The organism is Sphingomonas swuensis (assembly GCF_039538045.1).
Taxonomy (GTDB): domain Bacteria; phylum Pseudomonadota; class Alphaproteobacteria; order Sphingomonadales; family Sphingomonadaceae; genus Sphingomicrobium; species Sphingomicrobium swuense.
Genome location: NZ_BAABBQ010000001.1, coordinates 270,001 through 324,932, shown reverse-complemented (window position 1 = coordinate 324,932; position 54,932 = coordinate 270,001). Strand labels below are relative to the sequence as shown.

At 69.4% G+C, this 54,932-nt stretch carries 56 protein-coding genes, 2 tRNA genes and 2 rRNA genes (2 of these 60 only partly in view); 26 read left to right on the top strand and 34 right to left on the bottom strand.

The annotated features are described in order from the left end of the window. The 3 genes in view from ABD727_RS01705 to ABD727_RS01695 are tightly spaced (at most 18 nt apart) and all read right to left on the bottom strand, a layout consistent with a single transcriptional unit that may run on beyond the window. Positions 1-324, bottom strand: partial view of a heparinase II/III family protein gene (locus ABD727_RS01705; protein ID WP_344705660.1) — the start only. 1,314 nt of this gene lie to the left of the window's left edge; only the first 324 of its 1,638 coding nucleotides appear in the window; the start codon lies at positions 322-324; its stop codon lies beyond the left edge, outside the window. Next, positions 321-983: a ribulose-phosphate 3-epimerase gene (rpe, locus tag ABD727_RS01700; RefSeq protein ID WP_344705659.1), complete on the bottom strand. Its 663-nt coding sequence runs from the start codon at positions 981-983 to the stop codon at positions 321-323. The genes ABD727_RS01705 and rpe overlap by 4 nt, the downstream gene beginning before the upstream one ends. An 18-nt stretch (positions 984-1,001) precedes the next feature. Next, positions 1,002-2,231 (bottom strand): RsmB/NOP family class I SAM-dependent RNA methyltransferase, encoded by a 1,230-nt coding sequence (locus ABD727_RS01695; RefSeq protein WP_344705658.1) that lies wholly within the window; start codon positions 2,229-2,231, stop codon positions 1,002-1,004. 17 nt (positions 2,232-2,248) lie between these two features. Between ABD727_RS01695 and ABD727_RS01690 the strand changes: the two genes are divergently transcribed. Beyond that, positions 2,249-2,416, top strand: coding sequence for a DUF1674 domain-containing protein (locus ABD727_RS01690; RefSeq protein ID WP_344705657.1), 168 nt, complete (start codon positions 2,249-2,251; stop codon positions 2,414-2,416). 8 nt (positions 2,417-2,424) lie between these two features. On the opposite strand, the gene ABD727_RS01685 is transcribed toward ABD727_RS01690, so the two are convergent. Then, positions 2,425-3,402, bottom strand: a complete 978-nt coding sequence (locus ABD727_RS01685) for an NAD(P)H-dependent glycerol-3-phosphate dehydrogenase (RefSeq protein WP_344705656.1) — start codon at positions 3,400-3,402, stop codon at positions 2,425-2,427. Then, positions 3,399-4,430, bottom strand: a complete 1,032-nt coding sequence (gene tsaD / locus ABD727_RS01680; RefSeq protein ID WP_344705655.1) for a tRNA (adenosine(37)-N6)-threonylcarbamoyltransferase complex transferase subunit TsaD — start codon at positions 4,428-4,430, stop codon at positions 3,399-3,401. Before tsaD ends, ABD727_RS01685 begins: the two co-directional genes overlap by 4 nt. A 49-nt stretch (positions 4,431-4,479) precedes the next feature. Between tsaD and hemC the strand changes: the two genes are divergently transcribed. From hemC to bla, 4 genes are all read left to right on the top strand, one after another. Then, on the top strand, positions 4,480-5,403 hold the full coding sequence (gene hemC / locus ABD727_RS01675) for a hydroxymethylbilane synthase (protein WP_344705654.1): 924 nt from the start codon (positions 4,480-4,482) through the stop codon (positions 5,401-5,403). Next, on the top strand, positions 5,400-6,041 hold the full coding sequence (locus tag ABD727_RS01670; RefSeq protein WP_344705653.1) for a uroporphyrinogen-III synthase: 642 nt from the start codon (positions 5,400-5,402) through the stop codon (positions 6,039-6,041). The genes hemC and ABD727_RS01670 overlap by 4 nt, the downstream gene beginning before the upstream one ends. Positions 6,042-6,045: 4 nt before the next feature. Beyond that, on the top strand, positions 6,046-6,834 hold the full coding sequence (locus ABD727_RS01665; RefSeq protein ID WP_344705652.1) for a hypothetical protein: 789 nt from the start codon (positions 6,046-6,048) through the stop codon (positions 6,832-6,834). A gap of 66 nt (positions 6,835-6,900) precedes the next feature. Beyond that, the gene (gene bla / locus ABD727_RS01660; protein ID WP_344705651.1) at positions 6,901-7,947 is read left to right on the top strand and encodes a class A beta-lactamase; all 1,047 of its coding nucleotides are present in this window, start codon (positions 6,901-6,903) and stop codon (positions 7,945-7,947) included. A 4-nt stretch (positions 7,948-7,951) separates the two neighbouring features. On the opposite strand, the gene ABD727_RS01655 is transcribed toward bla, so the two are convergent. Both ABD727_RS01655 and ABD727_RS01650 read right to left on the bottom strand, forming a co-directional pair. Then, on the bottom strand, positions 7,952-9,583 hold the full coding sequence (locus tag ABD727_RS01655; protein WP_344705650.1) for an FAD-dependent oxidoreductase: 1,632 nt from the start codon (positions 9,581-9,583) through the stop codon (positions 7,952-7,954). Positions 9,584-9,650: 67 nt separating this feature from the next. Beyond that, a tRNA-Gly gene (locus tag ABD727_RS01650) sits at positions 9,651-9,725 on the bottom strand. Between the two features lie 161 nt (positions 9,726-9,886). Between ABD727_RS01650 and ABD727_RS01645 the strand changes: the two genes are divergently transcribed. Together ABD727_RS01645 and ABD727_RS01640 are read left to right on the top strand one after the other, a co-directional pair. Further along, positions 9,887-10,798, top strand: a complete 912-nt coding sequence (locus tag ABD727_RS01645; protein ID WP_344705648.1) for a tetratricopeptide repeat protein — start codon at positions 9,887-9,889, stop codon at positions 10,796-10,798. After that, positions 10,795-11,436 carry an LON peptidase substrate-binding domain-containing protein gene (locus ABD727_RS01640; protein WP_344705647.1) on the top strand — a complete coding sequence of 214 codons (642 nt, stop codon included), beginning with the start codon at positions 10,795-10,797 and terminating at the stop codon, positions 11,434-11,436. Before ABD727_RS01645 ends, ABD727_RS01640 begins: the two co-directional genes overlap by 4 nt. Here the strand turns inward: ABD727_RS01640 and ABD727_RS01635 are convergent, their stop codons facing one another. After that, the gene (locus ABD727_RS01635; protein ID WP_344705646.1) at positions 11,437-12,660 is read right to left on the bottom strand and encodes an FAD-dependent monooxygenase; all 1,224 of its coding nucleotides are present in this window, start codon (positions 12,658-12,660) and stop codon (positions 11,437-11,439) included. A gap of 102 nt (positions 12,661-12,762) precedes the next feature. Between ABD727_RS01635 and ABD727_RS01630 the strand changes: the two genes are divergently transcribed. Further along, positions 12,763-15,099, top strand: a complete 2,337-nt coding sequence (locus ABD727_RS01630; RefSeq protein WP_425566742.1) for an FtsK/SpoIIIE family DNA translocase — start codon at positions 12,763-12,765, stop codon at positions 15,097-15,099. Positions 15,100-15,144: 45 nt separating this feature from the next. On the opposite strand, the gene ABD727_RS01625 is transcribed toward ABD727_RS01630, so the two are convergent. Next, positions 15,145-15,768: an SOUL family heme-binding protein gene (locus tag ABD727_RS01625; RefSeq protein WP_344705645.1), complete on the bottom strand. Its 624-nt coding sequence runs from the start codon at positions 15,766-15,768 to the stop codon at positions 15,145-15,147. A 29-nt stretch (positions 15,769-15,797) separates the two neighbouring features. Then, positions 15,798-16,886, bottom strand: coding sequence for an alkene reductase (locus tag ABD727_RS01620; RefSeq protein ID WP_344705644.1), 1,089 nt, complete (start codon positions 16,884-16,886; stop codon positions 15,798-15,800). Positions 16,887-17,006: 120 nt separating this feature from the next. Here ABD727_RS01620 and ABD727_RS01615 point away from each other — a divergent pair, with 120 nt between their 5' ends. Genes ABD727_RS01615 through ABD727_RS01605 form a run of 3 tightly spaced genes read left to right on the top strand, consistent with a single transcriptional unit; the run spans position 17,007 to position 19,425 of the window. Continuing rightward, positions 17,007-17,891, top strand: coding sequence for a DMT family transporter (locus tag ABD727_RS01615; RefSeq protein ID WP_344705643.1), 885 nt, complete (start codon positions 17,007-17,009; stop codon positions 17,889-17,891). Continuing rightward, on the top strand, positions 17,888-18,541 hold the full coding sequence (locus tag ABD727_RS01610; RefSeq protein ID WP_344705642.1) for a COQ9 family protein: 654 nt from the start codon (positions 17,888-17,890) through the stop codon (positions 18,539-18,541). The genes ABD727_RS01615 and ABD727_RS01610 overlap by 4 nt, the downstream gene beginning before the upstream one ends. A 35-nt stretch (positions 18,542-18,576) precedes the next feature. Then, positions 18,577-19,425, top strand: a complete 849-nt coding sequence (locus ABD727_RS01605; RefSeq protein ID WP_344705641.1) for an oxygenase MpaB family protein — start codon at positions 18,577-18,579, stop codon at positions 19,423-19,425. Here ABD727_RS01605 and ABD727_RS01600 read toward each other — a convergent pair. Together ABD727_RS01600 and ABD727_RS01595 are read right to left on the bottom strand one after the other, a co-directional pair. Beyond that, the gene (locus ABD727_RS01600) at positions 19,422-21,473 is read right to left on the bottom strand and encodes a S46 family peptidase (protein WP_344705640.1); all 2,052 of its coding nucleotides are present in this window, start codon (positions 21,471-21,473) and stop codon (positions 19,422-19,424) included. The genes ABD727_RS01605 and ABD727_RS01600 overlap by 4 nt on opposite strands. Positions 21,474-21,597: 124 nt before the next feature. Then, the gene (locus ABD727_RS01595) at positions 21,598-22,221 is read right to left on the bottom strand and encodes an EF-hand domain-containing protein (protein WP_344705639.1); all 624 of its coding nucleotides are present in this window, start codon (positions 22,219-22,221) and stop codon (positions 21,598-21,600) included. Between the two features lie 122 nt (positions 22,222-22,343). Between ABD727_RS01595 and ABD727_RS01590 the strand changes: the two genes are divergently transcribed. Next, complete coding sequence (locus ABD727_RS01590) at positions 22,344-23,921, top strand: hypothetical protein (protein WP_344705638.1); 1,578 nt, start codon at positions 22,344-22,346, stop codon at positions 23,919-23,921. On the opposite strand, the gene ABD727_RS01585 is transcribed toward ABD727_RS01590, so the two are convergent. The 3 genes from ABD727_RS01585 to ABD727_RS01575 are packed head-to-tail and all read right to left on the bottom strand — an operon-like array spanning position 23,884 to position 25,981. After that, positions 23,884-24,618 carry a class I SAM-dependent methyltransferase gene (locus ABD727_RS01585; RefSeq protein ID WP_344705637.1) on the bottom strand — a complete coding sequence of 245 codons (735 nt, stop codon included), beginning with the start codon at positions 24,616-24,618 and terminating at the stop codon, positions 23,884-23,886. The two genes, ABD727_RS01590 and ABD727_RS01585, sit on opposite strands and share 38 nt — an antisense overlap. Beyond that, positions 24,618-25,568: a glycosyltransferase family 2 protein gene (locus tag ABD727_RS01580; RefSeq protein WP_344705636.1), complete on the bottom strand. Its 951-nt coding sequence runs from the start codon at positions 25,566-25,568 to the stop codon at positions 24,618-24,620. The genes ABD727_RS01585 and ABD727_RS01580 overlap by 1 nt, the downstream gene beginning before the upstream one ends. After that, a complete protein-coding gene (locus tag ABD727_RS01575) occupies positions 25,565-25,981 on the bottom strand; it encodes a GtrA family protein (RefSeq protein ID WP_344705635.1) in 417 nt (138 codons plus the stop codon). The genes ABD727_RS01580 and ABD727_RS01575 overlap by 4 nt, the downstream gene beginning before the upstream one ends. A 64-nt stretch (positions 25,982-26,045) precedes the next feature. On the opposite strand from ABD727_RS01575, the gene ABD727_RS01570 reads away from it, so the two are divergent. After that, the gene (locus ABD727_RS01570) at positions 26,046-27,833 is read left to right on the top strand and encodes an AcrB/AcrD/AcrF family protein (protein ID WP_344705634.1); all 1,788 of its coding nucleotides are present in this window, start codon (positions 26,046-26,048) and stop codon (positions 27,831-27,833) included. Between the two features lie 31 nt (positions 27,834-27,864). Here the strand turns inward: ABD727_RS01570 and ABD727_RS01565 are convergent, their stop codons facing one another. The 7 genes from ABD727_RS01565 to gluQRS are packed head-to-tail and all read right to left on the bottom strand — an operon-like array spanning position 27,865 to position 32,011. Further along, positions 27,865-28,497, bottom strand: a complete 633-nt coding sequence (locus tag ABD727_RS01565) for a MarC family protein (protein ID WP_344705633.1) — start codon at positions 28,495-28,497, stop codon at positions 27,865-27,867. Further along, on the bottom strand, positions 28,497-29,132 hold the full coding sequence (locus ABD727_RS01560; RefSeq protein ID WP_344705632.1) for a hypothetical protein: 636 nt from the start codon (positions 29,130-29,132) through the stop codon (positions 28,497-28,499). The genes ABD727_RS01565 and ABD727_RS01560 overlap by 1 nt, the downstream gene beginning before the upstream one ends. After that, positions 29,129-30,022 carry a bifunctional methylenetetrahydrofolate dehydrogenase/methenyltetrahydrofolate cyclohydrolase FolD gene (gene folD / locus ABD727_RS01555; RefSeq protein ID WP_344705631.1) on the bottom strand — a complete coding sequence of 298 codons (894 nt, stop codon included), beginning with the start codon at positions 30,020-30,022 and terminating at the stop codon, positions 29,129-29,131. Before folD ends, ABD727_RS01560 begins: the two co-directional genes overlap by 4 nt. 4 nt (positions 30,023-30,026) lie before the next feature. After that, positions 30,027-30,332 (bottom strand): YggT family protein, encoded by a 306-nt coding sequence (locus ABD727_RS01550; protein ID WP_344705630.1) that lies wholly within the window; start codon positions 30,330-30,332, stop codon positions 30,027-30,029. Positions 30,333-30,389: 57 nt separating this feature from the next. Next, positions 30,390-30,947, bottom strand: a complete 558-nt coding sequence (locus ABD727_RS01545) for a cob(I)yrinic acid a,c-diamide adenosyltransferase (protein WP_344705629.1) — start codon at positions 30,945-30,947, stop codon at positions 30,390-30,392. Between the two features lie 3 nt (positions 30,948-30,950). Beyond that, positions 30,951-31,160, bottom strand: a complete 210-nt coding sequence (locus tag ABD727_RS01540) for an HIG1 domain-containing protein (protein ID WP_344705628.1) — start codon at positions 31,158-31,160, stop codon at positions 30,951-30,953. Positions 31,161-31,171: 11 nt separating this feature from the next. Next, the gene (gene gluQRS / locus ABD727_RS01535) at positions 31,172-32,011 is read right to left on the bottom strand and encodes a tRNA glutamyl-Q(34) synthetase GluQRS (protein ID WP_344705627.1); all 840 of its coding nucleotides are present in this window, start codon (positions 32,009-32,011) and stop codon (positions 31,172-31,174) included. A 170-nt stretch (positions 32,012-32,181) separates the two neighbouring features. Here gluQRS and ABD727_RS01530 point away from each other — a divergent pair, with 170 nt between their 5' ends. Further along, a complete protein-coding gene (locus ABD727_RS01530; protein WP_344705626.1) occupies positions 32,182-32,748 on the top strand; it encodes an HNH endonuclease in 567 nt (188 codons plus the stop codon). 52 nt (positions 32,749-32,800) lie between these two features. Continuing rightward, positions 32,801-33,322: a response regulator transcription factor gene (locus ABD727_RS01525; RefSeq protein WP_344705625.1), complete on the top strand. Its 522-nt coding sequence runs from the start codon at positions 32,801-32,803 to the stop codon at positions 33,320-33,322. On the opposite strand, the gene ABD727_RS01520 is transcribed toward ABD727_RS01525, so the two are convergent. Both ABD727_RS01520 and ABD727_RS01515 read right to left on the bottom strand, forming a co-directional pair. Further along, on the bottom strand, positions 33,319-34,188 hold the full coding sequence (locus tag ABD727_RS01520; protein ID WP_344705624.1) for a UTP--glucose-1-phosphate uridylyltransferase: 870 nt from the start codon (positions 34,186-34,188) through the stop codon (positions 33,319-33,321). The genes ABD727_RS01525 and ABD727_RS01520 overlap by 4 nt on opposite strands. Next, positions 34,185-34,544, bottom strand: coding sequence for a hypothetical protein (locus ABD727_RS01515; protein ID WP_344705623.1), 360 nt, complete (start codon positions 34,542-34,544; stop codon positions 34,185-34,187). Before ABD727_RS01515 ends, ABD727_RS01520 begins: the two co-directional genes overlap by 4 nt. Between ABD727_RS01515 and ABD727_RS01510 the strand changes: the two genes are divergently transcribed. From ABD727_RS01510 to ABD727_RS01500, 3 genes are all read left to right on the top strand, one after another. Next, on the top strand, positions 34,537-35,097 hold the full coding sequence (locus ABD727_RS01510; protein WP_344705622.1) for a TlpA family protein disulfide reductase: 561 nt from the start codon (positions 34,537-34,539) through the stop codon (positions 35,095-35,097). The two genes, ABD727_RS01515 and ABD727_RS01510, sit on opposite strands and share 8 nt — an antisense overlap. Before the next feature lie 108 nt (positions 35,098-35,205). Beyond that, positions 35,206-35,856 carry a YqiJ family protein gene (locus ABD727_RS01505; protein ID WP_344705621.1) on the top strand — a complete coding sequence of 217 codons (651 nt, stop codon included), beginning with the start codon at positions 35,206-35,208 and terminating at the stop codon, positions 35,854-35,856. 50 nt (positions 35,857-35,906) lie between these two features. Next, the gene (locus ABD727_RS01500; RefSeq protein WP_344707998.1) at positions 35,907-37,544 is read left to right on the top strand and encodes a flotillin family protein; all 1,638 of its coding nucleotides are present in this window, start codon (positions 35,907-35,909) and stop codon (positions 37,542-37,544) included. Positions 37,545-37,582: 38 nt separating this feature from the next. On the opposite strand, the gene dapD is transcribed toward ABD727_RS01500, so the two are convergent. Then, positions 37,583-38,404, bottom strand: coding sequence for a 2,3,4,5-tetrahydropyridine-2,6-dicarboxylate N-succinyltransferase (gene dapD, locus ABD727_RS01495; RefSeq protein WP_344705620.1), 822 nt, complete (start codon positions 38,402-38,404; stop codon positions 37,583-37,585). Further along, a complete protein-coding gene (locus ABD727_RS01490; RefSeq protein ID WP_344705619.1) occupies positions 38,401-39,096 on the bottom strand; it encodes a pyrimidine 5'-nucleotidase in 696 nt (231 codons plus the stop codon). The genes dapD and ABD727_RS01490 overlap by 4 nt, the downstream gene beginning before the upstream one ends. 112 nt (positions 39,097-39,208) lie before the next feature. Here ABD727_RS01490 and ABD727_RS01485 point away from each other — a divergent pair, with 112 nt between their 5' ends. The 7 genes from ABD727_RS01485 (at position 39,209) to ABD727_RS01455 (ending at position 45,448) form a co-directional block, all read left to right on the top strand. Next, complete coding sequence (locus ABD727_RS01485; protein ID WP_344705618.1) at positions 39,209-41,551, top strand: S8 family peptidase; 2,343 nt, start codon at positions 39,209-39,211, stop codon at positions 41,549-41,551. A 97-nt stretch (positions 41,552-41,648) separates the two neighbouring features. Beyond that, on the top strand, positions 41,649-42,737 hold the full coding sequence (locus tag ABD727_RS01480; RefSeq protein ID WP_344705617.1) for a YjgN family protein: 1,089 nt from the start codon (positions 41,649-41,651) through the stop codon (positions 42,735-42,737). A gap of 7 nt (positions 42,738-42,744) precedes the next feature. Continuing rightward, positions 42,745-43,824 (top strand): M48 family metallopeptidase, encoded by a 1,080-nt coding sequence (locus ABD727_RS01475; protein WP_344705616.1) that lies wholly within the window; start codon positions 42,745-42,747, stop codon positions 43,822-43,824. Then, positions 43,821-44,087 carry a hypothetical protein gene (locus tag ABD727_RS01470; protein ID WP_344705615.1) on the top strand — a complete coding sequence of 89 codons (267 nt, stop codon included), beginning with the start codon at positions 43,821-43,823 and terminating at the stop codon, positions 44,085-44,087. The genes ABD727_RS01475 and ABD727_RS01470 overlap by 4 nt, the downstream gene beginning before the upstream one ends. Positions 44,088-44,121: 34 nt before the next feature. After that, positions 44,122-44,379 carry a hypothetical protein gene (locus ABD727_RS01465; RefSeq protein WP_344705614.1) on the top strand — a complete coding sequence of 86 codons (258 nt, stop codon included), beginning with the start codon at positions 44,122-44,124 and terminating at the stop codon, positions 44,377-44,379. A 144-nt stretch (positions 44,380-44,523) separates the two neighbouring features. Beyond that, complete coding sequence (locus ABD727_RS01460; RefSeq protein ID WP_344705613.1) at positions 44,524-44,949, top strand: hypothetical protein; 426 nt, start codon at positions 44,524-44,526, stop codon at positions 44,947-44,949. 160 nt (positions 44,950-45,109) lie between these two features. Continuing rightward, positions 45,110-45,448, top strand: a complete 339-nt coding sequence (locus ABD727_RS01455; RefSeq protein WP_344705612.1) for a GFA family protein — start codon at positions 45,110-45,112, stop codon at positions 45,446-45,448. A 272-nt stretch (positions 45,449-45,720) separates the two neighbouring features. Here ABD727_RS01455 and hutU read toward each other — a convergent pair whose 3' ends face one another. Together hutU and hutI are read right to left on the bottom strand one after the other, a co-directional pair. Next, positions 45,721-47,382, bottom strand: a complete 1,662-nt coding sequence (hutU, locus tag ABD727_RS01450) for a urocanate hydratase (protein WP_344705611.1) — start codon at positions 47,380-47,382, stop codon at positions 45,721-45,723. Next, on the bottom strand, positions 47,379-48,581 hold the full coding sequence (hutI, locus tag ABD727_RS01445; protein ID WP_344705610.1) for an imidazolonepropionase: 1,203 nt from the start codon (positions 48,579-48,581) through the stop codon (positions 47,379-47,381). Before hutI ends, hutU begins: the two co-directional genes overlap by 4 nt. A 37-nt stretch (positions 48,582-48,618) precedes the next feature. Here hutI and ABD727_RS01440 point away from each other — a divergent pair, with 37 nt between their 5' ends. Next, positions 48,619-49,527, top strand: a complete 909-nt coding sequence (locus tag ABD727_RS01440; protein ID WP_344705609.1) for an arginase family protein — start codon at positions 48,619-48,621, stop codon at positions 49,525-49,527. Here the strand turns inward: ABD727_RS01440 and ABD727_RS01435 are convergent. The 6 genes from ABD727_RS01435 to ABD727_RS01410 form a co-directional block, all read right to left on the bottom strand. Further along, on the bottom strand, positions 49,524-51,092 hold the full coding sequence (locus ABD727_RS01435; RefSeq protein ID WP_344705608.1) for an ATP-binding protein: 1,569 nt from the start codon (positions 51,090-51,092) through the stop codon (positions 49,524-49,526). The genes ABD727_RS01440 and ABD727_RS01435 overlap by 4 nt on opposite strands. Before the next feature lie 141 nt (positions 51,093-51,233). Further along, positions 51,234-52,253, bottom strand: a complete 1,020-nt coding sequence (locus ABD727_RS01430) for an ATP-dependent DNA ligase (protein ID WP_344705607.1) — start codon at positions 52,251-52,253, stop codon at positions 51,234-51,236. After that, positions 52,250-53,020, bottom strand: coding sequence for an exodeoxyribonuclease III (gene xth / locus ABD727_RS01425; protein WP_344705606.1), 771 nt, complete (start codon positions 53,018-53,020; stop codon positions 52,250-52,252). The genes ABD727_RS01430 and xth overlap by 4 nt, the downstream gene beginning before the upstream one ends. Positions 53,021-53,093: 73 nt before the next feature. After that, positions 53,094-53,170 (bottom strand) — tRNA-Met (locus tag ABD727_RS01420). Between the two features lie 121 nt (positions 53,171-53,291). Beyond that, positions 53,292-53,406: ribosomal RNA gene (gene rrf, locus ABD727_RS01415) — 5S ribosomal RNA — on the bottom strand. Positions 53,407-53,519: 113 nt separating this feature from the next. After that, positions 53,520-54,932, bottom strand: a 23S ribosomal RNA gene (locus ABD727_RS01410); it runs 1,378 nt beyond the window's last position.

Sequence of the window (54,932 nt, the reverse complement as noted above, 5' to 3'; positions counted from 1 at the left end):
CCAGCGCGCGGCGAGGCCTTCGGCAAGCGCCGCGCCCTTCTCGCGGGTGGTGGCGGCCGCGAGGTCCCGCAGCCAGGAAAAGCCGTGCAGTTCGACCGCGAGCGGGCTCGACGTGCCGAGCGCCGACCAGTCGAGCTCGGCAAGGTCCATTGCCTCGGCCCCGGCGACGAACCGGCCGCCAAGCAGTTGCTCGCCCGCCGCCTTGTTGCCGGTGACATGGTCGCGCGCCACCGCTACCAGCCGGAGCGGCGGCTTGCCCCTGGTGGCGAGGCGCTGGAGCAGAGGAACCCGCGCCAGCCGTTGCAGCGCGTGTCCCTCGCTCATCCCTCGCCCTTCAGCGCGGCGATGTTGGCGGCATAGGCCGACGGCCCTCCGCGGAAGGCGGCGGTGCCGGCGACCAGCGCGGTCGCGCCCGCGTCCACGCACTGGCGCGCGGTTTCGGGATCGACCCCGCCGTCGACCTCGATGGTGACGTCGAGCCCTTCCTTTGCGACGCGCTTGGCGATCGCCTCGATCTTCTTCAGCTGCGAGACGATGAACTTCTGGCCGCCGAAACCCGGATTGACGCTCATCACCAGGACGAGGTCGAGCTCCTCGAGCACATAGTCGAGCATCTTGGCGGGAGTCGCCGGGTTGAGCGACACGCCGGCCTTCTTGCCCAGCCCCTTCACCCGCTGGATGGTGCGATGAAGGTGCGGCCCGGCCTCGGGGTGGACGGTGATGATGTCCGCGCCCGCCTCGGCGAAGGCGTCGAGCATCGGGTCGACCGGGCTGATCATCAGGTGGACGTCGAACGGCTTGGCACTGTGCGGCCGAAGCGCCTTCACGACCATCGGGCCGATGGTGAGGTTGGGCACGAAATGCCCGTCCATCACATCAATGTGGATCCAGTCGGCCCCCGCGGCATCGATCGCGCGGACCTCGTCACCGAGGCTTGCGAAGTCGGCGGAGAGGATCGACGGGGCGATGATCGGCGCGGCCATGGGACCGATTAGACGGGGTCAGGCCGTTCGGACAAGGCGCGCCGTGAAGAAGCCGTCCATTCCGCCATTTTCTTCCTGTTCGCCGGGCACCACGCGGCGGCGTTCGGCTTCCTCGAAGTCGGGGTGGTCGGCGAGGAAGGCGGCGATGCGCTCCTCGCCCTCGGGCGGCTCGAGGCTGCAGACCGCATAGACGAGGCTTCCGCCGGGCCGGAGCCAGGTGGCGGACTTGGCGAGCAGCCGGGCCTGGAGCTCGGCGCTTTCGGCGATGATCCGCGGCGAGGCGCGATAGAGCACCTCGGGATGGCGGCGAAAGGTGCCGGTGGCCGAACAGGGCGCGTCGAGCAGGACCGCATCGAACAGTTCGGTCGGCGTCCAGTCGAGCACGTCGGCGACGACTACCTCCGAGCGCAACCCGGTCCTGGCGAGATTGGCCAAGAGTCGCGCGAGACGACTCTCCGAGCGGTCGAGCGCGGTCACCTGGTGCCCCGCGGCGGCGAGCTGGAGGGTCTTGCCGCCGGGCGCGGCGCAGGCGTCGAGCACGCGAATCGCGTCTCCGGGGACCATTCGCGCCGGCAGGGTCGAGGCAAGGTCCTGCACCCACCAGTCGCCCTCGGCGAAACCCGGCAGGCTGGTCACGGAGCGCTGGTCGGACAGGCGCACCTGCCGCTCGGCCAGCCGCTCCCCGCCTTCGGCAGCGGCAAAGGCCAAGGCGGCCTCGTCGGTCTTGAAGCTGAGATCGAGCGGCGGCCGGCGCACGATCGCGCGTTCGGCGGAGGCGGCGGCCTCGTCGCCCCAGCCCCGCGTCCAGCGCTCGTGCACGGCTTCAGGAAGCGCGCCGACATCGGCCTCGGGGAGATCTCCCCTGAGGAGGGTGCCGAGAACGCCGTGGACGAGCCGACGCGGGCCGCCCTCGACCAGCGGCAGCGCGGTCGCGACCAGCGCATGGTCGGGCACATTGAGCGCGATCCGCTGGGCAAGCGCCAGCCGTAAGACCATCCGCGCTTTGCTGTCGTCAGGCAGCAGCTGGCGGGTGGCGCTGTCGATCAGCCGGTCGAGCAGGGGCAGCCGGCGAAGGGTCTCGCCGACGATCGCGAGGGTCAGCGCCTGGTCGCCGGGCGTGAGCCTCGGCCCACCCTGCGCGGCATTGTCCATCGTCTGTCCGCCGCGAAGAACGCGGTCGAGGATCCGCAGCGCGGCCCGGCGCGGATCGACACCGGATTCAGCCCCTCTTGGCGTCGGCTGCCTCATCGCCCATCTTCTCCGCCATGCCGCGTCCCGCCGATCACCAGCCGCCCGCCTACCTCAGCAAGTCGCCGCCGGTGCCCGAGCCGCAGGAGGCCGAGCCCGCACCGCCGCCGTCGGGCGACAAGCCGCGGCCCGAGCCCACCCGCTACGGCGACTGGGAAAAGAAGGGCATCGCCTGGGATTTCTGAGGCGCGGATCATGCGCGTTCGGGCCGAAGCGGACGGCTGAGCAGCCTTCCGAGAACCGAGTCGACGTCGGCCTGTCCGGCGAGCAGGTCGTCGACCGCCGCCACGATCGGCATCTCGATCCCTTCCGCCTCGGCCAGCCGGCGAAGCACCGGCGCGGTGAAGGCGCCCTCGGCAACGGTCCGGCGATCGGCCATCAGCTCGGATGCGGGTCGCCCCTGGCCGAGCCCCTTGCCGAGCGAGAAGTTGCGGCTGCTGGTCGAGGAGCAGGTGAGGACGAGGTCGCCGAGGCCCGACAGCCCGGCGAGCGTCTCCGCCCGGGCGCCGCGGGCGAGACCGAAGCGGGTCATCTCGGCAAAGCCGCGGGCAATCAGCGCGGCCCGCGCATTCTGGCCGAGGCCCCGCCCCTCGACCACGCCGCAGGCGATGGCGAGGACATTCTTGACCGCGCCGCCGACCTCGGCACCGGCGACGTCGTCGGTGAGGTAGATCCGGAAGGCCGGGCGGGCGAGGCGGCTGCGCACCGCTTCGGCCTCGGCCTCGATCTCGGCGGCAAGGGTGAGTGCGGTCGGAAGCCCGGCGGCGACCTCGTGCGCGAAGGTCGGCCCCGAAAGAACCATCACCGCGGCCTCGGGGCAGGTCTCGCGGGCAATGGTGTGAAGCAGCTGTCCCGAGGCTTCCTCGATGCCCTTGGAGCAGAGCAGCAGCGCGCCGCGGAAGGTGGGCAGGGAGGCGAGCACCGAGCGCATGTGCTGGGCCGGGGTGACCACCAGCAGGACGTCGCAGTCCTCGAGGTCGGTCAGCGCTCCGGTCGGACGGATCGCCTCCGACAAGGGCACGCCGGCGAGGAACAGCCGGTTCTCGCGCGCCTCGGCGATGCTTGCGACGACGTCGGGCTCGCGTGCCCAAAGCAGCGTCTCCCCACCCTGGGCCGCGACCTGCGCCAGCGCGGTACCCCACGCGCCGCCCCCGATGACGCCAACCTTCATGCCTTCACTCCTGCCCCGCGGACGGCTTCGGCCAAAGGGTCGAGCGGCCAGCGCGCGCGCGCCGGCGCGTCGAGCCCGTCGACCAGTCCGGATGAAAAGCGCTCCGCCCCTGCCCAGGCGATCATCGCCGCATTGTCGGTGCAGAGCCAGCCCGGCGGAACCGAGAAGGCGCGCCCTTCGCCTTCGGCCAGCGAGGCGAGTGCCGAGCGGATCGCGCCATTGGCGGCGACCCCGCCGGCGACCACCAGCGCCGGCGCGTCGCTCATCCGGAGCGCAAGCCGGGTGCGATCGACCATGCAGTCGACCACGGCCTGCTGGAAGCTAGCCGCGACATCCTCGGGCCGGTGGATCCCCGCCGCCACCGCGCGCTGGACCGCGCTCTTGAGGCCGGCGAAGGAGAAATGCGGCTCGGCCGACCCGATCAGCGGGCGCGGCAGCGGCACCGCCTTGGGATCGCCCCCCGCCGCGAGCTCTTCCATCGCGGGTCCGCCCGGATAAGGCAGGCCGAGCAGCTTGGCGGCCTTGTCGAAGGCCTCGCCGGCGGCATCATCGATGGTGGTGCCGAGCCGGCGATAGTCGCCGACCCCGCGCACCTCGAGCAGCTGGCAATGGCCGCCGCTGGCGAGCAGCAGCAGATAGGGGAAGCCGAGAGCCGGATCGACCAGCCGCGGCGACAGCGCATGGCCCTCGAGGTGGTTGATCGCCAGCAGCGGCTTGCCGCTGGCGAGCGCCAGGCCCTTGCCGGTCAGAAGCCCGACCATGACCCCGCCGATTAGGCCCGGACCGGCGGTGGCGGCGATCGCGTCGACCTCTCCGACCGTGATCCCTGCCTCTTCCAGCACCTCGGCGACCAAGCCCGGGAGGACGTCGACATGCGCCCGCGCGGCGATCTCGGGAACGACTCCCCCGAACGGCGCATGCGCGCTGTTCTGCCCGACCACGCGCTGGGCGACGATCCGCCGGTCGGAAGTGACCAGCGCGACCGCGCTGTCGTCGCAGGAGGATTCAAGGCCGAGGATCAATGCCATTCGCGCCGCCTTTGCCTGATCGGCGGTGCATGCACTAGGGGTCACGCCGATGACCCCGCGACTGATCCTCGGAACCCGTGCCTCCCCGCTTGCCCTCGCGCAGGCCCGCCAGACCGCCGCAGCGCTCGAACGGGCGCATGGCTGGGTACCGGGCAGCGTCGCCCTCCACGAGGTGCGGACGACCGGCGACCGGATCCAGGACCGGCCGCTGGCGGAGGTCGGCGGCAAGGCGCTGTGGACCAAGGAGCTCGACCAGTTCCTGCTCCAGGGCGCCACCCATGCCTCGGTGCACTCGATGAAGGATGTCGAGAGCGAGCGCCCCGAAGCCCTGGCGATCGCCGCCTGCCTGCCCCGCGCCGACGTCCGCGACAGGCTGATCGGAGCGTCGTCGCTCGACTCCATCTCGGCCGGTGCGACGGTCGGCACTTCCTCTCCCCGGCGGACGGCGCAATTGCTCCGCCTGCGCCCCGACCTCCAGGCGACGAGCATCCGCGGCAATGTCGCGACCAGGCTCAACCGGGTCGCGAACGGCGAGGTCGCGGCGACCTTCCTCGCGGCTGCCGGGCTGGACCGGCTCGGCATCGACGAGGGCTGCCCACTTGAGCCGGCCGAGTTCCTGCCCGCGCCCGGACAGGCCTGCATCGCGATCGAGTGCCGCTCGGACGATTCGGCGACACGGGCGCTGCTCGACGCCATCGACCATCGCCCGACACACCGCGCGGTGTCGGCCGAGCGCGCCTTCGCCCGTGCGGTCGGCGGCTCCTGCCACTCGCCGGTCGCCGCGCTGGCGCTGATCGAGGGCGACGAGCGCCTGTGGCTCCGCGCCGAGCTGCTCTCGACCGACGGTGCGGACCGGGTGGCGGGCGAGGTGCGCGCCTCGGCGGGTGAGGAGGAGGCCGCGGCGCAGGCGCTCGCGGCGGAGCTGCTCGGCCGCGCCCCGACGTCCATCCGGATGCTGTTCGCGGGCGCATGAGGGCGCTCCTGATCCTTCGGCCCGAACCCGGCGCTTTGGCGACCTCGCTTCGCGCCGAGGCGCTGGGCATGGTCGCGGACAGGCATCCGCTGTTCCGGACCGAACCGGTGGCCTGGACGCTCCCCCCGGGCCGGTTCGACGGGCTGCTTCTGACCAGCGCCAATGCGGTGCGCCATGCCGGTGCGCTCCCGGCGCTCCCCATCCATGCGGTCGGCCAGGCCACCGCCGAAGCTGCGGTCGCCGCGAGCGGCACCGTCGCGACCATCGGCGACGGTGGGGTGAAGGAGCTTCTCGCCGCGCTGACCGCGGACCTTCGGCTTCTCCACCTCGCCGGCGAGGAGCGGATCGTGCCCGCATCGCCGGCGCAGGAGATCGTGGCCGTGCCGGTCTACAGGACCGTCGCCCTCGACGATCCTCCCGCGAGCCTCGTCGATGGCCGCGTCCTGCTGGTCCATTCGCCTGCCGCCGGGCGACGGGTCGCGGCGCTCGCCTGCGATCCCGCGACCGTCCGGATCGCGGCGATCAGCGAGGCGGCGGCAGCGGCCTGCGGAGCGCGAGGCTGGAACAGGGCAGAGGCAGCCGAGCGGCCCGACGACGGCGCCTTGCTTTCCCTCGCCGCCTCGCTGTGCAAGGATTGAGGCGATGAGCGGCAATCCATCCCGGGGCATGAGCTTCAGCAGCGTGCTGCTGCTCGCACTGCTTCTGCTGCTCGCTGGCGGCGGCGTCGCGATCTGGATCCTCACCCGCTACGATGCGGCGGCCCGGTTCGTCGGCCTCGCCCAGCCCGTCGCGGTTGCCGCACAGGCGCCCGTGCCGCTGGTCGCACGGCCGGTTCCCGCCGCCCCCGCGATCGTTGCCCAGCCGGCGACCGCCGCCCTTGTCGAGAGCCTCGAGGCGCGGATCGCCCGGGTGGAGAATGCGACGGCCCGCGCCGAAGGAAGCGCCGGCCGCGCCGATGCGCTGCTGGTCGCCTTTGCCGCGCGCCGCGCGATCGATCGCGGGGTGGCGCTCGGCTATCTCGAGCCGCTGCTGAGCGAGCGCTTCGCCGCCACCCATCCGCAGGCGGTGGCGACCATCGTCACCTCGTCGCGTCGGCCAGTCCGGCTCGACCAGCTCACCGCCGACTTCACCGCGCTCGCGCCCCGGCTCAAGGCGCCGAGCCCGAGCGCCAGCCTGTGGCAGAACATCCGCGGCGAGATGGGATCGCTGGTCAGCATCCGCCGCGCCGACCAGCCGAGCCAGCGGCCCTCGCCGACCTACGACCGGGCGCTGGCGCGGCTCAACGCGGGGCAGGTCGACCAGGCGCTGGCCGAGGCGATGCGGCTTCCGGGGATCGGCGGATCGCCCAAGTGGGTCGCCGACGCGCGCACCTACATCGCCTCGCACCGGGCGCTCGACGAGATCGAGAGCGGGGCCCTGCTCTCCCGCTAGAGGGTTGCAAGGCGCGCGGCGCTTTGCGATTCTGCCGCCCTGCGAGGGAGCGTGGAGGTAGGCGTCATGACGTCACGGGGTTTGGCCATTGTCGCGGCGCTGGCCCTCGCCGTCGGGCTTCCATCGACCGCCGACGCCCAGCTTCCGACGACGACCCAAGGCGCGCCGCAATCGCTGGCGCGGCGGGTGGACCAGCTCGGCGCCGCCTTCCCGGGACGGGTCGGGATCGCGGTCCAGTCGGTTGAGCGCGGCTGGCGCACCGGCTGGAAGGAGGACGAGCTCTACCCGCAGCAAAGCGTCAGCAAGTTCTTCGTCGCGCTGACCGCGATGGACGCGATCGATCGCGGCCGGCTCAGCCTCGACGGGCCGGTCACCCTCAGCCGGAGCGACCTCACCCTGTTCAACCAGCCGATCGCCCAGCAGGTGCTCCGCCAGGGCACCTACACCACCACGGTCGAGGTGCTGCTGGTCGATGCCATCACCAAGTCCGACAATACCGCCAACGACAAGTTGATGCGGGTCGCGGGCGGTCCGGCGGCAGTGCGCCGCTTCATCGCCGACCGCCGGCTTGGCGCGATCCGCTTCTACGAGGGGGAGCGCGCGCTCCAGTCAAGGATCGCCGGGCTCAGCTGGAGCCAGAGCTATTCGATCGGCGATGCCTTCTACCGGGCCCGCGACGCGCTTCCGCTGACGCTGCGCCGGAGCCTGTTCGAACGCTACATCGACGATCCCTACGACGGCGCATCGCCGGCCGCGATCGCCGGAACGCTTGCCCGGCTAAAACGCGGCGAGCTGCTGTCGCCGGCCTCGACCGCCCGCCTGCTGACGATCATGAGCAATACCCGCACGGGCAAGAACCGGCTTCGCGGAGGCCTCAGCCCCGGCTGGACGCTCGCCCACAAGACCGGGACGGGCCAGATCCTCAATGGCATCCAGGCGGGCTACAATGACATCGGCGTCCTGACCGCGCCCGATGGCCGCAGCTACACGGTGGCGGTGCTGATCAAGCGCACGTCGGCGCCGCTTCCCGTCCGCATGGCGCTGATGAACGAAGTGGTGCGCAGCGTCATCGCGGCGCACCAGGCCGAGCCGCTCGAGCTTACCTTCCGCTAGCCGCTCACAGCCGGCCGAGCAGCCGGTCGGCCTGGCGCAGCGCGAGCGCGATGATGGTGAGGGTCGGATTGGCCCAGCCGCCGGTCGGGAACAGCGACGAACCCGCGACCCACAGATTGGGAAGGCCATGGACCCGCCCGAAGCCGTCGGTCACTCCTTGGCGCGGATCGTCGGCCATCCGGGTCGTCCCCATGTGATGGTAGCCGCCCAAGGGATGGACGCTGACCAGCGGGTCGCTCACCCAGTCGCGTGCGGGATCGTCGAGCCAGGGCTCGGGCATCACCTTGCCGAGGTCGAGCGCTTCGATCCGCCGCCCGAAGGCATGGACCAGCTCCGCCGCGCTGACCCGGTCCAGCGGGGTCATCCGCCAGTCGAGCACCGCGCGAGGCATTCCGGTGGCATCGAGTTCGTCGCGGTTCAGCGTCACCCGGCTGTCCGGGTTGGGCGCCTGCTCGGCGCGCAGGACGAGCGCCAGTTCGTTGCCACGGCGATGGCGGAGCCACCACATCAGCGGCCCGACATTGTGCCGGATCACCCGCCCCGCGCTCTTGTACAACCGCCATGCGCTGCGCCCGCGCTTGGTCGGGTCGAGGCGGTGCTTGGCGGCGAGATAGGCGCTGGTCAGCAGTGGTTGGCGGCTTCCCGCCGCGGGCCGGACCGCGAGCGCGAGCGCGCTGTTCAGCACCCGGCGCTCGCGCTGCAGCGCATCGGACGGGCGGACCAGCGAGGCGCTCTCATAGTGGCCGATGCTCTGCTTCTGGAAGGCCTCGATCAGCGACCACAGCCTCTTGCCGCTCGCGACCATGTGGCCACCGCGGCCATGCGGATGCTCCATGAAGAAGCGCCCGACGAGGTCGTGGTCGTTGCCGAGTCCGGCAGGCTTGACCGAATTGGAGGCGAGCAGGAGCCGCGGGTTCTCGAGCCCGCCGGCCGCGACCACATAGTCGTGCGCGACGACTTCCACCCGCTCGCCCGATGGAGAGACGACGTCCAGACCTACGATCCTGCCGCCGTCATCGGCGCAACGGATCTCCCGGACGGTGGCATGGGTGACGAGGGTCAGTCGCGGATGCTCGAACAGCGCCCGCTGCGCCTCGTGGCCGAAGCGGTCGAACTGCGGGTCGATCAGCCATTCGCGCCGCTCGACCTCGGGGCCGTCGACCTGGTCGAGCAGCGAGGGAAGCGGGTCGGGCGCGTCGGCCGGAAGGTCGAGCAGGGTCCGGGCATCGCGGTAATAGCCGGCGAGCGCCTCCAGGCCGAACGGCCAGCCGCTGTGCGGAACCCACTCGCGTCGCTCGAAGTCGATCGCGTCGAATTCGGCCACCCGCCCGCCCCAGATGGCGGTGGTCCCGCCAACGAAGCGCAGCCGGCTGTCCTCGAGCGGATAATAGTCCTCGCCGACGCTGAAGCCTCGGTTGAGGTCGGCGGTGGCCGCTTCATAGTCGAGCCCGCCGCTTTCGAGCAGCAGGACCGAGCGGCCACCCTCGATGAGCCGGCGGGCGAGGGTCAGCCCGGCGACGCCCGAGCCGACGATGGCGACATCCGCCTCGAGCCGCCCGGGCCGGTCCTCGCCGAGGTCGATGTGCATTCGCCGACTGTCACCCAATGCCATGAAGTCCCGCTGTGGTAAGGCCACGGCAGGCGATATCGTTCCCGCCGCGTAACACGCAAGCGCATCGATGATGATCGCGATGGAGGATCGCTGGAGCGGGCGAAGGGATTCGAACCCTCGACCCCAACCTTGGCAAGGTTGTGCTCTACCCCTGAGCTACGCCCGCTCTGGCGTTTGGAGGCGGTGGTGATCGCCTCGGGTCGCGGGCCATTAGCAACGGCTCGGGGGGCTGGCAACCCTCGTCTTGCCGCCCGCGCCTGTCACCCTTGGCGGAGCCGCGCCAGTGGCCCATATGGCCCTCCTACTCACAGAAGGACGATCCGCCACGTGGCCACACTGGGAATGAGCGCCGACGAGCGGCAAGCGATCCAGAGCTTTCAGGAGCGGGTGCTCCAGCCCTCGCTCGAGAATCTCGTCATCCTCGATTTCTGGGCGGAATGGTGCGGGCCGTGCAAGCAGCTCGGCCCGGTGCTCGAGAAGGTCGCCGAGGACTATGCCGACAAGGGCGTCCGGCTGGTCAAGGTCGACGTCGATCAGGAAAAGGTGATCGCCGCCCAGTTCCAGATCCGCTCGATTCCGACGGTCTACGCCATCTTCGGCGGCCAGCCGGTCGCCGACCTCACCAACTTCCGCAGCGAGGGGCAGATCAAGAAGGCGCTCGACCAGCTACTCGCGCAATTGCCGGTGAAGGGCGATGCGCAAGCGCTCCAGGCCGAGATCGCGCCGTTGGTGGAGATGGCGGAGAAAGTGCTGGCCGACGGCGATTCGGCTGGGGCCGAGAGCATCTTCCGCCAGCTCGCCGAGATGGACCCCGAGCATCCCGAGGTGGTCGGCGGACTTGCCCGGGCGCTGCTGGCGCAGGGACGCGCCGACGAGGCCCGCGAACTCCTCCAGAATATTCCGGCCGACAAGGCGGGTGACCCGGCGATCGCCCGGGCCCGGGCCGCGCTCGACGTCGCGGCGGCCGCCTCGCCCGAAGCGGATACGAGCGCCTTCGAGCAGCGGCTTGCCGCCAACGGCGACGACCATGAGGCCCGCTTCGAGCTGGCCGGCGCGCTGATGGCCTCGGGACGCCGCGACGAGGCCGCCGATCATCTGCTCGAAATCATCGGCCGCGAGCGTGGCTGGAACGAGGGTGCGGCGCGGACCCGCTTCCTCCAGCTGCTCGGGGCGGGCGGGCTCGAGGATCCCTGGGCCAAGGCGCAGCGCCGGCGCCTGTCGGCCCTGCTGTTCACGTGAGCAAGGCGCCCACCCGCCTTCCCCTGTTTCCGCTCGGCGGCGCGATCCTCTTCCCGCGCAGCCACCTGCCGCTGCACGTGTTCGAGCCGCGCTACCGGCAGATGGTTGAGGACGCGGTCGCGGGCGACGGCAAGATCGGGATGATCCAGCCGCGCGCCGAGCCCGACGACGGGCTCGGCCAGCCCGAGCTTTATCGGGTCGGCTGCATCGGCGAGATCGTCGGTCTCGAGGAGCTTGGCGACGGGCGCTACAATGTCGTCCTCCAGGGCACGACCCGCTTCCGGCTGATCGCCGAGGCCGATGTCGGCACCCCCTATCGGCAGGCTGACGTCGTGCCGTCGGGCGAGGACGAGGCGGAGCCCGACGCGCTTGCCTCGATCCTCCGTGCCGCAGTCGAGCAGGAAGCCCGGCTGCTCGGCGACGCGATGGGCCTGACGGTCGACTGGCACGCGGTCGAGCGGCTCGACGACGAGATGCTGGTCAACGCGATCAGCCAGGTGGCGCCGTTCGATCCGGGCGCCAAGCAGGCGCTGCTCGAATGCGCGGTGCTCGCCGAGCGGGCGCAGCTGCTGATCCAGCTGATGCAGTTCCTCCGCGCGGCGCATGGCGGCGGGGACCTCAGCCCCCGCCTGCAATAGTCAGATCGCCTCGCCGAGCAGCAGCCGCGGAAGATCACCGTCGTTGCCGCGCGCGGCGGCATTGAGCCGGTCCTTGACCGGGCCGAGCCGGTCGATCGCCGCCATTCCGAAGCGCCGGATCGCCGATGCCGCGCGCCCGGGGACGCCGTAGAGGCGGGTCAGGCCGTCGGTCGCCAATGCTACACTGAACGCGTCGAGCGCACGCCAACGCTGATAGCGCGCGAGCAGCTGCGGATCGCCAAGGTCGAGCCCCAGCCGGGCGCCCTCGACCAGCACTTCGGCCAGTGCGGCGGCGTCGCGGAAGCCGAGGTTGACCCCCTGCCCCGCGATCGGATGAATGGCGTGCGCCGCATCGCCGATCAGCGCCAGCCGCCGGTCGGTGATCCGGACCGCATGGTGGAAGCCGAGCGGATAGGAGGAGCGCTCGGTCAACAGGCGGATCTCGCCGAGGAACCCGCCCATCGCCGCCCTCGCCTCGGCCGCGAAGCCGGCATCGTCGAGCTTGAGCAGCCCGGCTGCCTGCCGAGTCTCCGCCGACCACACGATCGCCGAGCGATGGGTGCCGTCGGCAAGGTCGTTCATCGGAAGCAGCGCGAACGGGCCCGTGGGATAGAAGATCTCGTAGGCGACATGCTCGTGCGGCCGCTCATGGGCGAGCGTGCCGACGATCGCCATGTGGTCGTAGGACCAGCGGGCCATGCGGATCCCTGCGGCCTCGCGGCTCGGCGAGCGACGTCCCTCGGCCCCGACCAGGATCGGCGCGCGCAGTTCCTCGCCACCATCGAGACGGATCGTCACTCCATGCTCGTCGCGGATGACCTGGCTGGTACGGCTTTGCCAATGGAGCCGGATGTTGGCGCCCGCCTCGGCCCGCTCGAGGAGCGCCGAGCGGAGCAGCCGGTTCTCGTGCATGACCCCGAGCGGCTCGCCGTCGGCGCCCGGCTCGAAGGTCAGCCCGCCCGCGCCGAGCCCGTCGCTGACCCTGATCGCCTCGATCGGGCAGCCCGGCGCGCCGAGGCGGTCGAGTACGCCGAGGGTGCGCATCATCCGCATGCTCGACGAGGAAACGGCGGTGGTCCGGCCGTCGGGGGCAAGCGCGCGCGGATCGGCCGGATCGACCACCGCCACGCGCAGCCCGGCACTGTCGAGCGCGGCGGCGAGTGTCAGTCCGACTAGTCCCCCGCCAAGGATGATGACGTCCGGGGAATGGGCTGCCTGTGTCATGGAAGACGCATGTAGGGCCTCGCGTCACGTCCGTCATCCTTGACCATGGACTCCCCCGGCAGGCAATATGACGCCAGTTTCGAAGAGGGTGGGAAAGCTAAGATGGCGACGGCAGCAGCGCGCGGACGCGCGGACCGGCGGGAGCTGGAGCCGGACTGGCGCGACCGGATGGGCGACGCGGCGCGCGCGCTCACCGTTCGGCTCGCCGGAACGCTCCTGCTGGCGCTCGCGGCGGCGATGACGGTCGCCCTCATCACCTACGAGACGACCGATCCGAGCTGGAACACCGCCGCCGGCGGTCCGGCCGCCAACTGGCTCGGCCTTCCCGGCGCCTATGCCAGCGACTTGCTGCTGTTCCTGTTCGGCCCGGGCGGAGTGGTGCTGCTGCCGGTGCTCGCGCTCGCCGGAATCCGGCTGCTCGGCGGCCAGCATGCCGGCCGGCTCGGCCGTGCGCTGGCGGTTTCCGCCGCCGGTGCCTGGCTGATCGGGATGGCGCTCGGCCTCACCGCCAACAGCGCCGTGTCGGGTCTGCCGGGAGGCTGGGGCGGAGTCCTTGGCTTCACCGGCGCGACCGGCTGGAACGCGCTTATCGGCCTCATCCCGGAGCCCGCCATTGCCGGTCCGGCGCGGATCGCGCTGATTCTCCTGCTCGGCCTCGGCGGGCTTCTCCTGGCGTTCCTCGCGCTTGCCCTCCGGCCCGAGGAGAAGGCGTTCGTCACCGAGCGGCTGAAGCGCGTGCCCGAGCGCGTGCCCGCCCCGCGCCGCACCGCGGCGGAGGCGAGCGAGCCGCGCGGAGTCGCGCCGCCGAAGAACCGGCCCAACGTCGCCGTGTCCGAGCCGACCCGCTCGATCGCACCCGCCGCCGCAGCGCCGCCGGGCAAGAAGAAGGGCGCGGGACAGCAGCAGCAGAGCCTCGCGCTCGGCGACAGCTACGCGCTTCCCCCGCACGACCTGCTCGCCCCGCCAACCGAGGCCGGGCGCAACCAGATCGACCGTGCCGGGCTCGAGCGCAACGCGCGGCTGCTCGAAAGCGTGCTCGAGGACTTCCACGTCCGCGGCGACATCGTCGAGGTCCGTCCGGGCCCGGTGGTGACCATGTACGAACTCGAGCCCGCAAGCGGGATCAAGGCCAGCCGGGTGATCCAGCTCGCCGACGACATCGCCCGCAACATGTCGGCCCTCTCGGCCCGCGTCGCGACCATTCCCGGCCGCAGCGTGATCGGGATCGAGCTGCCCAACCCCAAGCGCGAGAGCGTCGCGCTGCGCGAACTCATCGCCAGCCAGGCCTTCGACGACCAGGCGATGAGCCTGCCGCTGATCCTCGGCAAGAACATCGCCGGCGATCCGGTCATCGCCGACCTCGCGCCCATGCCGCACCTGCTGGTCGCGGGCACCACGGGTTCGGGCAAGTCGGTCGGGCTCAACTGCATGATCCTCTCGCTCCTCTACCGGATGGGTCCGGACCAGTGCCGGATGATCATGATCGATCCCAAGATGCTCGAACTCAGCATCTACGACGGCATTCCGCACCTCCTCTCCCCGGTCGTGACCGAGCCGCCCAAGGCGATCCGTGCCTTGAAGTGGGCGGTCGAGCAGATGGAGGAGCGCTATCGGATGATGGCCAGCCTCGGGGTCCGCGCGCTCAAGAGCTTCAACGAGAAGGTGCTCGAAGCCAAGGCCCGCGGCACCAAGCTCGGGCGCAAGGTCCAGACCGGCTACGACGCCGACAGCGGGCAGCCGGTCTACGAGACCGAGGAGCTCGACTATGAGGTGCTGCCGCAGATCGTGGTGGTGGTCGACGAGCTCGCCGACCTGATGATGACCGCCGGCAAGGAGGTCGAGTTCCTGATCCAGCGGCTGGCGCAGAAGGCGCGCGCGGCGGGCATCCACCTGATCATGGCCACCCAGCGGCCGAGCGTCGACGTCATCACCGGCGTCATCAAGGCCAATCTTCCGACCCGCATCAGCTTCCAGGTCACCAGCAAGATCGACAGCCGGACCATCCTCGGCGAGCAGGGTGCCGAGCAGCTGCTCGGCAAGGGCGACATGCTCTACATGCCCGGCGGCAAGCAGATCCTGCGCGTCCATGGGCCCTTCGTCAGCGACGAGGAAGTGCGGCTGGTCGCGGACCATTGGCGCAAGCAGGGTACGCCCGACTATATCAGCGCGGTGACCGAGGAGCCCGAGGACGGCGGCTTCGCGCTCGACGGCGCCCCCGAGGGCAACGACAATCCCGAGGATGCGCTCTACCGCAAGGCGCTTCAGATCGTCGCCGAGAGCCAGAAGGCCTCGACCAGCTACGTCCAGCGCCAGCTGCGGGTCGGCTACAACAGCGCGGCGCGGCTGATCGAGCGGATGGAGAAGGAAGGCAAGGTCGGCCAGCCCGACCATGTCGGCCGCCGCGAAGTGCTGATGGACACCGACGGCCATCCACTGTGAGCCTGACGCCGCCGCCGCAAAGGCGGCGGCGCGGCTCATGAGCGATCAGGCCAGCGTCAGCAGCACCTCGTTGCGGCGCAGCGGGGGCGGAATCATCGGGGAGTTGTAGAAGGCGAATTCGGGCTGCGCCTTGCTGCACTCCTCGCCGTGCCGCGCGAGCCAGCCCCGAAGCCGGTCCTCGGCAGCCTTCAGGCGGTCATCATGCGCGGTGCCGTGGAAGGTCGCGGCGCCAACCCGCCGGGCGGAAAGCGGGACCAGCGTGATCCCGGCCGGCGGCTCGGGCAGGTCGTGGCCCTCGGGCATGACGAAGCGGACCCGCCAGCCGCCCTCGACCTCGTCGTCGAACATCGGCGGATCGCTCTCCATCGGATTGCCGCCGTCCTGCAGGACCGGCACCGTCATCGGCAGTTTCTCGCCCGAACGCGACTTGGCGAAGATATAGTCGGCGAGGATTTGGAAGCCGTCGTTCAGCGCCTCCTTGCGCGGACCCGCGACCACCGTCTCGGCGACGGTGATCGCCGGATAGCTGCGGATCTGAAGGTCGCCGTCGCTGACCAGGACCCGATAGTCGGGCCCGGGGGTCGCCTTCTCGCGCAGCACATAGGCCACGCCGAGACCGACCAGGGTCGCCGCGGTGACCGCTCCGGCGGCCTTCCAGTTCACTCGCATCGTTGCTGTCTCCATGGCCTGACAAAGGTTCAGGCGGCCGCCTGTTCCTCGGCCTCCGGATAATCGGTGTATCCTTCCGGACCCGCCGAATAGAAGGTCGCGACATCGGGGGTGGCGAGCCCGTGCCCGGCGCGCAGCCGCTCGACGAGGTCGGGATTGGCGATGAACGGACGCCCGAAGCTGATCGCATCGGCGATGCCCTCGTCGATCCGGGTCGGTGCGGTCTCGCCGTCATAATCGCTGTTGAGGATGATCCCGCCCTTGAAATGCGGCCGGATGAAGGGGCTGACCGCGGGGACATCGGTGGGCGAGAAGGTCGACTGCGGCCCGGGCTCGCGCAGTTCGAGGCCGGCGATCCCGAGCTCGCCGAGCATCCGCCCCGCGGCGGTGAACAGCGCTTTTGAATCGCTGTCGTCGCAGCCCTGGACGAGGCCGATCGGGCTCAGACGGACGAAGGTCCGTCCGGTCCCCGCCTCCGAGATCAGCGCCTCGGTCGCTTCCCTGAGCAGGCGCAGCCGGTTGTCAATCGAGCCGCCATAATCGTCGTCGCGATGGTTGGTACCGTCCCGCAGGAACTGGTCGACGAGATAGCCATTGGCGCCGTGCAGCTCGACCCCGTCGAAGCCGGCCCGGAGCGCATTGCGGGTGGCAAGGGCATAGTCGCCGAGGACCCGCGCGATGTCATCCGCGGTGAGCGCGCGCGCTTCCTCATAGGGCTGCTTGCCGTCGTAGGTGTGGACCTTGCCCGGCGCGGTGCTCACGCTCGCCGAGACCGGCTGCATGCCCGTGACGCTCGAATGGACCAGCCGGCCCATGTGCCACAGCTGGGCGATGATCTTGCCGCCCGCGCGGTGCACCGCCTCGGTCACCGGCTTCCAGCCCTCGACCTGCTCCTCGGTCCACAGTCCCGGGGCATTGGGCCAGCCGAGGCCCTCGCGGCTGATCCCGGTGCCTTCCGAGATGATCATCCCGGCCGAAGCGCGCTGCTCGTAATAGGTCCTGACCGTGTCGGTCGGGATTCCAAGCGGGCCCGAGCGGCCGCGGGTGAGCGGGGCCATGACGATTCGATTGGCGAGGGTCAGGTCGCCGAAGGTGACGGGGTCGAACAATGAGGGCATGAAATTTCCTGCGAACTGGGGGCGAGCACGTGGCCATAGATAGGCCGACACCCCCGCTCATCAATCGGTCGGCCGTCCGCGAGGGTGGAATATCGGGCGTCTGCCCCTAGGAGAGAGCGGGTGTCCGCTGTCCCGCCTCGCGCCTTTGCCGCCCTCCTGATCGGCAATGCCGCGCTCGCCTTCGGGCCGTGGATGGTCCGGCTGAGCGACGTCGGACCGAGCGCCGCGGGCTTCTGGAGGCTCGCGCTCGCACTCCCCTTCCTGCTGGTCCTCGCCCGGGTCATGCGGCAGCCCGCCCACTGGCCCGGTACCGCCGCCGCCGGGGTGATCGGCGGCGCGGCCTTCTTCTTCGCCGCCGACCTTGCCGCCTGGCATGCCGGGATCCACCTCACCAAGCTCGGCAACGCCACCCTGTTCGGCAACATCGCCAGCTTCGCCTTCGCCGCCTGGGGGCTGTGGCTGGCCCGCTCGCTCCCGACGAGGCTCCAGGCGACCGCGCTGCTGCTCGCGGCGGGAGGCTCGGCGCTGCTGATGGCGGGAAGCGCCGAGCTCAGCCCGCGCTATCTCCACGGCGACCTCCTCGCCCTGCTCGCCGGGCTGCTCTACGCCGGCTACCTGATCGCCATCGAGCGGGTCCGGGGCACCCTCCAGCCGCTCCCGGTGCTGATCCTCGCAAGCGCCTTCGGGGCAGCGATGCTGCTGCCCTTCGCAGCCGTCACCGGCGAGACCATATGGCCGACCGACTGGACCGCGCTCCTCCTGCTCGCGCTCGGCAGCCAGGTCGTCGGCCAGGGCTGCCTCGTCTACGCGCTCGGCCAGGTGCCGCCGCTGGTGGTCGGCCTCGCCCTCCTCACCCAGCCGGTCATCTCCGCCGCGATCGGCTGGCTTGCCTATGGCGAAGGCATGACGTCACTCGACCTTGCCGGGGCGGTCGCCATCGGGCTTGCGCTGGTGCTGGTCCGCTTGCCTGCCCGCCCGGCAACGCCCACATCATCGCCATCATGACCGACCAGCCCGACTCGCCCCTTTCCGCCATCCGCCTCCAGCTTGCCCTGCCACTGGGCGAGAATGCCGCGTTCGACGGCTGGACCGCCGCCGCGGTGGAAGCGACCGCGCTGGCCGAGGGGGTCGACCCCGAACTCGCCGCTCTGGCCATGCCCAAGGGCGCGGTCGGGCTGATCGACCTCTATGGCGAGGGCGTCGACCGGGCGCTGGCCGAACGACTCCCGGCGGACCGGCTCGCCGCGATGAAGATCCGCGAGCGCATCCGCAGCCTTGTGTGGGAGCGGATCCGGATCCAGGAGCCCGCCCGCGAGGCGATCCGCCGGGCGCTCGCGATCCTCGCCATGCCGCAGAACCTGCCGTCCGGGGCGCGCCTCTCGTGGCGCAGCGCCGACGTCATGTGGCGGCTCGCGGGCGACACGGCGACCGACTACAATCACTACAGCAAGCGCGCGATCCTCTCGGCGGTCTACGGCTCCACCCTGCTCGCCTGGCTCCAGGACGAGAGCGAGGGCTCGGCCGATACCGCCGCCTTCCTCGACCGCCGGATCGACGAGGTCATGCGCTTCGAGAAATGGAAGGCCGGCATCGGCAAGTCCGAGCGGCCGAGCCTGACCCGTTTCCTCGGCCGGCTGCGCTATCCTGCGCATTGAGCGGCTCGCAGCCGCCGCTGGCGCGTTGACCTGCGATGACTGACTCCGGACCGGCCGAGCAGCTGCGCCAGGCGATCGCCGGCGGGGTGATCGGCTTCTTCAACGATTCCAACAAGGGACAGCGGCCGATCGTCCGCTCGCCCGACGCCTTGTGCCCGCCCGGCGGGGTCGCCTGGCGGGTCCATGGCGACGTTGCCGGGATGATGGTCGGAGGCGCCGCGGCGCTGTTGTGGCAGATGCTCCACCCCAAGGCACTCGCCGGGGTTTGGGACCATTCGGACTTCCAGCGCAACATGCACGGGCGGCTGCGCAACACCGCCCGGTTCATCGCGGTCACCACCTATGGCGCCCGCGCCGACGCCGAGGCGGCGATCGCCCGGGTGCGCGGCATCCACGACCATGTGAACGGGACGCTCGAGGACGGCACGCCCTACGATGCCAACGATCCCCGCCTGCTCGCCTTCGTCCACCTTGCCGGATCGGCGATGTTCCTTGCCGGCTACCGGCGCTTCGTCGAGCCGGGGATGGGCCTCGACGACCGCGACCGCTACTGGGACGAGGTGGCGGTGATCGGTGACCTCCTCGGTGCCGACCCACTCCCGCGGAGCGAGGCCGAGGCCGAGGCGCTTGCCCGCGCCTTTCTGCTCGAACTGCGCTCGGACGAGCGATCGCGCCGGGTGCGCGACATCATCCTCAACGCCCCACCAGAAAAGCTCCGGCTGCTGCCGCTTCAGAAGCTGCTGATGCGGGCGGCGATCGACCTCCTTCCGCCCAACGTCCGCCGCCTTCACGGGCTGCGGTCGTCGGCGCTTGCGAAGCCCGCGACGACCGCAGCCACCTTCGGCCTTGCCTCGACCCTTCGCTGGGCGCTCCGGCCGGCCTAGCGGCGCCGGCCGCGAAGCTCGGCGACGAGGTTGGGCGCCGGGTAGATCTTCTCCAGCGCTTCCTGCACCGCCGCGGTCGAGACCACCACGGTACGGTTGAGCGTTCCGTCGTAGCCGTAGTTGCCGCCGAGGCTGTGGATGTTGCCGTCGAACGCCGCGCCGATCACCGTTCCCGCCTTGTCGATCACCGGCGAGCCCGAGTTGCCGCCGATGATGTCGTTGGTGGTGACGAAGTCGTAGGTGACGTTCTTGTCGATCCGCGCCTGGTTGGCGACGAACGCCTTGGGCAGGTCGAACGGCTCGGCACCGGTCGCGCGGTCGAAGGTCCCGCCGAGCACGGTTCGGGTCGGGACCGGGCGACCGGCTTCGGTCCAGCCCTGGACCTTGCCGTAGCTGATCCGAAGCGTGAAGGTCGCGTCCGGATAGTTGCTGTCGCCATAGGCCGCGAAACGGGCATCGGCGAGCTTGGCGCGGGCCGAGATCAGCGGCGCATCCACCTCGGCGTCGTAGCGCTTCTGCAAGGCACGGGCGTTGGCGTCGATGCTGCGGGCATAGACGATCAGCGGATCGGTCGAGGCGGCCACGGCCGCCGCGCCGCCGTCCCACAGCGCCTTGCGGACCGACGCGTCGCCGAGCCTGGTCCCGGACACCAGCCGGGCCGACAGGGCCTCGGGCGACTCGCGGCCGAGCAGGAGCTTGGTCTGCGGATGGTCGGCACCGAGATATTCGCGCGCCTTGGACAGCGACCATTCCATCCGCAGCTGCTCGATCCACGGAGTGATCGGACGTTCGTCGGTGACGCTCTTCTCGAGCAGCGGGAGGGCCGAGGTCGAGAAGCCCGGAAGGCGCTCGGCGTCGGGCTTCTGCCGCTCCGAAGCGGCACGGACCAGCGCGAGCGCATAGCCGAACAGCTGGCTCGACGGGGTGGCGAAGCTGCGCTCGATATGGCTGTTGCGCTGCGCGACCGTGGCGGCGCTGATCGCCGACCAGGGATCGCCGATCGCCGCATTGCCGGCGCTGCGCCGCTTGAGGTCGGCCTCGGCCGCGGCGAGGCGCGCGGTGAAGGCCGGGTCGTTGAGCGCCTTGACGCGCCCGATCGTGACCTTGAGGCCATTCTCCAGCCCCGACAGCGTCTCGGCGCCTTCGCGCGCCTTCTCGGGGCTTTCCTTCATCGCCGAGATCAGGCGCCCGCGCAGCTCCGACTGGGTGGTCAGGCTGATCGGCAGCGCCACCTCGCGCTGGAAGGCGAGCTGGTCCATCGTCAGCAGCCGCTGGGTCGAGCCGGGGTTGCCGACGACGAAGGTCGCCTCGCCGTCCTGCGGCGCGCGCGGGTTCCACTTGAGGAAGGCCGGGGTCGTGACCGGCTTGCCATTCTCGTAGGCGCGCAGGAAGCTCGCATCCATCGAGTAGCGCGGGAAGTTGAAGTTGTCGGGGTCGCCACCGAACTGCGCGGCCTGCGCCTCGGGCGCCCAGACCAGCCGAACGTCGCTATACTTGCGATAGGTGTAGAGCTTGTACTGGCCGCCGCCATAGAGGCTGACGACTTGGCAGCGGGTGGTCGCCTTGTCGGTGCAGCCCTCGGCCTCGAGCCTCGCTGCCGCGGCGTTGCGGGCGGCGACTGCCGCGGCGCCGCTGGCGGTGCCGATCGCGCCCTTCACTGCCGCCGTGACGTCACGGATCGAGGTCACGACCTCGGCCTGCTGGCCGGCGCACTTCTTCTCCTCGCCGGGCGTCCGGGCCGTGAAGCCGGTGACCAGGATGTTGTTGCTGCCGGTCGAATTCTCCTCGACGCAGGTGGCGACGCAATGGTGGTTGGTGAGGATCAGCCCCATGTCCGAGACGAAGCTTGCCGAGCAGCCGCCGGTCAGCCGCACCGCGGCGGCGCGGGTCTTGTCGAGCCAGGCCTGGTCGGGCGCCCAGCCATAGGCCTGCTTCATCCGCGCGGCGGGGAAGGCGTCGAAGGTCCACATGCCCTCGTCGGCCCGGGCGACCCCCGGAAGCATGACGGCGAGCGCAGCAGTGGCAAACAGACCGGACTTGAGACGCATGTGGCGGTTCCTCGAAGGTGAATAGGTCGGGCACGGGATTAGCGCCCCGCCCGAAAAGAAAAAGGGGCCTCGACAGCGATGCTGCCGGGCCCCTTCCTCATGGTTCGCGCGCGTGGCGGAAAGATCAGCCGCGAAGCTGGCCCTGCCGCTGCTGGCGAAGCAACTGGCGCGACTGCTGCCGCTCCTCGCGGGTGACCTGGCCGTCGCGGTTGCGGTCGGCCTGATCGAAGCGGCGGAGCGCCGCGGTCTCGGCTTCCTGAAGCGTGATCCGCTGGTCGTTGTTGGTGTCGGCCATGCGGAGCATCGCCCCGCCCATCCGGCCGCGCATCGCCATCCGGTCGCCGCCGCGCATCCGCTCGCCACCGCGCATCCGCTCGCCGCCGGCACGATGCTGGCCGCGGAGCGCTTCGGCCCGGGCCCATTCGTCGCGGCTGATGACGTTGTCGCGATTGGCGTCGAGCCGCTCGAACATCTGCCCGCGGCGCGCCGGATCGGCCTGCCGCATGCGCTGGCCCTGCGCCATCCTGGGGCCCCTGGCCTTGCCGCGAAGGCTCTGCGCCTCGTCGCGGGTGATCGACCCGTCGCGGTTGGCGTCGACCCGCCCGAACATGGTGCGGACCCGCTGGACCACCTCGGTCCGGGTCTGGACGCCGTCACCCTGCCCGGGCGCTCGCGGAGCCGGTGCCATCTGGGCAGCGGCGGCGGTCGCGGTCAGCAGGAGGGCAGAACCAATGGCTAGCTTCTTCATCTGCAGTCTCCAATCGTCTCGTGGAGGAAGCCTTAGAGGCGATCAGATGAGCCGAGATTGAATGAGCGGCGCATGAACGAGGGTGACAGTGTGCGCGGTTGGTGCAAGGGCATTGTCCCGAGATGATCCCGCCCGCCGCTCCCCCGACTGCCCCCGGTCAGCCCCGGCCCTGGTGGGAAAGCCGCGCTTTCGTGGTGGCGATGGTGCTGCTGGCCGCGGTGCCGTTGCTCTATCCGCCGATCCCCCCGCTGGTCGATCTCCTCGGGCACATGGGGCGCTACCGGGTCGAGCTCGACATCGGCACCTCGCCCTTTCTCAAGACCTATTACGCCTTCCGCTGGTCGGTGATGGGCAATCTCGGGGTCGACCTGCTCGTCTGGCCGCTCGGCAAGCTGATCGGGCTCGAGCCGGCGGTGAAGCTGATCGTCATCGCCATCCCGATGATGACCGTCGCGGGCATGCTGTGGGTCGCACGCGAGGTTCACCACCGGCTGCCGCCGACGGTGATGTTCGCGCTCCCCTTCGCCTACGGCCACCACTTCCTGTTCGGCTTCGTCAACTATGCGCTGAGCGTCGCGCTGGCGCTGCTCGCCTTCGGGCTGTGGCTCCGGCTCGGCCGGCTGCGCAAGTACCGGCTCCGCGCGGCGCTGTTCGTGCCCATCTCCTTCCTCGTCTGGACCTGCCACACCTTCGGCTGGGGGATGCTCGGCCTGCTCGCCTTCTCGGCCGATGCCGTGCGCAACCACGACGAGGGCCGCGGCTGGCTCCGCTCGGCGTTCCGGGCCGCCCTCCATGCCGCCGTCCTCAGCCTCCCGATCCTGCTGATGCTCGCCTGGCGCGAAGGCGGGGGCGGGATCACCACCGACTGGTTCAACTGGCGCAACAAGTGGTTCTCGGTTCACACCGTGCTGCGCGACCGCTGGCGCGAATGGGACCTTGTCAGCTTCGCACTGACCGCGATCATGCTGCTGTTCGCGATCGTCCACCCGCGGCTGACACTGTCGCGGATGCTGACCTTCACCGCGCTGGTCCTGCTCGCCGCCTTCGCCCTGCTTCCGCGGCTGATCTTCGGCTCGGCCTATGCCGACATGCGGCTGATGCCCTTCGTGGTCGCCTTTTTCCTGCTGGCGATCCGCTTCCGCCGCGAGACCGACTATCGGCTTGCGCGGGTGCTCGCGGTGGTCGCCCTGACCTTCCTCCTCGCCCGCACCGCGAGCGTCACCGCGAGCCTCGCGATCGCCGCCGACGACCAGCGCGAGAAGCTCGCCGCGCTCGACAAGGTGCCGATGGGCGCGCGGGTCCTGAGCCTGGTCGGGGTGCAATGCCGCGACCGCGGCTGGGCGCTGTGGCGCAACGGGCATATCGGCGGGATGACGATCGTCCGCCGCGAGGGACTGACCAACAACCACTGGGAAAATCCCGGCGCGCAGCTGCTCGTCAACGTATACGAGCCGGCCGGGCGCTTCCGCTACGATCCCTCGCAGCTGGTGCGCGATCCCCGGTGCCGTCTGGCGCTGCCGCGTCCGGTCAACGTCTCGCTCGCCAACTTCCCGCGCGAAGCCTTCGACTATGTCTGGCTGGTCGATCCGCCGGCGTTCAACCCGCGCCTGCTCGGCGATGCCGAGCTGATCCACCAGGGTCGCGGAGTCTATCTCTTCCGGCTCAGGCCGCCGGCCGCCGAAGCACCGCCACGAGGCTGACCCCGAACGGCAGCGGGAGCTTGCCGACGAGATGCTTCTCCAGTCCGAAGATGCCCTGGAAGAGCTTGTTAACGGCAGCGCCGGGCATGGCGTCGTCGGCGCTCTCGCGGCCGGTCAGCTTGCCGAGCAGCCGGACCGCGGCGATCGGCGGGAACAGCAGGGTGTTGAAGGGGCTGAGCAGGGAGACCTCATAGCCGGTCTCGCGGGCAAGGGTCGCGACCTCCTGCTTGGTGTAGCGGCGGTGATGATGGTGCGCGGCATCGTGCGCGGTCCACATCCACTTGTTGATCGGGACAGTCACCAGCAGCGCGCCGCCGGGCTTCAGCATGCGCAGGATCGCCGTAAGCGCGCCGCGGTCGTCCTCGACATGCTCGAGCACGTCGAGGAGCGCGATGAGGTCGAAGCCCGAACCGAGCTGGTCCGCAAGCCCAGGAAGCGCCCCGTCATGGACCGGCTTGCCGAGCCGCTGCGCCGCCAGCCGGCGTGCCTCGGGGTCGAGCTCGGCCGCCTCGACGTCGCCGAACTTCTGCAGCATCGCCAGATTGTGGCCGGTGCCGCAGCCGATCTCGAGGATCCTTGCCGGACGCGGCGGCCGTACCTCGCGGGCGATCAGCTCGGCCAGGATCTCGCGCCGGGCGACATACCACCAGTGCGCTGAATCAAGTTCCGCCATACGGTCGAACACGGCCCGGTCCATCAGTCTTTGTCTCCAAGCCGCTCACGCACGACATACAGGGGTCGACCCTTGGCCTCGACCAGGATCCGCCCGACATATTCACCAAGGATGCCGAGGCTCAGCAGCTGGAGGCCGCCGAGGAACAGCACCGCCACCAGCATGCTGGCGTAGCCGGGGACGCTGATCCCGAACAGCAGCGTCTTGACGACAATGTAGATGGCGTAGCCGAACGCCAGCAGGGCGACCGCGCCCCCCAGGTACGACCAGACCCTGAGCGGGACCGTCGAGGCCGAGGTGATCCCGTCGATCGCGAAGGTCCACAGCTTCCAGTAGTTGAACTTGGTGGTGCCGACCTCGCGCGGGACCCGCCGATACTCGACGCTCGACTGGCGGAAGCCGGCCCAGGCGAACAGGCCCTTCATGAAGCGGTTGCGCTCGGGCATCTGGCGGATCACCTCGACGACCTTGCGGTCGAGCAGGCGGAAATCGCCGGCATGCTCGGGAATCTTGTCGCTCGAGAGCCAGTTGTGCGCGCGATAGTAGAAGTCGGCGGTGATCCGCTTGGGCAGGCTATCGGATTCGCGATTGGTGCGGACGCCGTAGACGATCTCGAAGCCGTCGCGCCACTTGGCGAGCATCTCGGCAAGCACCTCGGGCGGGTCCTGCAGGTCGACGTCCATCGGCACCACGGCTTGTCCGAGGGCATGGTCGATCCCCGCCGACAGAGCCGCTTCCTTGCCGAAGTTGCGCGACAGGCTGAGCGCCTTGATCCGCGGGTCGGCGGAATGCGCGTCGCGAAGCACGGCGAGGCTCCTGTCGGTGCTGCCGTCGTCGATGAACAGCATTTCCCAGCTTCGGGAGGCGGGGTCGGACAGGCCGTCGAGCACCGCGCGCACCCGCGCGATGCAGATCGGGATGGCGTCTTCCTCGTCCTTCACCGGAACGATGATGCTGAGGACCGGCCCCGTCACGCGTAGACCCACCGGCGATGCAGGACGAAGGTCAGCCACGGAGTCACCAGGATGAAGGGAAGGATCGGCCACCAGGTCGGACCGCCGAAATGCTTGACCAGCAGCCATACCCAAAATTGATTGGCGACAAAGCCAATAATGTTGACGATGAAGAAGCGCGCCACCCGGACATGCTGCCGGTCGCGCTCGCCATGGCCGGCGAAGCTGAAGGCGCCGTGCGCGAAGTAGCTGATGCCCGAGAAGATGACGAACACGATCCCGAGCGCGAGATTGGGATCCATCCCCGTCAGCTCGGTCACCAGCCAGTAGGCCGCCGAGAAGGCGAGAGTGATAGCGACGCCTGCGACGGCATAGCGGATCGCCTGGATGAGGACGGCCCGGCGGTCGGGGTCTGAAACGAGTGCGGCGAGCATTGCCCTTGCCCTCTAGCGACGAGTGCCTAGAGCGGCAAACGACTTGAGGGCGGGAGACTGAGGCTTGGCCGAGCGGCTGTTGGCGTGGACGGAGCGGCACTGGCGACTGGCCGTGCTGCTGATCTGGCTTTGTGCATGCGCCGTCTTCCTGTGGCAACGCTGGGGCCAGATCCAAGCGTTCGGCCTGTCCGACACCGACGACAATCTGCGGATCGCGCAGGTCCGCGCCTGGCTCCACGGGCAGAGCTGGTACGACCTGCGCCAGTACCGCTTCGACCCGGCGTTCGGCGGCGCCAACATCCACTGGAGCCGGATCGTCGACCTTCCAATCGCGGCGCTGATCACGGTCGGGCGCTGGTTCATGAGCGGCGCCGCGGCCGAGAAGATGGCGGTCGCGGTCGCGCCGATGCTTCCCTATCTCGTGCTGCTCGGCGCGCTCACCGTCACGGCCCGCCGCCTGGTCGGTCCGGGCGCTTTCGTCGCGGCCCTCCTCGCCCTCTATTTCGCCGGCTCGACCAACGGCATGTTCATGCCGACCCGGATCGACCATCACGGCTGGCAGCTGGCGATGCTCGCGCTGGTCATCGCCGGGCTGGCCGATCCCGACCGTCGCCGCGGCGGTCTCACCACCGGCCTCGCCGCTGCCTTCAGCCTGTCGATCGGGCTCGAGATGCTGATCTACATCGCGCTTGCCGCCGCCGCGCAGGTGCTGATGTGGGTCGCCGATCCTCGCCAGCGCGAGCGCATCGCGACCTTCGGCATCGGTCTCGCCGGGGGCTGCTCGCTCGGCTTCCTCCTGTTCGCGAGCAACGCCAACTGGCTGGCGGTGTGCGACGCGCTGTCGCCGGTCTGGCTGTCCGACGCGCTCGTCGGCGGCGCCCTGCTGGTCCTGCTCGCCTGGAAAAGCCCGAAGCAATGGCCGGCGCGGCTTGCGCTTGCGGCGGCCGCGGGACTGGTCGTCGCCGGCTTCCACGCGCTCGCCTGGCCGCACTGCCTCAGCCGCCTCGAAGGCGTGTCGCCCGAGGTCGAGCGCTTGTGGCTGAGCAACGTCCGCGAGGCGCGGCCGATCACCCGGCACCCCTGGCGAACCGCGCTTGCGATCGGCAGCCTGCCCGCGGTCGGCCTCCTCGGCTGGCTGCTGCTGATCTGGCATCGCCGGCGTGATCCCGAGCGGCTTCCCGCGACGGTGGCCGTGGGCATGGTCGCGGCGACCGCCTTCGCCCTGCTCTTCTGGCAGACCCGCGCAGGACCCGCCGCGCAGCTGCTCGGCACCATCGGCTGCGCCGCGCTGGTCACGACCCTGCTCCCTTACGTCTGGAACCACCGCAACAGCTTCGTCACCGTGCTCGGCAGCACGGCGGTGATCCTGCTTGGAAGCGGGGCCGCGGTCCCTGTCGCGATGCGCTTCATCCACGATCCCGAGGTCAAACCGCTGACCGAGCGCGACAAGCTCAACAACCGCGCCAACCGGCTCTGCCCGACCATGTGGGCGATGCGGCCCGTCGCGATGCAGCCGAAGGGCAATGTCTTCACCTTCATCGACCTCGGGCCGCGGCTGATCGCGGTCACCCACCACAGCGCGCTCGGCGGGCCCTATCACCGCAATGGCCAGGCGATCGCCGACAGCATGAACGCTTTCCGCGGCTCGCCCGAGCAGGCGCGAGCGCTGATCCTCAAGCACCGCAGCGACTATCTGCTGGTCTGTCCGCACATGAACCAGGCGACCGTCTTCCGCGCGGCCGCTCCCAAGGGCTTCTACGCCCAGCTCGAGAATGGCGCGTCCTTCCCGTGGCTGCAGCCGATCGACCTCGGCAAGGACAGCCCGCTCAAGATGTGGCGGGTGGTGCGCTAGGCCGCCCGGCCGGGAACGTCCTTGTCGTCGCTTAGCCCGCCAGGCCGGGAAGCGAGCGCTCGAGCCCGTCGAGCACGAACTGGACCGCGAGCGCGGCGAGGATCACGCCGAGGATCCGGGTGATCATCGCCTCGAGCTTGGCCCCGATCAGCCGCATCAGCGGACCCGCCGCGAGCAGGGCGAGGAGCGTCAGGACGATGACGCTGGTCATCGCGCCGAGCACCACAAGCTGTTCGACCGTGCCGTCGGCGCGGCCCGACAGGAGCATGATCGAGGCGATCGAGCCGGGGCCCGCGATCATCGGGATGGCCATCGGGAAGACCGAGATGTCGTCGGCCTCGGGCGTGCCCTCGATTTCCCGCGCCCGCTCCTCGCGCCGCTCGGTGCGCTTCTCGAACACCATGTCGAGCGCGATCATGAACAGCATGATCCCGCCCGCCAGCCGAAAGGCCGAGAGGCTGATCCCGAGCGTGCTCAGCAGCGGCTCGCCGAACAAAGCGAAGAAGGTCAGGATGCACCAGGCGACCAGTGCCGAGCGGATCGCCATCCGCCGCCGATGCGCCGCCTCGGTGCCCTTGGTCAGGCCGGCGAAGATCGGCGCACAGCCCGGCGGATCGATGATCACTGCAAGCGTGATGAAGGCCGAGGTGAACAGCTCGATCATCAGCGCGGGCGTACCGTCTCGTCGACCACCGGCTCAAAGCGGCGGCCGGTCCACAGTTGGACCCGCGAGTGGCGGATGCCGTCGGCGGCGACGGTCCAGTTGAATAGGAGCGTTCCATCGGCCGAGCGGCTGTAGCCGCTGTCGCCCGGCGCGGCGGCGCGGTTGGCTGGGTTGGCGTAGGAGGCGGCGATCTGGCGCCGGCGAAGCTGCGGATTCTGGCAGCTCGCCCGGCGCACCGTGACCCGCGACGTCATGGCCGCCGGACGTGCTGCCGGGCTGCCGCCATCGATGGTCCAGCGCCACTGGCCCGAGGGCTGCCGCATCCACAGCGTCAGGAAGCGCCCGCCGCCGGCCTTGCCTGCCATTCGATAGGGTCCGCTGTTGACCGCCGTCCGACCGTCGCACGAGGTCCAGCTCCGGTCGGGCCACCAGCGGACCGACGCGGGAGGATCGCGGCGGCCTGCCAGATATTGCTGAGCCCACACCGCCTGCGGATCGAACATCACCGCGGTCGGGTCGGCCCACTTGCGAAAGGCGGTCCACTGGCCGAGGCGGCGGGCATCGGCGGCGAAGGCGCGCTCGGCATCGACCGCGCTCACCGGCGCCGCCGCGGCGAGGAGAAGAGTGAGGATCACAGTCCCTCCGGGGCTTGGAGGCCGGCGCGGCGGTGCGCGGCGACGAGGGTGTTGCGGAGCAGCATGGCGATGGTCATCGGACCGACCCCGCCCGGCACCGGGGTAATCGCGCCGGCGACCTCGGTTGCTTCGGCGAAGGCGACGTCGCCAACCAGGCGGGTCTTGCCGGGCTCGTTCGCGGGAACCCGGTTGATGCCGACATCGATGACGCAGGCACCGGGCTTGATCCAGTCGCCCCGCACCATCTCCGGGCGGCCGACCGCGGCGACGAGGATGCCGGCGCTGCGGCAGACCTCGGGAAGGTCGCGGGTCCGGCTGTGAGCGATTGTGACGGTGCAGCTCTCCGACAGGAGCAGCATGGCCATCGGCTTGCCGACGATGTTCGAGCGGCCGATCACCACCGCGTGGCGACCCGAGAGGTCACCGAGCGTGGCCTTCAACAGGTGGAGGCAGCCGAGCGGGGTGCACGGCACCAGCGCCGCCGGATCGCCAACCGCGAGCCGGCCGGCGTTGACCACATGGAAGCCGTCGACGTCCTTGTCGGGATCGATCGCGGAGATCACCAGTGCGGCATCCATCTGCGATGGAAGCGGCAGCTGGACAAGAATCCCGTCCACCGCCGGATCGGCGTTCAGCCGCTCGATCAGCGCCAGCAGCTCGGCCTGCGACGTGTCGGCGGGAAGCGCGTGGTGGAGGCTCTCCATTCCCGCCTCGGCGGTCGCCGATCGCTTGGAGCGGATGTAGACCGCGCTCGCCGGATCCTCGCCGACCAGTACGGTGGCAAGCGCCGCGGGGCGGCCGGTCGAGGCGCGGAAGAAGCCCGCGACATGCGCCAGCCGCTCGCGGAGGCTCGCCGCCGCCGCCTTGCCGTCGATCAGCGTCGCCGCCATCCGCTCAGGCCGAATAGGTGACGACGAGGGAGCGGAGATAGTTGAAGATCGGCCCCGTGATGATCTGGATGAGGATGATCACCACCAGCGGCGACAGGTCGAGGCCGCCGAAGTCCGGGAGGATCCGCCGGATCGGCCGGTAGAGCGGCGACATCAGCCGGTCGAGCGCCATCACGAAGCCGGCCATTCCGCCGCGCATGTTGATGACGTTGAAGGCGACCAGCCAGCTCAGGACGGCCTGGAGGATGATCAGCCACATGACAGCCGTCAGGATGATCGTGGCGATGTCGAGCAGCATGAGGAAGAACATGCGATGCTCCCTAGCGGTCCGGCCGGATTGCTTCAACTCGGGCCGGAGCGCCTCCGCTCACGTCCGCGTCGCCCCCGGCTGCCACAGGAGGTCGCCGCCCTCCTCGTTCGCGACGTGGCGGGCCATGACGAACAGATGGTCCGACAGCCGATTTAGATAGGCCAGCGCGGCGGGATTGAGCGCCTCCTCATCGCCGAGCGCGACGGTCCAGCGCTCGGCCCGGCGGACGGTGGCGCGGGCGAGGTGCAGCGCCGCTACCGCGGTCGACCCGCCCGGCAGGACGAAGCTGGTCAGCGGGGCGAGGTCGGCATTCATCGCGTCGATCTCGCTCTCGAGCCGCTCGACCTGGCTTGGCAGGATGCGCAGTGCGCCCTCCATCTCGCCCGGCGTGGCGAGATCGGCACCGAGATCGAACAGTTCGTTCTGGATCCGGCGGAGCATGCTGCCCCGCTCACCCTCGACCGACGTCGCGGCAAGCCCGACGGCGCTGTTCGCCTCGTCGACCTCGCCGATCGCGTGCATCCGGGCCGAGGCCTTGCTGACCCGGCTCCCGTCGACCAGCCCCGACTGGCCCGCGTCACCCGTGCGCGTGTAGATCTTGTTGAGCTTGACCAAGGTTCAGCGGCCGCCGCCGCTGCCGGCAAGCACCAGGATGATCGCCGCGATGAAGATGGCGATGCCCTGGTAGAGGACGCGCTTGCGCATCCACTGCTGCTGCTGTTCCTGGTTGCCGACCTTGCCCGAGGCCATGGCCATGACCCCGCGCACGAGGACGTAGGCGGTCAGGCCCATGAAGACGACGAGCAGGATGATGAGTGGTGCGGTCATGATCGTCCTATCTAGTCGCTCGACAGCCGGAAACCAGTAGGCAGGAGGCCCGTAGCAAGCTGCCGCGCGAGCACCGGTCCGTCCACCCCGGCTTCGCGCATCGCTGCCAGCGTCGGGGCCTGGTCGCGCTTGGCCAGGCGGCGCCCGTCCTCGTGCGTGACCAGTGGATGATGGAGGTAGGTCGGCTCGGGCAGGCCGAGCAGTTGCTGGAGCAGTCGCTGGACGGGGGTCGAGGGCCTCAGGTCCTCGCCGCGCACCACCAGCGTCACGCCGCTTGCGGCATCGTCGACCACGCAGGCGAGATGGTAGGAGGAGGGCGCGTCCTTGCGGGCGAGGATGGCATCGCCGATCTGCGACGGGTCGGCGGGGAAGGTCCGGCCGTCCTGCTCGGTCCACCCCGGCGTCCCGCCCGCGACGGTAATTGCCCGCGCCGCGTCGAGCCGCCAGCTGTGCGGCACCGCGGCGCGGCGCTCGGGATCGTCGGGCAGCCCGCGGCAACTGCCCGGATAGCCGCTCCCCGCGTCTCCGTGCGGCGCGGTCAGCGAGGCGGCGATGTCCGCGCGGGTGCAGAAGCAGGGATAGACCAGCCCGGCGGCCCGCAACCGGTCGAGCGCCGCGGCGTAGAGCTGCGTCCGCGACGACTGGACCAGCGGCTCCCCATCAGGCTCGAGCCCGAGCCAGTCGAGGTCCTCCATGATCCCCTCGACATGCTCGGGCCGGGCCCGCCCGGGATCGAGATCCTCGATCCGCAGCAGCCAGCGCTCGCCCAGCCTTCGCCCGAGCACCGCGCTATAGGCATGGCCGAGGTGAAGCCGCCCCGTCGGCGACGGCGCGAAGCGGGTCGTCGTCATGGCCGCAAAGGCCCTTGACCCGGCACCGGCAAGTTGCGATTCATCGTCGTGTCACATCGGCTTGGCATCCGGTGGGCACAAGGGAAGCGGCCGAAAACGGTCTCTCCTCCTTGCGTGCGACGAGGCCGGAGGGGCGCGTTCGGCAGGACCGAACGGAGACCTGAGCGCTCGTGTATCATCCCGATGTCATCCGCCACCCCGACAGCTGTCCGGCGCTGGTGCTCAATGCCGACTATACCCCACTCTCTTATTATCCCCTGAGCCTGTGGCCGTGGCAAACCGCGATCAAGGCGATGTTCCTCGAGCGGGTCGACGTCATCGCCCATTATGACCGCGAGGTTCATAGCCCCAACCATACACTCAAGCTGCCGAGCGTCATCGCGCTTCGCCAGTTCGTCCGGCCGAGCGAGAACCCGGCCTTTACCCGGTTCAACCTGTTCCTCCGCGACCGCTTCCGCTGCGTCTATTGCGGCAGCCACCGCGAGCTGACCTTCGACCATGTCATCCCGCGCGCCCAGGGCGGCCGGACGACGTGGGAGAATGTCGCCACCGCCTGCGCCCCATGCAACCTCCGCAAGGGCGGACGGACTCCGCGCCAGGCGGGCATGAGCATCGCCCACTGGCCCGAGCGGCCGACCAGCTGGCAGTTGCAGGACCATGGCCGGGCCTTCCCGCCGGGCTATCTCCACGAGAGCTGGCGCGACTATCTCTACTGGGATGTCGAGCTCGAGGCCTGAGCGCGACGGCAATCCTAACGAAGCGTTAACCATTCGCTCCCACATTGGAGCAATGGCACCGGCTGTAGCCCGCACGCGTCCGCGTCTCCTCGTGGTCACCCCCAACAAGGGGCACCTTTCGCTGCTCGCCCGGCGGCTCGGCGACGAGGGCTATGCGATCGCCGCCGCGTCCGACGGCGCCGCCGCGCTCGGCGAACTCCACCGGAGCACGATCGACCTCGTCCTCGCCGAGCTGGTGATGGAACCGATGAGCGGACCCCAGCTGACCCGCGCGATCCGCGAGCAGGTCGCCTTCGCCCACCTTCCCGTCCTCCTTCTGGCCGGCCGGGCCGAGCCCGACCCCGCGGTCCGCGCCTATGCCGCCGGGGCCGACGACGTCATGCTCAAGCCCTTCCACTTCGAGCTTCTGGTCGCGCGCATCGAGCGCCGGCTCGCCGCCGCACGGCAGGTCGCCGCGCTTCGCGCCGACATGCAGGCGATGGACGCCCGAGCGGCGATGAAGGCGATCGAACTGGGCGAACTCAAGCACCGCATGTACGCGCTCGAGGCCGAGCGCCGGCGGGTCAGCGCCTAGAGGCCTTTGAGCGCCTCGCGCACGACCGGGCCGAGGTCCTCGCGCTGCAGCGCCAGTGCCAGCGTCGCCAGCACATAGCCGGTGCGATCGCCGCAATCGTGCCGAACCGCATCGACTTCGACCGCGTGGAAGGGCTGGCGGCCGATCAGCTTGGCCATCGCGTCGGTCAGCTGGATCTCGCCGCCCGCGCCCGGCTCCTGCGCGTCGAGCACCCCCATCACCTCGGGCTGGAGGATGTAGCGGCCGATGACTCCGAGCCGCGACGGCGCGACCTCGGGCTTTGGCTTCTCGACCAGGCCCTTGACCTCGGTCAGCCGGCCGCGGCTCTCGCCTGGCGTGACGATCCCGTAGCTCGCGGTCTTCTCCGCCGCGACTTCCTCGGCGCAGACGATGTTGCCGCCGACCTCGTTATAGGCCTCGACCATCTGTTTGAGCGCGCTTGGCGTGCCCGCCATCAGGTCGTCGGGCAGGAGCACCGCGAAGGGCTCGTCGCCGACCACGTGCCGGGCGCACCACACCGCGTGGCCGAGCCCGAGCGGCTGCTGCTGGCGGACGCTGATCAGCTGGCCGAAGTCGGCCCGGCTGAGCTCGAGCGCCTCCATGCTCTTGCCCTTGGCCCTCATCGTCGCCTCGAGCTCGAAGCTGACGTCGAAATAGTCGACCAGGCTCGACTTGCCGCGCCCGGTAACGAAGATCAGCTGGTCGATCCCGGCCTCGCGTGCCTCGTCCACCGCATATTGGATCAGCGGCCGGTCGATGACCGTAAGCATCTCCTTGGGCATGGTCTTGGTCGCCGGCAGAAGCCGGGTGCCGAGACCGGCGACAGGAAAGACGGCCTTGCGGACGGGCTTGAAGGTCGAGGTCACTGCGGCTCCTGCACTCGGGTCGTGTCGCCGGTCGAAGCGTTGCTGTCGGCTTCCGGTTCCGAGGCGCCTTCCGCGCCCGAGGGCGGAGGCAGGTCGAAGCGGTCGGGACGGCGCGGTTCGGAGCGGGTCAGGATCTCGTCGACCCGCACCGGCCGGGCATAGGGCGGCGGGGTCAGCAGTTCCTCGGGGGTCGGGGTGGTCACCGCCAGCTTGGGCTTGACCGGGAGCGGCTGGCCAGGGGGCGGCTTCAGTTCGCCGACCTGCCCGCAACCCGCCAGCGCGAGCGCCAGAGCCGTGGCCCAAAGACCACGCTTGCCCTGCAAGGGAGCGCTGCCGTAGCGCGATACCATGCGCATCGTCCTCCTCGTCGCCGCCGTCGTCGGCGGACTCCTGACCGCCGGCTGCGATAGGCAGTCGGACCCGCAAAGCCAAGCCGCCGACAAGGCGGGTGACGCAACGGGCCGTGCCGCCGGGCCGGGGGTGGACAAGAGCCAGGCCGGCACCGCCGCGCCCGACGTCGCCTTCGTCGACGGGGACGGCGAGCAGACCAGCCTCGCCGCCTTCCGCGGCAAGCCGCTGCTGCTCAACCTGTGGGCGACCTGGTGCGCGCCCTGCGTCAAGGAACTGCCGACGCTCGACGCGCTGGCTGGTCAGCCGGGCGCGCCGCAGGTGCTGGCGCTGAGCCAGGACATGCAGCCGCAGCCGACCGTCGCCGCCTTCCTCGACGAGCGCAAGGTCGGGCTCGAGACCTACCAGGACAAGGAGATGGCGATGTCGAGCGCCCTCGGCGTCCAGATCCTCCCCACCACCATCCTCTACGGCTCCGACGGCAAGGAGATCTGGCGCTATTCGGGCGACCTCGACTGGACCGGCCCCGAGGCAGCCGAGCTGCTCAAGCAGGCCCGCTAGCCGCCGGGTCGCAACAAAAGCGACAAGGAGCAGCAGCAAACGTCGGCTTTTGCTGGATTTGTGTCGGCGCCACGGTCACATTCAAGCCCTCACAGGGGGTGAATAGTCGTGGAGATCCTGCTGAGCCCGGCGAACTTGCCGTTCACCGTCGCGCTCATCCTTATGATCCTGATCGGCCTGGCCGAAGCGATCGGTCTCGGCGCGGGGGCGGTCGGGCTCGAAGCCGATGTTGATGGCGACAGCGACATGCTTGGCTGGCTCGGCGTCGGGCAGGTGCCGCTGCTGATACTTTTGGTCGTCTTTCTCGGCCTGTTCGCTCTGATCGGCTTCAGCCTGCAGCAACTTGCGACCGCGCTCACCGGAGGATCACTGTCCGCGGTCCTGGCCGGTGTCGGCGCGGCGCTGCTCGCCCTTCCGCTTCTTGGCCTGACCGCACGCGGCGCCGCCCGCATTCTGCCACGCGATGAGACCACCGCGTTCCGCCGCGACAGCCTCGTCGGCCGCCGCGCCGCGATCGTCATCGGCACCGCCCGGGTCGGCTCGCCCGCCCGCGCCGAGGTCCGCGACGAACACGGCCAGCGCCACTTTGTCATGGTCGAGCCGACCGACGAGCGGACTGACGCCGGCGAAGGACAGGTGCTGCTGCTCGTCCGCCGCGAAGGCGACATCTTCATCGGCCTCGCGGAAGGCGAGGAACTCAGACTAGATATCGACGAGCGGATGTTCGGCCGCCGTCTCAGCCAAGGGGGCCCCCAGTGACCGCATATATCGACATAGCCATTCCGGCGGCGATTATCTTCGTCGCGCTGATGACCATCGGCCTTATCCTCACCCGCCTCTACAAGCGCGCGTCGAAGGAGATCGGCTTCGTCCGCACCGGCTTCGGTGGCGAGCGGGTGGTGATGAACGGCGGCGCGCTGGTTCTACCGGTCCTCCACGAGACCATGCCGGTCAACCTCAACACCGTCCGGCTCGCGGTCGAGCGCAAGAACAGCGACGCGCTGATCACCCTGGACCGCCTGCGCATCGACGTGAAGGCCGAATTTTACGTCCGGGTCCGCCCCGATTCCGAAAGCATCGCGATTGCGGCGCAGACGCTTGGCCAGCGGACCATGCACCCTGACAGCCTCAAGGAGCTGATCGAGGGCAAGTTCGTGGACGCGCTCCGCTCTGTTGCCGCGGGCATGACCATGGCCCAGCTCCACGAGCAGCGCGCCGAATTCGTCCAGAAGGTGCAGCAGGTCAGCGCCGCCGACCTCGCGATGAACGGCCTCGAGCTGGAATCGGTCTCGCTGACCGGACTCGACCAGACCTCGATCGAGCATTTCAACGCCAACAACGCGTTCGACGCCGAGGGTCTGACCAAGCTCACCGAGCAGATCGAGCTGCGCAAGAAGGCGCGCAACGACATCGAGCAGGAAACCCGGGTCCAGATCGAGGCCAAGAATCTCGAGGCCGAGCGGCGCAGCCTCGAGATCAGCCGCGATGGCGAGTTCGCCCGGCTCGAGCAGGAGCGGGAGGTCGAGGTTCGCCGCGCCGCCCAGTCGGCCGAGGTCGCGCAGGAGCAGGCGGTCCGCAGCCGCGAGGCCGAGCAGGCGCGAATCGAGGCCAAGCAGCAGACCGACAGTGCGCAGATCGAGGCCAATCGCCTGATCGAGCAGGCCAAGATCGCGCAGGTCCAGGCAGTCGAGATCGCCCGTCAGGAGCAGCAGATCGCGGTCCAGAACAAGAGCCGCGAGGAGAGCCAGGCACGGGCGCAGGCCGACCTTGCCCGGGCCGAGGCGGTCGCCGCCGAGGAACGTGTCGGCACCGCCCGCGAGACCGAGGTGGCCGAGCGTCAGAAGAGGATCGAACTGATCGACGCCAGCCGCGAGGCCGAGCGCGCCGCGATCGCCATCAAGGTCCAGGCGGGAGCCGACAAGCAAGCCGCTGCCGATCGCGCCGAAGCGCTGCGCCTCGCCGCCGAAGGTGAAGCCGAGGCCGAGAAGCTCCGCGCTGAGGCCGCCCGGGTCCGCTTCGAGGTCGAGGCGGCTGGCCAGCGCGCGGTCAACGAGGCCGCGAACCTCCTCTCCTCCGACCAGATCTCGCTCCAGACCAAGATGGCACTGCTCAAGGTGCTGCCCGAGGTCGTGCGCGAAGCGGCCAAGCCGCTCGAGGCGATCGATTCGATCAAGATCGTCCAGGTCGACGGCCTGAGCGGCGGCGGCGCGGCGGGTCTCGGCGGTGCTGGGGGCACTGGGGATGGTGGCAATCTCGCCAGCAGCGCCGTCAATGCCGCGCTCCGCTACCGGGCGCAGGCGCCGATCGTCGACGGGCTGATGAAGGAGCTCGGCTTCGACGGCCAGAGCCTCGACGGGCTGGTTGCCGAGGCCGGGCGGATCGGCACGGCCGCGCCGACGCCCGCCGTTCCGGCCGACGACCCGGCACCGCTCAAGCCTGCCGAGTGATCTTGATTTGAGCCCGGCGCTTCGATGCCGGGCTCACTTCAGTCTCGGAGCAGCTCGTTGATGCTGGTCTTGGAGCGGGTGCGTTCGTCGACCCGCTTGACGATCACCGCGCAGGCGAGGCTCGGGCCTCCGTCCTTGCCCGGGAGCGCGCCCGGGACCACGACCGAATAGGCCGGCACCCGGCCGTACATGACCTCGCCGGTGGCGCGGTCGACGATCTTGGTCGAGGCGCCGAGGAAGACGCCCATGCTGAGCACCGCGCCGCGCTCGACCACCACGCCCTCGGCGACCTCGCTGCGCGCGCCGACGAAGCAGTCGTCCTCGATGATCACCGGTCCGGCCTGCAAGGGTTCGAGCACCCCGCCGATTCCCGCGCCGCCCGAGATGTGGACGTTGCGGCCGATCTGCGCGCAGCTTCCGACGGTCGCCCAGGTGTCGATCATCGCGCCCTCGCCGACATAGGCGCCGAGGTTGACGAAGCTCGGCATCAGCACCGCGTTGCGACCGATGAAGGCGCCGCGGCGGACGATCGCCCCGGGCACCGCGCGGAAGCCGGCGGCGGCGAACTCGTCGGCGCCCCAGCCCTCGAACTTGCTCGGCACCTTGTCCCACCAGGGCGCCCCGCCGGGCCCGCCGGGGATCGCTTCCATCGCGTTCAGCCGGAAGCTCAGCAGCACCGCCTTCTTGAGCCACTGGTTGACCGTCCAGCCGTCCTCGCCCGGCTCGGCGACCCGAGCCTCCCCGCTATCGAGCAGGGCGAGCGCCTGCCCGACCGCGTCGCGGACCTCGCCGGTCGTCGCGGTGGAGACGCCATCGCGCTCGTCCCAGGCGCGGTCGATGATGGCGGCAAGGTCGGTCATTGGTCCTCCAGAAGGTCGTGAAGCCAGTCGGCGACGTTGCTGATACGCAGGTCGACATGGGCCGGATCGAAGTCGTGATTGCCGCGCTCGGAGCCATTGTCCACCCACACGGTCGTCATTCCGAGCGCCTTCGCCGGCCGCAGGTTCTGGGCCATGTCCTCAACCATGCAGGCGCGGAAAGGATCGATCCCGAAGCGCGCGCACAGCAACTCGTAGCCGTGGCGGTCGGGCTTGGGGCGAAGCTCGCACTCGTGGATGTCGTGGAGATGCTCGAACTGGTCACCGATGCCGATCGCCGCCAGCACGCGGCGGGCGTAGGGCGCGTCGCCGTTGGTGAAGACGAACTTGCGCCCGGGAAGCCGGCCCAGCCCCGCCACCAGCCGCGGGTCGGCGCCGACCCGGTCGAGCGCGATGTCGTGGACGTCGGCGAGGAAATGGTGCGGGTCGACCCCATGCTCCTTCATCAGCCCCGCGAGCGTGGTCCCATGGGTGTGGAAGTGATGCTTCTGGATGCGCCGCGCCTCGTCCGCTTCGACCCCCAACAAGCGCTGGATGTAGGCGCCCATCCTCTGGTCGATCAGCGCGAACAGCCCGGTCGAGGCCGGGTAGAGGCAATTGTCGAGATCGAAGATCCAGTCGGCGACCTCGCCGAACTGCGCTATAAAGCGGGGAGAGATGGACGAACCCGGCATAATGCGTCCGCCCTAGCTTCGGTTCCGTCTTTCAGCAAAACGAAAGGTTTGCAGACATATACGATTCGGCTGAAAGTCGTTCTTTTGCAGCGGTTTGAGCAGAGGGTTAGGGATGAACAAGGCGCTTCTTGGAACCACTGCCTGCAGCCTGGCGCTGCTCTTGTCGGCGTGCGGCGGTGGCGGCGGTGGCGGCGGCGTCACCTCGACCCCTGCTCCGCCTCCGCAGGCCGCACCGACCCCGCCACCGACGCCCGCCCCCACTCCGCCCCCTCCGCCGCCGCCCCCGGTGGTCCCGACCAACTATGACACGAGCGAATATCGCCTCAGCAATGCGGCGGTCACCTCGGGCGCCATCGCCGCCTACAACCAGGGCGCGACCGGCCAGGGCATTAAGGTCGCGGTGATCGACAGCGGGATCAACCCGGCGCTGCTCGACTTCGCCGGCAAGATCGATCCCGCGAGCCGCGACGTCACCACCGCTGGCCGCGCGCTGGCCGACGAGTCGGGCCACGGTTCGGGCGTTGCCGGCGTCATCGTCGCCAACAAGGACGACAAGTGGATGCACGGCGTCGCCTTCAACTCGACGGTGATCGCGCTCCGGGCGGACTCCCCCGGCACCTGCGCCGACACCAGCGAGGACGGCGGCTGCAAGTTCGGCGACTCCGCCATCGCCCGCGGCGTCGACGCGGCGGTTGCGGCCGGTGCCCGGGTCATCAACATGTCGCTCGGCGGCTCCAGCCCGGGCCCGTCCCTGCTGACCGCGCTCGGCCGCGCGGTGAACGCCGGGATCGTGGTCGTGGTCTCCGCCGGCAACGATGGCGAGGATGCGACGCTCGGCGTCACCGCCGATGGCTTCGCCGCCGCCCAGGCGAGCCGCTATCCGACCAACGTCATCATCGCCGGCTCGGTCGGCACCTACGATCGCACCACGCAGACCACCGGCGGGCTCGACCAGCTGTCGGTCTTCTCCAACCGCGCCGGAAGCAGCGCGAGCAACTATCTGGCGGCGATCGGCGCCGGGGTGTTCACCGTCGACGAGACCGCCCGGAGCGACGGCTACGGCACCCGGGTCGCCTACAGCGGCACCAGCTTCTCCGCGCCGACCATCTCGGGCGCGGCGGCGCTGCTCGCCTCGGCCTTCCCCAACCTCACCGGCGCGCAGATCGTCGACATCCTGTTCCGAAGCGCGGACGACCTCGGCGCGACCGGCACCGACGCGATCTTCGGACGCGGCCGGCTCAACATCGCCCGCGCGATGCAGCCGATCGGAACCACTAGCCTGGCCGGTTCGGCCGACGTCATCGACGGCGCCGGCTCCGACGCGCCGCCCGCCTCGGGCGACGCTCCCCCGGTCGGCGGCAACGGCCTCGGCGCAATCGTCCTCGACGGCTATTCGCGCGCCTTCGCGGTCGATCTCGCCCGCACCATCCGCAGCGCTCCCCAGGGCGAGCCGTTGCGCCGCGCGCTCGAAGGCTCGGTCCGCGTCGGCGGCGCGCAGGCGGGCAAGTTCAACATCGCCATGACCGTCTCCGAGCGGAGGGGCGCCACCGGCTATCTCGTCCAGCAGACCGGGATCGGCCCCGAGGACCTGCGCAAGTCGCGGCTGATCGCCGGCTCGGCGGTCGCCAGGATCGACGATTCCACCGCCGTCGCGCTCGGTTTCGCCGAGGGGGCCAAGGCGATGGAACGGCGCCTGTCGGGGGTCGAGTCGGGGGCCTTCCTGATTGCCCGCGACGTTGCCGGAAGCCCCGGCTTCGACGCCAAGCGCGGCGGCGCCGTTGCGCTCCGTCGCAATCTCGGGCCCGTGGCGGTGAGCCTGTCGGGCGAGGATGGCGAGGTGCAGGGCGACCTTCGCACCGCCGCCACCGGCTCGCCCTATCGCTGGACCAACATGGCGGTCGACCGCAGCTTCGGCCGGACCTGGCTGTCGCTCGGGGTCGGCCGGCTCGACGAGCAGCGCACGCTGCTCGGCGGGCGGATGAGCGGCAACCTCGGCGGCGGCGGCGCGGCGACGACCTTCGTCGACCTCGAGGCGCGGCGCTCGCTCGGGTCCGACTGGACCGCCAGCCTTTCGGCGCGGCGCGGCTGGACCAGCTTCGCCGGCGGCGCCTTCACCACCGGTGCCTATGGCGTCGACCTCGCCCGCAGCAACTGGCTGAGCGAGGGCGACAGGTTCGGCCTGCGCCTGTCGCAGCCGCTCCGCATCGACGGCGGCGGCTTCGCGATGAGCCTTCCGACCTCGTTCGACTATGCGACCATGTCTCCGGGCTACAGCATCGTCCGCTCGAGCCTGGTGCCGAGGGGCCGCGAGCTCGACGCCGAGCTCAGCTATTCGCGGCGCATGCTCGGCACCGGCTGGATCGGCGGCAACCTCTACGCGCGTCGCCAGCCCGGACATATCGCCGCCGCCGGTACCGACGTCGGCGCGGCGGTCCGCTTCAGCCTGGGCTTCTGAGCCACGCTGCGCGGCCGATTAATCCCGCGCTTACGCAGGCGCTTGCAAGCATTCTGAATGCGCGCCACTCTTCCTCCCGATACAGGGGGAGAGTGGCGTGAACTACCAGGGTCCGCATGGGGCGGCCGGTGATGACCGGGCGGTCCGGTTCACCGGCAATTGGCGCGAATATCTGCCGATCGCGGCGACCAACGTACTGCTGATCATCGTCACCCTCGGCATCTACCGCTTCTGGGCCTCGGCCCGCGAGCGCCGCTACCTGTGGTCGCGCACCCATGTCATCGACGACAGCCTCGAGTGGACCGGCACCGGCAAGGAGATGTTCTTCGGCTTCCTGATGGTCGTCGCGGCGCTGCTGCCCTTCTACATCGCGATCCAGTTCCTGTTCCCGGCGCTGCTCACCCGCGGCCATGAGGGCGCGGTCCTGCTGATCGGCTTCCTGCTCTATGTCGCCTTCTTCTGGCTGACCGGCTTCGCGCGCTTCCGTGCACTGCGCTACCGGCTGAGCCGGAGCTGGTGGCACGGCATCCGCGGCGGCAGCGACGACAGCGGCGTCGACTATGCCAACCAGCAGCTCTGCTACACCGCCGCCTGCGCCTTCGCCGCCTTCATCCCCTTCCCCTGGGCCCAGTCCAAGCTGTGGAACCTGCGCTGGTCGAAGATGAGCTTCGGGCCGCACGGCTTCCATGCCGACCTCGACAGCGAGGGGCTGTGGCGCCGCTGGCTGTTCATCTACGCCGTGCCGGTGATCATGCTGGTCGTCGGCGGGATCCTCGGGGGCCTCGGCTACGCGATCTTCTCCGACGGCTCGAGTGGAGCGGTCGGCTTCGCCGCCATCTTCGTCGGCTTCTTCGCCCTCATCTATCTCGCCATCCCGCTCGCGACCCTCCACTGGTACGCCAAATTCTACCGGCAGGCCGCCGCCAGCCTGCGGGTCGGCGATCTCGAGTTCGGGTTCGATGCGCGCACCCGCGACTGGCTCAAGCTGTTCCTCGGCAACATCGGCCTGGCGGTGATCACGCTCGGCCTCGGCATCGCCTACTGGGGCTATCGCAACTGGTCCTTCCTGGTCCGTCACGTCCATCTCTACGGCAGCGTCGACCTCGATTCGCTGACCCAGTCGCAAACCCACGCCCCGCGCGAAAGCGAGGGCTTCGCCGATGCCTTCGACATGGGCGCGATCTGACCCGGCCGTGACCAGCGCGATCCTCTACGACGGGACCACCGCGACCCCGCACCCGGTCAGCGTCCGCGCCGACGGCGACGCACTGCTGATCGAGACCGCGAGCGGCTACGGCCAGTCGGTCCCGCTCGGTCAGCTCAGCCGCGACGGCGAGGGCCGCGACTGGCGCTTCGCCCGGCTCGATCAGCCCGGCTGGCGGCTGCGCTTCGCCGAGGCCCCGCCGGCCGAGCTCGCCGCCCACCTGCCCGGTCCGGCGCGCTACGGCCACTGGGTCGACCGGCTCGGGCTCGGCAAGGCGGCGCTCGCCTTCGGGCTGGTCGCCGCGGGCGTGGTCGCCGTCGGCTATGCCGCCCCCGCCGCCCTCGCCCCGATCGTCCCTGACCGCTGGGAGGAGAATGTCGGCGACGTGATGATCGGCGACTTCGGCGAGCGGCGCTGCCAGGCTCCCGCCGGCAATGCCGCCCTTGCCGCGCTGGCCGAGCGGGTGGAGCCCGGCGCGACCCGCGGATCCGCCGGGGTCGACCTCGCCGCGATCGATCTCGACCTCGTCAACGCCGCAGCCTTGCCCGGCCGCCACGTCGTCTTCACCGACGGCATCCTCGACAAGGTCACCAACGCCGATGCGCTCGCCGGGGTGATGGCCCACGAACTCGCCCATGTCCGCCGCCGCCACGTCACCGAGGCGCTGCTCCGCGAGCTCGGCATCGGGGCCCTGATCCAGCTGTTCAGCGGAAGCATCGGGACCAACGCCCAGCAGTTGCTGTCGCTCTCCTACACCCGCTCGAACGAGGCCGAGGCCGATCGCGACGCGGTCGCCGCGCTTCGCCGGGCCGGCATCGACCCGCGCCCCACCGCCGACTTCTTCCGCCGCCTCGACCCGCCGGGCAAGGCCAGGATCGACGCCCGGATCGAGTGGCTCGAGAGCCATCCCGGAAGCGAGGGCCGCGCCCGGCTGTTCGCCGCCTCCTACGATCCCCGCCGCACCTACCGCCCGGCGCTCGATCCGGCCGCGACCTGGGCGCTCCTGAACCTGTGCGACCGGCCCGTCTTAACGGACCGGCAACGTGCCGCGACTAGGCCGGAGCGATGAGCGACCTCGACCCCGCCGCCACCATCTCGCCCGCTGACCTCGCCCGCGCCAAGCGCGAGCGCATCCTCGCGGTCAGCCGGACGGTCCACCAGGTGCCGGTCGAGGAAGGCGGGATGCTCCGCCGCCCCGCCCCGGTCGCCGCCGTGGCGTCCGACCCGGAGACCGACGCGCATTTCTGGCGCCGCGCCGCGCTCGCCGCGGGCGGGGTGGCGAGCCTCGCCGTCGGGTTCGCCGCCGGCCTCGCCTTCCACCGCCGCCGCTAACCCGCTGGTAAGGCCCGGCCGCTATGCCGGAGCCATGGCCAGCCCGCTTTCCAGTGCCAAGAAGACGGTGGACCTGTCCGCGCCGCGCCGGACGGGCTCGAGGATCCGCCGCGATCCCCCGCCCCCGCCGCCGCGCAAGGTCACCAGGGGCGAGCTGCGCAGCCAGGAAGCACGGATGATCCTCGCCGGAATCGCCCTCTTCGGCCTGGTCCTCGCCGCGCTCCTCTTCCAGGGCAGCCGCGTCGCCGGCGCCTCGCTCAGCAACTACACCGTGGTGATCGAAGCCGACTGAGCGGCGCTGTCCATAGGCGGCCAGCCCGTGAGCAACCTCCCCGTCGCGAAGCGATGGAGAGTGGACCGCTGCCGAAGGTAGTGGTGGAGGGGTTAGCCACATGCATGCCCCGCCGCATCCTTAACCTCTTCATGGCACGGCCTGATGTCCGCTTACGACCCATTGCGTCCATCAGACGATCTCACCAAGGTGCCGTCGATGAACACTCTGACGCCGCTCGAAAACGCCGCTCTGACTGCCATCTTCAACGAGACGCCTGAATTGGCTGCTGAACTTGAAGAGCAGCGAAAGGCCGCAGAGATCATTTCTCGCGAGAATGATCGTGGCGGCTTTTTCACTTACTTTTCCGTGCCGGAGCGGCTTGCGCTCTCGGAGGAGTACCTGCCGCTTGGCGACAATGTCTACGCAGCCGTCGAAGGTTTGGAGTACGGCTTGGGTTTTCTCTTGATCATCAGGGATGGCCGAATGCACGTCCTCGACGGCTACACGATCGGGGTTGAAGACACGGGTCCAATCGATTTCGAAACGGCTGCCTTCAAGGTGCGCGACACCCCATTCGAGGATGAATAGCGCATTTCCGCTTTCCACCCATTGCAGACCCTTGCAGCCAACGTCCGCCTTCGACCCATTGCGGACATTCGAGGGCCGCTTAGAAGAGGTGAGCAGCAGTAAACTGTTGGCAGGTGTGCGGTGAGAGAGTCGGCCGGCACGCGAGTTAGGAGGCGCGGAAATGAGCGAACATCACGGAAGCTGCCACTGCGGCCAGATCCGATTGACCTTGCGCGATGAACCGACCGAGGCCACCGAATGCAATTGTTCGATATGTCGGCGGACAGCCGGACTCTGGCACTATTGCGCTCCTGATGCTGTGGTCGTCGAGGGACGAGGCATCTCCTATCAGCAGGGCGACCGCGCACTGGACCTGTGGCATTGTCAGCGCTGTGGCTGCACGACGCACTGGACCGCCACTGACCCTGGTTACGGGCGCATGGCGGTAAATCTCAGGATGTTCGAGCCAGCGCTTTTGCAGGATCTGCCACGCCGCGAGGTTGATGGGGCGAGCTTCTAGCGCGTTGGCCGAAGTCCGCTTTCCACCCATAGCGGACATCCCAGAGCCGCCTGCAATGTAGGACTTGGCTTGCTCTACTAACCGGAGCGGTTCGCTGCTGGGCTCTTTCTCTCTGTCGGTGCCGCTGTGGCCGGTCGGCCATCAATCGTTGCGTGCGCGCCTCCTGTCCGGAGACAGCTTAGCCGCGCGCAACTCCCGCACCCTGTGAACTTCGAGAACTTCGCCGGTCCGTCAGACCCCCGCCCCCTGGGAACTTCGGGAACTTCGCCGCCTCAGGAGAGGCTCGGGAGCCACAGTTGTTGCTCGCGGGCGCAGTCGAGGGCTTCCGCATAGCCGGCATCGGCGTGGCGCATGACCCCGGTCGCGGGGTCGTTCCACAGGACCCGCTCGAGCCGCCGCGCCGCTTGCGGCGTGCCGTCGGCGACGATCACCATGCCGGCGTGCTGACTGTAGCCCATGCCGACCCCGCCGCCATGGTGGAGGCTGACCCAGGTCGCGCCGCTCGCGGTGTTGAGGAGGGCGTTGAGCAGCGGCCAGTCGCTGACCGCGTCCGAGCCGTCCTTCATCGCCTCGGTCTCGCGGTTGGGGCTGGCGACGCTGCCGCTGTCGAGATGGTCGCGGCCGATGACGATCGGGGCGCTGACCTCGCCGTTCCTGACCATCTCGTTGAAGGCGAGGCCGAGGCGGTGGCGCTGGCCGAGGCCGACCCAGCAGATGCGTGCGGGAAGGCCCTGGAAGGCGATCCGCTCGCGCGCCATGTCGAGCCAGCGGTGGAGGTGCGGGTCGTCGGGGATCAGCTCCTTGACCCGCTGGTCGGTGCGATAGATGTCCTCCGGATCGCCGGACAGCGCGACCCAGCGGAACGGGCCGACCCCGCGGCAGAAGAGCGGGCGGATATAGGCGGGGACGAAGCCGGGGAAGTCGAAGGCGTGCTCGACGCCGGTGTCGAGCGCTTCCTGGCGGATGTTGTTGCCATAGTCGAAGACCGGGATGCCCATCGCCTTGTAGCTCAGCAGCGCCTCGACGTGCCGGGCCATCGAGATTCGCGCCGCGGCCGCCGTCCCTTGGGGATCGCGCTCCCGCCGCTCGATCCACTCGGCGACGGTCCAGCCCATCGGCAGGTAGCCGTTGACCGGATCGTGGGCACTGGTCTGGTCGGTGATCGCGTCGGGGCGGATGCCGCGGGCGAGCATCTCGGGGATGAGCTCGGCGGCGTTGCCGAGCAGGCCGACGCTGGTCGGCTCGGTCGCCGCGGAGATGATCTCGAGCGCCTCGTCGATGGTCGATGCGCGGCGGTCGAGGTAGCGGGTTTCGAGGCGCTTCTCGATCCGACTTTCCTGGCATTCGATCGCGATGCAGTGCGCGCCGGCCATCACCGCCGCCAGCGGCTGCGCCCCGCCCATCCCGCCGAGGCCGGCGGTGAGGATCCACTTGCCCTTGAGATCGCCGCCGAAATGCTGGCGGCCCATCTCGGCGAAGGTCTCGTAGGTGCCTTGGACGATGCCCTGCGTGCCGATGTAGATCCAGCTGCCCGCAGTCATCTGGCCGTACATCATGAGGCCCGCGCGATCGAGCTCGTTGAACTTTTCCCAGGTCGCCCATCTGGGCACCAGGTTGGAATTGGCGAGGAGCACCCGCGGGGCGTCGGCATGGGTGCGAAAGACCCCGACCGGCTTGCCCGACTGGACGAGCAGGGTCTGGTCGTCCTCGAGGGCATCGAGCGTCGCGACGATCCGGTCGAATGCTTCCCAGTTGCGCGCGGCGCGGCCGATCCCGCCGTAGACGACCAGGCTCTGCGGGTCCTCGGCGACTTCCTCGTCGAGGTTGTTCATGAGCATCCGCACCGCGGCTTCGGTCTGCCAGCTCTTCGCCACCAGCTCGGGCCCGCGGCGGGCGCGGATCCGGCGGCTGTTGTCGCGGCGGTCGGTTGTCATTGGTCCACTCCCCTGTAGATGCGCCGCTCGGGGGCCAAGCCGATCCAGTAGCCGAGCTCGGCCGGCTCCGCGATCCGCCAGGTGGCGAGGTCGGCGGCCTTGCCCGCCTCGATCGTGCCGATCTCCTGCGCGAGGCCGAGCGCCCGGGCGGCGTTGATGGTCATCCCGGCGATCGCCTCCTCCGGAGTCAGGCCGAACAGGGTGCACCCCATGTTCATCGCCAGCTGGGGCAGCAGCATCGGCGAGGTGCCGGGATTGCAGTCGGTCGCCACCGCGATCCCGACCCGGTGCTCGCGCAACAGGTCGACCGGCGGCTTGCGGCTTTCCTGGAGCGCGTAAAAGGCGCCGGGGAGGAGCACGGCAACCGTCCCCGCTTCGGCCATCGCGCGGGCCCCGGCCTCGTCGAGATGCTCGAGATGGTCGGCCGACAGCGCACGGTAGCGGGCGGCCAGCGCGGCGCCCTGCTGGTTGGAAAGCTGCTCGGCATGGAGCCGGACGGGCAGGCCGAGGCGGTCGGCGGCCTCGAACAGCCGCTCGGTCTCCTCGCGCGTGAAGGCGATGGTCTCGCAGAAGGCGTCGACCCCGGCGGCGAGCCCGAGCCGGGCGGCGGTCGGGAGCAGCTCCTCGATCATCTGCTCGACGAAGGCCGCCCGGTCGGCGCCCTTGGGCAGCGCATGGAGGGCAAGCAGGGTCGGCACCACCCGCATCGGCTCGCTCCGCGCAAGCGTGCGGATGACGTTGAGCAGCCGCAGCTCGGACGAGGGATCGGAGCCGTAGCCGCTCTTGATCTCGACCGTGGTGACCCCGCCGCGGGCAAGGGCGTGGAGGCGCTGACGGCCCTGCGCGACCAGTTCGGGCACCGAGGCAGCGGCGGTCGCGGCGACGGTCGAGGCAATGCCGCCGCCCGCCCGCGCGATTTCCTCATAGGTCGCCCCGGCACGACGCATCGCATGCTCCGCCGCGCGGGTGCCGCCGAACACGAGGTGGGTGTGGCAGTCGACGAGGCCGGGGGTCACCCAGGCGCCGCCGAGCGGCACCACCTCGCGGGCCTGGGTCCCGGCCAGCTCGGTCCGGCGCCCGACCCGGACGATCCGCTCGCCGACGATCCCGATCGCCGCGTTGCGCACGAGACCGAGGGGATCCCCGTCGCGGGGCACCATCGTCATCACGTGGCAGTCGGTCAGCAGGCGGTCCCACATGGGACAGGCGCTTACGGCTTTGCTAGGGGGAGTGGCAATGACCTCCGCCTGGCCCAACCTCTCCGAGCTCCTCATGCCCTCCGATGCGGAGGCGGCGATCGGATGGGTCGGAGCGCCGCTCGGCACGGGGTCGGTCAGTGAAGGCCGCTGCGACCTCGCTCCAGAGGCGCTGCGCAAGGTCCTCCGGCGGATCGGCCGCTACGACATCGACACCGGGCGCGAGCTTGCCGCTGCGATCGCCGATCGGGGCGATGTGGCCCTTGCCGGGATGACGATCGAGGCTGCGACCGATCCCCTCCGCGCGGCGGTGGCGGCGAGCGTCGCGGACCACGCGCTGACTCTGCTCATCGGCGGCAACAATGCGGTGACCCGCCCGGGGCTGCTCGGCATGGCCGACGCGCTCGGCTTGCCCCTCGAGCGCTGCGGCCTCGTCACTCTCGACGCGCACTTCGACATGCGCGGGCTCGAGCAGGGCTTGAGCAACGGCAATCCGGTCCGCGCCCTCCGCGAGGACGGCTTGCCTGGCTCGAACGTGGTCCAGATCGGCCTCGCGCCCTTCGCCAATTCGAAGGCGATGCACGACGATGCGCTCTCCGGCGGCCACCTCGTGCTCACCGCACGGCAGGTCCGGGAGCAGGGGATCAGCGACGCCGTCGACCAGGCGCTGGAACGGCTCGAGGGATGCGACGCAATCCTGGTCGACTGCGACATCGACGTCATCGACCGGGCCCAGTTCCCCGGCGCTCCGGGCGCGCGTCCGGGCGGCATGCGCGCGCTCGACTTCTTCCTTGCCGTGCGCCGCCTCGCCGCGCGACCACAGGTTCGAGTGATCGACCTGACCGAATGGGACCCGCCGCTCGATCCGACGGACCTTTCGGCGCTGACCGCGGGCCGCTGGCTGGCCGAGGCCCTCGCCGGCTTCGAGCGCCGCCCCGCAAGCGTCTAGTCGAGCATGTCCTCGATCGCCGCGAACAGGGCCGCCGCCCCGATCGGTTTCCTCAGCACCTGGGCTCGGCCGTCGACCGCGGCATCGATCGCCTGGCTGTCGGCATAGCCCGACAGGAAGAGCAGCCGCACGCCCGGTCGAAGCTCGATCGCACGCGCCGCGACCTCGGCGCCATTCATTCCGGGCATGGCGAAGTCGAGCAGCATGACGCCGATCTCCTCGCGCTCGAGTTCGAGCAGGGCATGCGCCCCATTCTCCGCAGCGGTTACCCGGTGGCCGCGTGCGACCAGCATGTCGGCGACCGCCGAACGCACCTCGGGATCGTCGTCGACGAGCAGGACGTGCGTGGTCCGGACTGGCCGATCAGTGCCCGAATGCTCGTCCCGGTCCGCGCCCTCGCCGTCGCCGGACAGTTCGAGCGGAAGGAGCATGGTCACCGTGGTGCCCTCCCCGACCTTGCTGTCGATTTCCAGCGTGCCGCCGGCGGCGGTGGCGACGCCATAGGCCATGGACAGGCCGAGACCGGTGCCACGGCCCGGACCCTTGGTCGTGAAGAAAGGCTCGAGCGCGCGCTCCGCGACTTCCTGACTCATTCCGATGCCGGTATCGACGATGGCGATCGCGACCTTGTCGCCGCGCCGACTGGCAGTCACCTGTAAGGCTCCTCCCGACGGCATCGCGTCGCGTCCGTTGATGGCGAGGTTGAGGATGGCGAGCTCGAGCTGGGTCGGGTCCGATCGCACCGCGCCAAGCTCGTCGCTGACCGAAACCGAGAGGTCGACCGTCGGCCCGACCGAGTTGCGGAGGAGTTCGGTCATCCCCTCGATCAGTCCGCCGACGTCGACGACCCGCGTATCCAGGCGCTGCCGGCGCGAGAAGGTCAGAAGCTGGCCGGTCAGCTTGGTCCCGCGCTCGGTTGCCTGGGTGGCATTGGCCGCCCAGCGCGCGACCTTCTCGGGCTGGTCCGGGGCAAGGCCGATCAGCTCGAGATTGCCCGAGATCGCCTGAAGCAGATTGTTGAAGTCGTGCGCGATGCCACCGGTGAGCTGCCCGACCGCTTCCATCTTGTTGGCCTGCACCAGTGCCGCCTCGGCCTTCTGGCGGTGAACGACCTCGTCGCGCAGTTGCGCGAGCACCCGGTCGCGTTCGGCCAGGGCATCCGCCAGTTCGTCATTCTTCTTCTGGAGCATGGTCGGCGAGGGGATTGCAAGCATCCTGGGCAACAAGGGCCAGAGGAGGATGGCAGTCGGGACCGAGGCGGCGGCGGTAATCGCCTTAATCACCGCCTCGAGCGCATAGTCGCCATTGTAGAGGTTCCAGATGCTCATCACGTGGGTCATTCCGCACGACAGGATGAACAGGGCGAACAGCCAGAACATCCGCCCAAACTCGACGTCGGGTCGTTTGCGGACGAAAGTGACGAGCGCGATCGGGATCGAGAAATAGGCGGCGGCGATCAGGACGTCTGAAATGATGTGTGTCCAGACCAGTCCCGGATCCCACAAGAGGCAAAAGCCGTGAGGCGCGAAATCCCCGGCAAAGAAGTCTGTGACCCTGTCGAACATTGGATAGTCCCGCCCGGCGCGACAAGTGTCCGCCCCTGAACCCGAAGATTACGGAAAATAAACCAGATTGCGAGTCACGCGGCTGGGGGAAGTTGTCCATAATCGAGCAAGTGATGGATTGGCGCAACGTCCGCGCCAACCTCACTTGGAGCGAAGCAGTTCCTCCAATTGCACCGGGGTTAGCGGGTGACGAAGCTGTTCGCAGCGGCACTGGTCGGGCCGCTTGTCCGGCCGCACTCGGAGCAGCCGGGTGGCATGGCGGAAGCGCCCCGAGGTGACCTGGTCGTAGCGAACCTCGACCACGATCTCGGGGCGGAGCGGCTGCCACGCCGTCGTCCGCTCCGTCGCCCAGCGGCTCGCCTTGTCGGGCCGGTTGCCGGTGAAGCCGGGCTCCTCGATCAGCGGCACCAGCTCGGCCGTCCACCGCCGCCGCTCCGCCGCCTTGAGGCCCGAACAGAAGCCGACATGGTGGAGCAGGCCCTGGTCGTCGTAGAGGCCGAGGAGCAGTGAAGCGACCGCGCTGCCCTTGGCCTCGGTCCGGAAACCGCCGACCACGCAGTCGGCGCTCCGATGGCGTTTGACCTTGCGCATTGCGCGCTCGCCGGCCCGGTAAGGATCCTCGGCGCGCTTCGCCACCACGCCGTCGAGCGCGCCGCCGCTCCGCTCCAGCCAGTCGCGCGCCTGCGTTAGGTCGCCGGTCTGAGGAGAGAGGAGCAGGCCCGCGTTCCTGGCCTTGGCGTGCCACCGTTCGAGCGACCGGCGGCGCTCGGAGAGCGGCTTCATCGCGAGATCCTCGTCGCCGCGCTGGAGGAGGAGGTCGAAGGCGACCAGCCTAGCCGGCGTCTCGGCGGCAAGCTTTCGGATCCGGCTCTCGGCCGGGTGGAGGCGCTGCGACAGGGCGTCGAAGTCGAGACCTTCCGCGGTCTCGACGATCAGCTCGCCGTCGAGGAGGAGATCGCCCTCGGGGAGACCGGCGACCATCGCCACGATCTCGGGGAAGTAGCGGCCAAGCGGCTTGCCCGAGCGCGACCAGAGCATGACCTCGGAGCCGATCCGCTGGGCGAGACAACGGAAGCCGTCCCACTTGGGCTCGAAGCACCAGCCATCGTCCTCAGGCAATTGCTCGACAAGCAGCGCCTCCATCGTCTCCGGCGCGGTCATGCGAGCTCGATCCACACCGGCGCATGATCGCTGGTCTTCGGCATCGCCCGGACGCTCCGGTCGACGCCGACGGAACGCAGACAACTGGCCGCGGCGGCGTTGAGCAGATGGTGGTCGATGCGAAGTCCGGCATCGCGCGCGAAGGCATTCCGGAAATAGTCCCAGAAGGTAAAGATGGGCTCGTCGGGGTGAAGGTGGCGAAGGGCATCGATCCAGCCCTCTCCGCCAAGGCGAGCGAAGGCGGCACGGACTTCGGGCGCGAACAGCGCGTCCTCGGTCCAGCGCTCGGGCTTGGTGACGTCGCGATCGGTCGGGATAATGTTGTAGTCGCCCGCCAGAACGACCGGCTGCTCGAGGGGCAGGAGCTCGGCGGCGAGCGCCTCGAAGGCCGCGATCCAGCGCAGCTTGTAGTCGAACTTGGGACCTGGCCGCGGATTGCCGTTGGGGAGATAGAGGCAGCCGATCAGCACCCCGTCGATCGCGGCCTCGAGGTAGCGGCTCTGTGTGGGATCGGGATCGTCGGGAAGTCCGCGGCGGGTTTCGATCGGGACCGCATTGCGGGCGAGAATGGCGACACCGTTCCAGCTCTTCTGTCCGTGCCAGATCGCGCCATAGCCGGCCGCCTCCAGGGCTTCGGCGGGAAAGCGCTCGTCGGGCGCCTTCAACTCCTGCAGGCAGACCACGTCAGGTGCTGTCGCGGCGAGCCACTCGAGCAGGACCGGCAGGCGGCCGTTGACCCCGTTGACGTTATAGGTGGCGATACGCACCCCGGGAGAACCATCCGCCCTGGCGCTTGGCTCCCAAACGCAAAAAGGCCGCCCCGAAGGACGGCCTTATTGTTGGTTGCGGGGGTAGGATTTGAACCTACGACCTTCAGGTTATGAGCCTGACGAGCTACCGGGCTGCTCCACCCCGCGCCAATTTTCAAACATCCGCGGACGGATGTCTTGAGACAAGAACGCCGCCGCTACCCCAAGGGGCAAGCGGCGGCGCACTTCAACATGTGAATGGGTTTCTCTCGTGCCCGCCGGCTACAAAGCCTGGCGACGACCTACTCTTCCGCAGCTTAAGCTGAAGTACCATCGGCGCTGCCTGGTTTCACGGCCGAGTTCGGGATGGGATCGGGTGGGTCACAGGCGCTATGGTCACCAAGCTATGAAGCCGGCGGGACGAGAGTTCTAGAAATCGATGCGGGACCAAATCTTGGCGTCATCTAGCTGAGTGACACACCCACCGATCAGCAATGCTGTCGATGATGGTGGGACTCTCAAGCGCGAACAGAGCAATTAGGACCGGTTAGCTCCATGCATTACTGCACTTCCACACCCGGCCTATCAACGTGGTGGTCTTCCACGGCTCGATGATACCTTATCTTGAGGGAGGCTTCCCGCTTAGATGCTTTCAGCGGTTATCCCGTCCATGCATAGCTACCCAGCTGCGCCGTTGGCACGACGACTGGTGCACCAGAGGCATGTTCACCCCGGTCCTCTCGTACTAGGGGCAACTCCTCTCAAGTATCGACGCCCACGGCAGATAGGGACCAAACTGTCTCGCGACGTTCTGAACCCAGCTCACGTACCACTTTAATTGGCGAACAGCCAAACCCTTGGGACCTGCTCCAGCCCCAGGATGTGATGAGCCGACATCGAGGTGCCAAACAACCCCGTCGATATGAGCTCTTGGGGGTTATCAGCCTGTTATCCCCGGCGTACCTTTTATCCGTTGAGCGATGGCCCTTCCACGAGGGACCACCGGATCACTATGACCGACTTTCGTCTCTGCTCGACTTGTCAGTCTCGCAGTCAGGCAGGCTTATGCCATTGCACTCTAACAGACGGTTTCCAACCGTCCTGAGCCTACCATCGCGCGCCTCCGTTACTCTTTAGGAGGCGACCGCCCCAGTCAAACTACCCGCCACAGAGGGTCCCTGCACCGGATAACGGTGCGAGGTTAGACTGTAGAAAACAACAGGGTGGTATTTCACATTTTGGCTCCACTCGAGCTGGCGCCCAAGTTTCAAAGCCTCCCACCTATTCTACACAATTGTTTCCCACAGCCACTCTGAAGCTGCAGTAAAGGTGCACGGGGTCTTTCCGTCTAACCGCGGGTACTCCGCATCTTCACGGAGAATTCAATTTCGCTGAGCATCTCCTGGAGACAGTGGGGAAGTCGTTACGCCATTCGTGCAGGTCGGAACTTACCCGACAAGGAATTTCGCTACCTTAGGACCGTTATAGTTACGGCCGCCGTTTACCTGGGCTTCAATTCGGTGCTTGCACACCTCCTCTTAACCTTCAGGCACCGGGCAGGCGTCAGACCCTATACGTCGTCTTGAAGCCGACTTAGCAGAGCCCTGTGTTTTTGTTAAACAGTCGCTACCCCCTGGCCTGTGCCCCCTCAAAGCGGTTGCCCGCAGTGAGGGCCTCCTTCTTCCGAAGGTACGGAGGCAATTTGCCGAGTTCCTTCAGGAGACTTCTCTCAAGCGCCTTGGTATACTCTACCTGCCCACCTGTGTTGGTTTCGGGTACGGTCTATAAGATGGGGCTATTTCCTGGAACCACTTCGAAGCCTGGACCAATCCGATAAGGCCAGACAACACACGTGATCCGTCACACACCATCAGGTACAGGAATATTAACCTGTTTCCCATCGACTACCCCCTTCGGGCTCGTCTTAGGG

Coding starts and splice junctions, on each gene's coding strand:
- rpe (WP_344705659.1), bottom strand. CDS start 983: ATGGCCGCGCCGATCATCGCCCCGTCGATCCTCTCCGCCGACTTCGCA.
- ABD727_RS01695 (WP_344705658.1), bottom strand. CDS start 2,231: ATGAGGCAGCCGACGCCAAGAGGGGCTGAATCCGGTGTCGATCCGCGC.
- ABD727_RS01690 (WP_344705657.1), top strand. CDS start 2,249: ATGCCGCGTCCCGCCGATCACCAGCCGCCCGCCTACCTCAGCAAGTCG.
- ABD727_RS01685 (WP_344705656.1), bottom strand. CDS start 3,402: ATGAAGGTTGGCGTCATCGGGGGCGGCGCGTGGGGTACCGCGCTGGCG.
- tsaD (WP_344705655.1), bottom strand. CDS start 4,430: ATGGCATTGATCCTCGGCCTTGAATCCTCCTGCGACGACAGCGCGGTC.
- hemC (WP_344705654.1), top strand. CDS start 4,480: ATGACCCCGCGACTGATCCTCGGAACCCGTGCCTCCCCGCTTGCCCTC.
- ABD727_RS01670 (WP_344705653.1), top strand. CDS start 5,400: ATGAGGGCGCTCCTGATCCTTCGGCCCGAACCCGGCGCTTTGGCGACC.
- ABD727_RS01665 (WP_344705652.1), top strand. CDS start 6,046: ATGAGCGGCAATCCATCCCGGGGCATGAGCTTCAGCAGCGTGCTGCTG.
- bla (WP_344705651.1), top strand. CDS start 6,901: ATGACGTCACGGGGTTTGGCCATTGTCGCGGCGCTGGCCCTCGCCGTC.
- ABD727_RS01635 (WP_344705646.1), bottom strand. CDS start 12,660: ATGACACAGGCAGCCCATTCCCCGGACGTCATCATCCTTGGCGGGGGA.
- ABD727_RS01630 (WP_425566742.1), top strand. CDS start 12,763: ATGGCGACGGCAGCAGCGCGCGGACGCGCGGACCGGCGGGAGCTGGAG.
- ABD727_RS01625 (WP_344705645.1), bottom strand. CDS start 15,768: ATGCGAGTGAACTGGAAGGCCGCCGGAGCGGTCACCGCGGCGACCCTG.
- ABD727_RS01620 (WP_344705644.1), bottom strand. CDS start 16,886: ATGCCCTCATTGTTCGACCCCGTCACCTTCGGCGACCTGACCCTCGCC.
- ABD727_RS01610 (WP_344705642.1), top strand. CDS start 17,888: ATGACCGACCAGCCCGACTCGCCCCTTTCCGCCATCCGCCTCCAGCTT.
- ABD727_RS01605 (WP_344705641.1), top strand. CDS start 18,577: ATGACTGACTCCGGACCGGCCGAGCAGCTGCGCCAGGCGATCGCCGGC.
- ABD727_RS01600 (WP_344705640.1), bottom strand. CDS start 21,473: ATGCGTCTCAAGTCCGGTCTGTTTGCCACTGCTGCGCTCGCCGTCATG.
- ABD727_RS01595 (WP_344705639.1), bottom strand. CDS start 22,221: ATGAAGAAGCTAGCCATTGGTTCTGCCCTCCTGCTGACCGCGACCGCC.
- ABD727_RS01590 (WP_344705638.1), top strand. CDS start 22,344: ATGATCCCGCCCGCCGCTCCCCCGACTGCCCCCGGTCAGCCCCGGCCC.
- ABD727_RS01585 (WP_344705637.1), bottom strand. CDS start 24,618: ATGGACCGGGCCGTGTTCGACCGTATGGCGGAACTTGATTCAGCGCAC.
- ABD727_RS01575 (WP_344705635.1), bottom strand. CDS start 25,981: ATGCTCGCCGCACTCGTTTCAGACCCCGACCGCCGGGCCGTCCTCATC.
- ABD727_RS01565 (WP_344705633.1), bottom strand. CDS start 28,497: ATGATCGAGCTGTTCACCTCGGCCTTCATCACGCTTGCAGTGATCATC.
- folD (WP_344705631.1), bottom strand. CDS start 30,022: ATGGCGGCGACGCTGATCGACGGCAAGGCGGCGGCGGCGAGCCTCCGC.
- ABD727_RS01550 (WP_344705630.1), bottom strand. CDS start 30,332: ATGTTCTTCCTCATGCTGCTCGACATCGCCACGATCATCCTGACGGCT.
- ABD727_RS01540 (WP_344705628.1), bottom strand. CDS start 31,160: ATGACCGCACCACTCATCATCCTGCTCGTCGTCTTCATGGGCCTGACC.
- gluQRS (WP_344705627.1), bottom strand. CDS start 32,011: ATGACGACGACCCGCTTCGCGCCGTCGCCGACGGGGCGGCTTCACCTC.
- ABD727_RS01525 (WP_344705625.1), top strand. CDS start 32,801: ATGGCACCGGCTGTAGCCCGCACGCGTCCGCGTCTCCTCGTGGTCACC.
- ABD727_RS01510 (WP_344705622.1), top strand. CDS start 34,537: ATGCGCATCGTCCTCCTCGTCGCCGCCGTCGTCGGCGGACTCCTGACC.
- ABD727_RS01515 (WP_344705623.1), bottom strand. CDS start 34,544: ATGCGCATGGTATCGCGCTACGGCAGCGCTCCCTTGCAGGGCAAGCGT.
- ABD727_RS01500 (WP_344707998.1), top strand. CDS start 35,907: ATGACCATCGGCCTTATCCTCACCCGCCTCTACAAGCGCGCGTCGAAG.
- dapD (WP_344705620.1), bottom strand. CDS start 38,404: ATGACCGACCTTGCCGCCATCATCGACCGCGCCTGGGACGAGCGCGAT.
- ABD727_RS01490 (WP_344705619.1), bottom strand. CDS start 39,096: ATGCCGGGTTCGTCCATCTCTCCCCGCTTTATAGCGCAGTTCGGCGAG.
- ABD727_RS01485 (WP_344705618.1), top strand. CDS start 39,209: ATGAACAAGGCGCTTCTTGGAACCACTGCCTGCAGCCTGGCGCTGCTC.
- ABD727_RS01470 (WP_344705615.1), top strand. CDS start 43,821: ATGAGCGACCTCGACCCCGCCGCCACCATCTCGCCCGCTGACCTCGCC.
- ABD727_RS01465 (WP_344705614.1), top strand. CDS start 44,122: ATGGCCAGCCCGCTTTCCAGTGCCAAGAAGACGGTGGACCTGTCCGCG.
- ABD727_RS01460 (WP_344705613.1), top strand. CDS start 44,524: ATGTCCGCTTACGACCCATTGCGTCCATCAGACGATCTCACCAAGGTG.
- ABD727_RS01455 (WP_344705612.1), top strand. CDS start 45,110: ATGAGCGAACATCACGGAAGCTGCCACTGCGGCCAGATCCGATTGACC.
- hutU (WP_344705611.1), bottom strand. CDS start 47,382: ATGACAACCGACCGCCGCGACAACAGCCGCCGGATCCGCGCCCGCCGC.
- hutI (WP_344705610.1), bottom strand. CDS start 48,581: ATGTGGGACCGCCTGCTGACCGACTGCCACGTGATGACGATGGTGCCC.
- ABD727_RS01440 (WP_344705609.1), top strand. CDS start 48,619: ATGACCTCCGCCTGGCCCAACCTCTCCGAGCTCCTCATGCCCTCCGAT.
- ABD727_RS01435 (WP_344705608.1), bottom strand. CDS start 51,092: ATGTTCGACAGGGTCACAGACTTCTTTGCCGGGGATTTCGCGCCTCAC.
- ABD727_RS01430 (WP_344705607.1), bottom strand. CDS start 52,253: ATGACCGCGCCGGAGACGATGGAGGCGCTGCTTGTCGAGCAATTGCCT.